This is a genomic window from Acidimicrobiia bacterium, from assembly GCA_035651955.1.
Taxonomy (GTDB): Bacteria; Actinomycetota; Acidimicrobiia; order IMCC26256; family JAMXLJ01; genus JAMXLJ01.
Genome location: DASRES010000090.1, coordinates 55,756 through 112,355, shown reverse-complemented (window position 1 = coordinate 112,355; position 56,600 = coordinate 55,756). Strand labels below are relative to the sequence as shown.

General features: G+C 71.7%; 58 protein-coding genes (2 of these 58 only partly in view). 28 read left to right on the top strand and 30 right to left on the bottom strand.

Translation table 11 applies throughout. The annotated features are described in order from the left end of the window. From VFC33_20350 to VFC33_20335, 4 genes are all read right to left on the bottom strand, one after another. Nucleotides 1–44, bottom strand: partial view of a zf-HC2 domain-containing protein gene (locus tag VFC33_20350; protein HZR15597.1) — the beginning only. 406 nt of this gene lie to the left of the window's left edge; 44 of the gene's 450 nt are visible here — the first part of the coding sequence; the start codon lies at nucleotides 42–44; the stop codon falls past the left edge of the window. Beyond that, complete coding sequence (locus tag VFC33_20345; GenBank protein HZR15596.1) at nucleotides 41–547, bottom strand: sigma-70 family RNA polymerase sigma factor; 507 nt, start codon at nucleotides 545–547, stop codon at nucleotides 41–43. The genes VFC33_20350 and VFC33_20345 overlap by 4 nt, the downstream gene beginning before the upstream one ends. Before the next feature lie 74 nt (nucleotides 548–621). Next, nucleotides 622–789, bottom strand: coding sequence for a twin-arginine translocase TatA/TatE family subunit (gene tatA / locus VFC33_20340; GenBank protein ID HZR15595.1), 168 nt, complete (start codon nucleotides 787–789; stop codon nucleotides 622–624). A gap of 31 nt (nucleotides 790–820) precedes the next feature. After that, nucleotides 821–1,861: a TIGR03619 family F420-dependent LLM class oxidoreductase gene (locus VFC33_20335; GenBank protein HZR15594.1), complete on the bottom strand. Its 1,041-nt coding sequence runs from the start codon at nucleotides 1,859–1,861 to the stop codon at nucleotides 821–823. A 26-nt stretch (nucleotides 1,862–1,887) separates the two neighbouring features. Between VFC33_20335 and VFC33_20330 the strand changes: the two genes are divergently transcribed. Then, nucleotides 1,888–2,793, top strand: a complete 906-nt coding sequence (locus tag VFC33_20330; protein HZR15593.1) for a glutamate formiminotransferase — start codon at nucleotides 1,888–1,890, stop codon at nucleotides 2,791–2,793. Between the two features lie 104 nt (nucleotides 2,794–2,897). Here VFC33_20330 and VFC33_20325 read toward each other — a convergent pair whose 3' ends face one another. Further along, nucleotides 2,898–3,254 carry a WhiB family transcriptional regulator gene (locus VFC33_20325; GenBank protein HZR15592.1) on the bottom strand — a complete coding sequence of 119 codons (357 nt, stop codon included), beginning with the start codon at nucleotides 3,252–3,254 and terminating at the stop codon, nucleotides 2,898–2,900. Nucleotides 3,255–3,467: 213 nt separating this feature from the next. Between VFC33_20325 and VFC33_20320 the strand changes: the two genes are divergently transcribed. Next, nucleotides 3,468–3,974 (top strand): O-acetyl-ADP-ribose deacetylase, encoded by a 507-nt coding sequence (locus tag VFC33_20320; GenBank protein HZR15591.1) that lies wholly within the window; start codon nucleotides 3,468–3,470, stop codon nucleotides 3,972–3,974. On the opposite strand, the gene VFC33_20315 is transcribed toward VFC33_20320, so the two are convergent. The 3 genes from VFC33_20315 to VFC33_20305 form a co-directional block, all read right to left on the bottom strand. Then, on the bottom strand, nucleotides 3,969–4,361 hold the full coding sequence (locus tag VFC33_20315; protein ID HZR15590.1) for a response regulator transcription factor: 393 nt from the start codon (nucleotides 4,359–4,361) through the stop codon (nucleotides 3,969–3,971). The genes VFC33_20320 and VFC33_20315 overlap by 6 nt on opposite strands. Then, nucleotides 4,337–5,905, bottom strand: a complete 1,569-nt coding sequence (locus tag VFC33_20310; GenBank protein HZR15589.1) for a GAF domain-containing sensor histidine kinase — start codon at nucleotides 5,903–5,905, stop codon at nucleotides 4,337–4,339. Before VFC33_20310 ends, VFC33_20315 begins: the two co-directional genes overlap by 25 nt. Nucleotides 5,906–6,077: 172 nt before the next feature. Next, a complete protein-coding gene (locus VFC33_20305; protein HZR15588.1) occupies nucleotides 6,078–8,087 on the bottom strand; it encodes a VWA domain-containing protein in 2,010 nt (669 codons plus the stop codon). Nucleotides 8,088–8,167: 80 nt separating this feature from the next. Between VFC33_20305 and VFC33_20300 the strand changes: the two genes are divergently transcribed. Further along, entirely contained in the window at nucleotides 8,168–8,563 is a 396-nt protein-coding gene (locus tag VFC33_20300) for a hypothetical protein (protein ID HZR15587.1), read from the top strand. Here the strand turns inward: VFC33_20300 and VFC33_20295 are convergent. After that, complete coding sequence (locus VFC33_20295) at nucleotides 8,560–9,960, bottom strand: sigma 54-interacting transcriptional regulator (GenBank protein ID HZR15586.1); 1,401 nt, start codon at nucleotides 9,958–9,960, stop codon at nucleotides 8,560–8,562. The two genes, VFC33_20300 and VFC33_20295, sit on opposite strands and share 4 nt — an antisense overlap. Before the next feature lie 105 nt (nucleotides 9,961–10,065). Here VFC33_20295 and VFC33_20290 point away from each other — a divergent pair, with 105 nt between their 5' ends. The 4 genes from VFC33_20290 (at nucleotide 10,066) to VFC33_20275 (ending at nucleotide 15,920) form a co-directional block, all read left to right on the top strand. Then, nucleotides 10,066–12,210 carry a hypothetical protein gene (locus tag VFC33_20290; protein HZR15585.1) on the top strand — a complete coding sequence of 715 codons (2,145 nt, stop codon included), beginning with the start codon at nucleotides 10,066–10,068 and terminating at the stop codon, nucleotides 12,208–12,210. Between the two features lie 88 nt (nucleotides 12,211–12,298). After that, on the top strand, nucleotides 12,299–13,096 hold the full coding sequence (locus tag VFC33_20285; GenBank protein ID HZR15584.1) for a succinate dehydrogenase cytochrome b subunit: 798 nt from the start codon (nucleotides 12,299–12,301) through the stop codon (nucleotides 13,094–13,096). Between the two features lie 117 nt (nucleotides 13,097–13,213). Beyond that, nucleotides 13,214–15,130: a fumarate reductase/succinate dehydrogenase flavoprotein subunit gene (locus VFC33_20280; GenBank protein HZR15583.1), complete on the top strand. Its 1,917-nt coding sequence runs from the start codon at nucleotides 13,214–13,216 to the stop codon at nucleotides 15,128–15,130. 25 nt (nucleotides 15,131–15,155) lie between these two features. Beyond that, nucleotides 15,156–15,920 (top strand): succinate dehydrogenase/fumarate reductase iron-sulfur subunit, encoded by a 765-nt coding sequence (locus VFC33_20275; GenBank protein ID HZR15582.1) that lies wholly within the window; start codon nucleotides 15,156–15,158, stop codon nucleotides 15,918–15,920. Nucleotides 15,921–15,944: 24 nt separating this feature from the next. Here VFC33_20275 and VFC33_20270 read toward each other — a convergent pair whose 3' ends face one another. Further along, complete coding sequence (locus VFC33_20270) at nucleotides 15,945–16,241, bottom strand: hypothetical protein (GenBank protein ID HZR15581.1); 297 nt, start codon at nucleotides 16,239–16,241, stop codon at nucleotides 15,945–15,947. Nucleotides 16,242–16,354: 113 nt separating this feature from the next. On the opposite strand from VFC33_20270, the gene VFC33_20265 reads away from it, so the two are divergent. Then, a complete protein-coding gene (locus tag VFC33_20265) occupies nucleotides 16,355–17,197 on the top strand; it encodes a class I SAM-dependent methyltransferase (GenBank protein ID HZR15580.1) in 843 nt (280 codons plus the stop codon). 30 nt (nucleotides 17,198–17,227) lie between these two features. Further along, nucleotides 17,228–18,301 (top strand): DUF222 domain-containing protein, encoded by a 1,074-nt coding sequence (locus tag VFC33_20260; GenBank protein ID HZR15579.1) that lies wholly within the window; start codon nucleotides 17,228–17,230, stop codon nucleotides 18,299–18,301. Between the two features lie 2 nt (nucleotides 18,302–18,303). Here the strand turns inward: VFC33_20260 and VFC33_20255 are convergent, their stop codons facing one another. From VFC33_20255 to VFC33_20245, 3 genes are read right to left on the bottom strand one after another with little or no spacing between them, the layout of a single operon-like run. Then, a complete protein-coding gene (locus VFC33_20255; protein HZR15578.1) occupies nucleotides 18,304–18,915 on the bottom strand; it encodes a UdgX family uracil-DNA binding protein in 612 nt (203 codons plus the stop codon). Nucleotides 18,916–18,941: 26 nt separating this feature from the next. After that, nucleotides 18,942–20,084, bottom strand: a complete 1,143-nt coding sequence (locus tag VFC33_20250) for a cystathionine gamma-synthase (GenBank protein HZR15577.1) — start codon at nucleotides 20,082–20,084, stop codon at nucleotides 18,942–18,944. Then, nucleotides 20,084–21,472: a cystathionine beta-synthase gene (locus VFC33_20245; GenBank protein ID HZR15576.1), complete on the bottom strand. Its 1,389-nt coding sequence runs from the start codon at nucleotides 21,470–21,472 to the stop codon at nucleotides 20,084–20,086. Before VFC33_20245 ends, VFC33_20250 begins: the two co-directional genes overlap by 1 nt. Before the next feature lie 47 nt (nucleotides 21,473–21,519). Between VFC33_20245 and VFC33_20240 the strand changes: the two genes are divergently transcribed. From VFC33_20240 to VFC33_20170, 15 genes are all read left to right on the top strand, one after another. Further along, on the top strand, nucleotides 21,520–22,032 hold the full coding sequence (locus VFC33_20240) for a polyketide cyclase / dehydrase and lipid transport family protein (GenBank protein HZR15575.1): 513 nt from the start codon (nucleotides 21,520–21,522) through the stop codon (nucleotides 22,030–22,032). Between the two features lie 123 nt (nucleotides 22,033–22,155). Next, entirely contained in the window at nucleotides 22,156–22,959 is an 804-nt protein-coding gene (locus tag VFC33_20235) for a DUF4234 domain-containing protein (GenBank protein ID HZR15574.1), read from the top strand. Nucleotides 22,960–23,048: 89 nt separating this feature from the next. Further along, on the top strand, nucleotides 23,049–24,212 hold the full coding sequence (locus VFC33_20230) for a CoA transferase (protein ID HZR15573.1): 1,164 nt from the start codon (nucleotides 23,049–23,051) through the stop codon (nucleotides 24,210–24,212). After that, entirely contained in the window at nucleotides 24,213–25,421 is a 1,209-nt protein-coding gene (locus VFC33_20225; GenBank protein ID HZR15572.1) for a CoA transferase, read from the top strand. A 12-nt stretch (nucleotides 25,422–25,433) separates the two neighbouring features. Further along, complete coding sequence (locus tag VFC33_20220) at nucleotides 25,434–25,754, top strand: hypothetical protein (protein ID HZR15571.1); 321 nt, start codon at nucleotides 25,434–25,436, stop codon at nucleotides 25,752–25,754. Nucleotides 25,755–25,768: 14 nt separating this feature from the next. After that, the gene (locus VFC33_20215; protein HZR15570.1) at nucleotides 25,769–26,065 is read left to right on the top strand and encodes an MTH1187 family thiamine-binding protein; all 297 of its coding nucleotides are present in this window, start codon (nucleotides 25,769–25,771) and stop codon (nucleotides 26,063–26,065) included. Beyond that, nucleotides 26,062–26,868 carry a M15 family metallopeptidase gene (locus VFC33_20210; GenBank protein HZR15569.1) on the top strand — a complete coding sequence of 269 codons (807 nt, stop codon included), beginning with the start codon at nucleotides 26,062–26,064 and terminating at the stop codon, nucleotides 26,866–26,868. Before VFC33_20215 ends, VFC33_20210 begins: the two co-directional genes overlap by 4 nt. 25 nt (nucleotides 26,869–26,893) lie before the next feature. Beyond that, entirely contained in the window at nucleotides 26,894–28,471 is a 1,578-nt protein-coding gene (locus VFC33_20205; protein ID HZR15568.1) for an AMP-binding protein, read from the top strand. Then, a complete protein-coding gene (locus VFC33_20200) occupies nucleotides 28,471–29,673 on the top strand; it encodes a hypothetical protein (GenBank protein HZR15567.1) in 1,203 nt (400 codons plus the stop codon). Before VFC33_20205 ends, VFC33_20200 begins: the two co-directional genes overlap by 1 nt. Then, nucleotides 29,670–30,017, top strand: a complete 348-nt coding sequence (locus VFC33_20195) for a rhodanese-like domain-containing protein (protein HZR15566.1) — start codon at nucleotides 29,670–29,672, stop codon at nucleotides 30,015–30,017. The genes VFC33_20200 and VFC33_20195 overlap by 4 nt, the downstream gene beginning before the upstream one ends. A gap of 275 nt (nucleotides 30,018–30,292) precedes the next feature. Continuing rightward, nucleotides 30,293–31,216 carry a hypothetical protein gene (locus VFC33_20190; GenBank protein ID HZR15565.1) on the top strand — a complete coding sequence of 308 codons (924 nt, stop codon included), beginning with the start codon at nucleotides 30,293–30,295 and terminating at the stop codon, nucleotides 31,214–31,216. Between the two features lie 41 nt (nucleotides 31,217–31,257). Further along, nucleotides 31,258–32,904 (top strand): glycerol-3-phosphate dehydrogenase/oxidase, encoded by a 1,647-nt coding sequence (locus VFC33_20185; GenBank protein ID HZR15564.1) that lies wholly within the window; start codon nucleotides 31,258–31,260, stop codon nucleotides 32,902–32,904. Between the two features lie 27 nt (nucleotides 32,905–32,931). After that, a complete protein-coding gene (locus VFC33_20180; GenBank protein ID HZR15563.1) occupies nucleotides 32,932–34,461 on the top strand; it encodes an FAD-binding oxidoreductase in 1,530 nt (509 codons plus the stop codon). A gap of 10 nt (nucleotides 34,462–34,471) precedes the next feature. Next, on the top strand, nucleotides 34,472–35,920 hold the full coding sequence (locus VFC33_20175; GenBank protein HZR15562.1) for an FGGY family carbohydrate kinase: 1,449 nt from the start codon (nucleotides 34,472–34,474) through the stop codon (nucleotides 35,918–35,920). 25 nt (nucleotides 35,921–35,945) lie between these two features. Then, nucleotides 35,946–37,205, top strand: coding sequence for a cyclopropane-fatty-acyl-phospholipid synthase family protein (locus VFC33_20170; protein ID HZR15561.1), 1,260 nt, complete (start codon nucleotides 35,946–35,948; stop codon nucleotides 37,203–37,205). Here the strand turns inward: VFC33_20170 and VFC33_20165 are convergent. Next, nucleotides 37,192–37,587 carry a hypothetical protein gene (locus VFC33_20165; protein HZR15560.1) on the bottom strand — a complete coding sequence of 132 codons (396 nt, stop codon included), beginning with the start codon at nucleotides 37,585–37,587 and terminating at the stop codon, nucleotides 37,192–37,194. The genes VFC33_20170 and VFC33_20165 overlap by 14 nt on opposite strands. Before the next feature lie 179 nt (nucleotides 37,588–37,766). Between VFC33_20165 and VFC33_20160 the strand changes: the two genes are divergently transcribed. Further along, a complete protein-coding gene (locus tag VFC33_20160; GenBank protein HZR15559.1) occupies nucleotides 37,767–40,319 on the top strand; it encodes an alkaline phosphatase family protein in 2,553 nt (850 codons plus the stop codon). On the opposite strand, the gene VFC33_20155 is transcribed toward VFC33_20160, so the two are convergent. The 8 genes from VFC33_20155 to purN all read right to left on the bottom strand — a co-directional run bounded on the left by VFC33_20155 (nucleotide 40,309) and on the right by purN (nucleotide 46,937). Then, nucleotides 40,309–40,950, bottom strand: coding sequence for a TMEM175 family protein (locus tag VFC33_20155; protein ID HZR15558.1), 642 nt, complete (start codon nucleotides 40,948–40,950; stop codon nucleotides 40,309–40,311). The two genes, VFC33_20160 and VFC33_20155, sit on opposite strands and share 11 nt — an antisense overlap. After that, nucleotides 40,947–41,429: a methylated-DNA--[protein]-cysteine S-methyltransferase gene (locus VFC33_20150; GenBank protein ID HZR15557.1), complete on the bottom strand. Its 483-nt coding sequence runs from the start codon at nucleotides 41,427–41,429 to the stop codon at nucleotides 40,947–40,949. The genes VFC33_20155 and VFC33_20150 overlap by 4 nt, the downstream gene beginning before the upstream one ends. A 6-nt stretch (nucleotides 41,430–41,435) precedes the next feature. Then, the gene (locus VFC33_20145; protein ID HZR15556.1) at nucleotides 41,436–42,428 is read right to left on the bottom strand and encodes a malate dehydrogenase; all 993 of its coding nucleotides are present in this window, start codon (nucleotides 42,426–42,428) and stop codon (nucleotides 41,436–41,438) included. A gap of 33 nt (nucleotides 42,429–42,461) precedes the next feature. Beyond that, nucleotides 42,462–43,655, bottom strand: a complete 1,194-nt coding sequence (gene icd / locus VFC33_20140) for an NADP-dependent isocitrate dehydrogenase (protein ID HZR15555.1) — start codon at nucleotides 43,653–43,655, stop codon at nucleotides 42,462–42,464. A 73-nt stretch (nucleotides 43,656–43,728) separates the two neighbouring features. Next, nucleotides 43,729–43,929 (bottom strand): hypothetical protein, encoded by a 201-nt coding sequence (locus VFC33_20135; GenBank protein HZR15554.1) that lies wholly within the window; start codon nucleotides 43,927–43,929, stop codon nucleotides 43,729–43,731. A gap of 46 nt (nucleotides 43,930–43,975) precedes the next feature. After that, entirely contained in the window at nucleotides 43,976–44,839 is an 864-nt protein-coding gene (locus VFC33_20130; protein ID HZR15553.1) for a tetrahydrofolate dehydrogenase/cyclohydrolase catalytic domain-containing protein, read from the bottom strand. Next, nucleotides 44,839–46,359: a bifunctional phosphoribosylaminoimidazolecarboxamide formyltransferase/IMP cyclohydrolase gene (gene purH / locus VFC33_20125; protein HZR15552.1), complete on the bottom strand. Its 1,521-nt coding sequence runs from the start codon at nucleotides 46,357–46,359 to the stop codon at nucleotides 44,839–44,841. The genes VFC33_20130 and purH overlap by 1 nt, the downstream gene beginning before the upstream one ends. Continuing rightward, nucleotides 46,356–46,937, bottom strand: coding sequence for a phosphoribosylglycinamide formyltransferase (gene purN / locus VFC33_20120; protein ID HZR15551.1), 582 nt, complete (start codon nucleotides 46,935–46,937; stop codon nucleotides 46,356–46,358). The genes purH and purN overlap by 4 nt, the downstream gene beginning before the upstream one ends. 116 nt (nucleotides 46,938–47,053) lie before the next feature. Here purN and VFC33_20115 point away from each other — a divergent pair, with 116 nt between their 5' ends. Continuing rightward, nucleotides 47,054–47,503 (top strand): hypothetical protein, encoded by a 450-nt coding sequence (locus tag VFC33_20115; GenBank protein HZR15550.1) that lies wholly within the window; start codon nucleotides 47,054–47,056, stop codon nucleotides 47,501–47,503. Between the two features lie 802 nt (nucleotides 47,504–48,305). On the opposite strand, the gene sucD is transcribed toward VFC33_20115, so the two are convergent. Genes sucD through VFC33_20100 form a run of 3 tightly spaced genes read right to left on the bottom strand, consistent with a single transcriptional unit; the run spans nucleotide 48,306 to nucleotide 50,767 of the window. Beyond that, nucleotides 48,306–49,193, bottom strand: coding sequence for a succinate--CoA ligase subunit alpha (gene sucD / locus VFC33_20110; GenBank protein HZR15549.1), 888 nt, complete (start codon nucleotides 49,191–49,193; stop codon nucleotides 48,306–48,308). Then, nucleotides 49,190–50,341, bottom strand: a complete 1,152-nt coding sequence (sucC, locus tag VFC33_20105) for an ADP-forming succinate--CoA ligase subunit beta (GenBank protein HZR15548.1) — start codon at nucleotides 50,339–50,341, stop codon at nucleotides 49,190–49,192. The genes sucD and sucC overlap by 4 nt, the downstream gene beginning before the upstream one ends. Nucleotides 50,342–50,362: 21 nt before the next feature. After that, nucleotides 50,363–50,767, bottom strand: coding sequence for a cobalamin B12-binding domain-containing protein (locus VFC33_20100; GenBank protein ID HZR15547.1), 405 nt, complete (start codon nucleotides 50,765–50,767; stop codon nucleotides 50,363–50,365). A gap of 136 nt (nucleotides 50,768–50,903) precedes the next feature. Here VFC33_20100 and VFC33_20095 point away from each other — a divergent pair, with 136 nt between their 5' ends. Then, nucleotides 50,904–51,407 (top strand): hypothetical protein, encoded by a 504-nt coding sequence (locus VFC33_20095; GenBank protein ID HZR15546.1) that lies wholly within the window; start codon nucleotides 50,904–50,906, stop codon nucleotides 51,405–51,407. Between the two features lies 1 nt (nucleotide 51,408). Here VFC33_20095 and pcrA read toward each other — a convergent pair whose 3' ends face one another. The 4 genes from pcrA to VFC33_20075 form a co-directional block, all read right to left on the bottom strand. Beyond that, a complete protein-coding gene (pcrA, locus tag VFC33_20090) occupies nucleotides 51,409–53,733 on the bottom strand; it encodes a DNA helicase PcrA (GenBank protein ID HZR15545.1) in 2,325 nt (774 codons plus the stop codon). Then, on the bottom strand, nucleotides 53,730–54,020 hold the full coding sequence (locus tag VFC33_20085) for a hypothetical protein (protein HZR15544.1): 291 nt from the start codon (nucleotides 54,018–54,020) through the stop codon (nucleotides 53,730–53,732). Before VFC33_20085 ends, pcrA begins: the two co-directional genes overlap by 4 nt. A 158-nt stretch (nucleotides 54,021–54,178) precedes the next feature. Continuing rightward, entirely contained in the window at nucleotides 54,179–54,616 is a 438-nt protein-coding gene (gene dtd, locus VFC33_20080; GenBank protein HZR15543.1) for a D-aminoacyl-tRNA deacylase, read from the bottom strand. 19 nt (nucleotides 54,617–54,635) lie between these two features. Further along, entirely contained in the window at nucleotides 54,636–55,658 is a 1,023-nt protein-coding gene (locus VFC33_20075) for a class I fructose-bisphosphate aldolase (GenBank protein ID HZR15542.1), read from the bottom strand. 80 nt (nucleotides 55,659–55,738) lie between these two features. Here VFC33_20075 and VFC33_20070 point away from each other — a divergent pair, with 80 nt between their 5' ends. Continuing rightward, nucleotides 55,739–56,578, top strand: coding sequence for a class I SAM-dependent methyltransferase (locus VFC33_20070; GenBank protein HZR15541.1), 840 nt, complete (start codon nucleotides 55,739–55,741; stop codon nucleotides 56,576–56,578). Here the strand turns inward: VFC33_20070 and guaA are convergent, their stop codons facing one another. Then, nucleotides 56,579–56,600, bottom strand: the 3' portion of a protein-coding gene (gene guaA, locus VFC33_20065; protein ID HZR15540.1) for a glutamine-hydrolyzing GMP synthase. Its footprint extends 1,514 nt past the window's final position; 22 of the gene's 1,536 nt are visible here — the last part of the coding sequence; its start codon lies beyond the right edge, outside the window — the gene reads right to left on this strand; the stop codon is at nucleotides 56,579–56,581.

Below are 56,600 nucleotides of genomic sequence, written 5' to 3'. Positions count from 1 at the left end.
GCGGACAGGACGTCCTCGGGGAGCCCGCGGTCGCGCCCCGTCACGACCACGCCCCCTCGAGCGCGGCGCGCAACATGCGCCGGCCGCGATGGATGCGGGACCTCACGGTGCCGACGGGGACGCCGGTCGCGCGGCCGATCTCCTCGTACGGCAGGTCGGCCACGTCGCACAGCACGACCGCGACGCGGAACTCCTCGGGGAGCGTCGCGAGCGCGTCCTGGACCTCACGCGAGAGCTCGGTGCTCGCCTCGTCCGCACCGGGTGACCCAGGCAGGACGCGGTCGGGGTCCGGGGGCAACGCCTCGGTCGGGCGGCGGCGCTTCCGGCGCACCTCGTCCAGGAAGACGTTCGTGACGATCCGGGCCAACCATCCCTCCAGCGATCCCGGCCGATAGCTCTCCAGCCCCTTGCGAACCCGCAGGAGCGACTCCTGCACGAGGTCCGCGGCGTCGTCGGTGTTGCCGGTCAGGCGGTACGCGACCTGGTACATGAACCGCCCGTGCTCGCGGGCGACCTCGTCCCAGGTCGGGACACCGTCGGACGACACGACAACGTCAGGAGGCGGCAGCCGGTTCCCGCGGACGCGACACCACGCCGGCGGACAGGACGACCGGCGGGGCGCTACTTCGCCTTGTGCTCGTCGTCCTCGTGGGCGCCGTCCTCGACGCCCTTCTTGAACTCCTTCGACGCCTGGCCGAGCGACCGGGCGAGCTTGGGCAGGCGGGTGCTGCCGAAGAGGAGCAGGACGACGGCGAGGATGATGAGGAGCTCGGGAACCCCGATGTCCATCGCTGGCCTTTCCGAGGGGATCCGGAAGAGGTTACCGCCGATCCCCCGCGCCGGTCGCCTGGAACGCGCCGATCCCGGCCGCGCGCGCCGCGGTGGCCAGCGGGTCGAGATCGTCGATCGACGCCACCTGGAACGGAACCGCACCGGGGCCCACGATCACCGTCTCGACACCCAGCTCGTCCCACGTGACGAGCTGCTCCGCGACCTCGTCGACGGTCCCGACGAGCCGGCCGTCGCGCCAACGGTCGAGCGTGACGCCGTCGAGCACGCCGGGCGGCGTCGCGGCACGGAGACGGTCGAAGCGCGCCGCGAGATCGGCGTCGTCCTCGCCGCACAGCGCGTAGAGCCCGACCGATCGCCACACCGTCGCGGCGTCGCGCGCGGCGTCGTCACACTCGCGTCCGAGCACCGCGAGGCGGTCGCGGTACGCATCGGGCGTCCACACCCAGCACGTGTTCCAGCCGTCGGCGTGACGCGCAGCGAGCCGCAGCAGGCGGTCGCCCTTGCCGCCGACGAACACTGGCGGGCCCGGCTGTTGGACGGGCGGCGGGTCGAGCACGGCGCCGTCGCAGCGGTGGTAGCGACCGTCGAACGTGAACGGCTCACCGCGCGCCGTTAGCAGACCGCGGCACACCTCGACCGCCTCCGCGAGACGCGCGAGCCGGTGACCCGGGCGCGGGAAGTCGACGCCGACCGCGTCGTAGTCGGGCTCGTACCAGCCCGCGCCGAGACCGACGTCGATGCGACCGCCGCTGATCCGGTCGAGCGTCGCGAGCGCCTTCGCGAGGACGGACGCCGGGCGCAGCACCTCGCACAGCACGAGCGTCCCGAGCCGCGGCCGGTGCACCGCACGCGCGAGCGCGCCGAGCGCGGCGATCGGCTCGTACGTGCCGTAGCGACGCGCGTCGGCCCCGTACTTCGCGAGGTCGAGGAACACGTGGTCGGACAGCCACAACGAGTCGAAGCCGAGCTCCTCGGCGCGACGAGCGAACGCGACGACCGTGTCCCACCGGAGCGGGTTCTCGCCGGGGACGGAGTAGTCGTACTGCGGGAGCGCGAGTCCGATGCGCACACGTGCATCGTACGTAAGGTCGGGCGGTGGCCGAACGGGACGTCCTCGAGTGCGTGGTCAACGTGTCGGAGGGCCGGCGGCGCGACGTCGTCGACGCGATCGCCGGAGCGGGCGGCGCACGCGTGCTCGACGTCCATGTCGACGCCGACCACAACCGCAGCGTCGTCACACTCGGCGGTCCAGCCGTCGCGGTCGAGGACGCGGCACGACGTCTCGCCTCGCACGCGGCATCGTTGCTCGACCTGCGCGTGCACGACGGCGTGCACCCGCGCTTCGGCGTCGTCGACGTCGTCCCGTTCGTCGCGCTGGACGAGACGCCGCGAGAACGCGCGGTCGAAGCGGCGCGGGCGTACGCGGCGTGGTCCGCACACGAGCTCGGCGTGCCCGTGTTCCTCTACGGCGACGCCGATCCCGGCGCGCGCACGCTGCCCGACACACGTCGCGACGCGTTCGTGCGCCGGCGGCCCGACGCGGGGCGCGGGCAACCCGATCCGCGTCTCGGCGCGACGGCGGTCGGCGCGCGACCGGTCCTCGTCGCGCTGAACTGCGAGCTCCCGACCGACGACGTCGGGCTCGCGCGCGACATCGCGCGCGCGGTGCGCGAGCGCGACGGCGGGTTGCCGGGCGTGCGCGCGCTCGGGTTCCTGCTCGGCTCACACAGCCGCGCGCAGGTCTCGATGAACCTCGTCGCGCTCGAACACACGGGGGTCGAGCGGGCCTGCGACGCGGTGCGCGAGCAGGCACGGCTGCGCGGCTCGGACGTCGACCGCGTCGAGCTCGTCGGCCTCGTCCCCGCCGCGGAGCGCGCCCGGTGGTCGGACGCGTTCCGCGAACGGTCGGGGATCAGCGAGGCGGAGACGATCGAAGCGCGCCTCGCCCGCGCCGCCGGCGCGGAGCACTCCGGCGGGCCGGGACCGGCTGGCGCGGCCTGACCCGGTCGGGGCGGACGCGGGCCGAAGGCGCGGTCACGGTGACGCAGCCGCGCACGTTCAGGCGGACGCAGCCGCGCACATTCAGGCGGACGCAGCCGCGCACGTCACGCGGACGCCGCGGCGCGACGGGCGAGCGCGCGCTGGCGGCGGAGGCGGCGACGCTCCCGCTCGGACAGGCCGCCCCAGATGCCGAACTTCTCGCCGTTGCACAGCGCGTACTCGAGGCACTCGAGGCGCACCTCGCAGCCGCCGCACACGGCCTTCGCCTCCCGGGTGGACGCACCACGCTCGGGGAAGAACAGGTCGGGGTCGACGCCGAGGCAGTTGGCCCGCTCCTGCCAGCGGCGTTCGCCGTTCGTCGGATCGGCCGCGGGCAGACCGGGCGACGGGCCGCCGGGCGAACCTGGCGCGATCCCGGTGGGACCGGGCGTGATCCGGTTGGCGATCAGCATCTCGTGCATCGGCGCCCCCCTCGCTTCCTCCGCCGTGCCTCGCGGCCGGCGACTTGCCGACACCGACTCCCTGAACCCGGCTTCGACGCCGGTTCCCGGGCGCTCCGGCCGGGCGTTCGGGACCCGGAATGACGCCCTTGGAATTACAACGGTGTCACTATGGTCGGTCGCCGTACCCGACGCAAGTGGAACTTTTTGCCCGACCGGCCCGACAATGGGCCCGTGCGGATCGACGCGGTCCAGGGCGACATCACGAAAGAGCAGGTCGACGCGGTCGTGAACGCCGCGAACCAGTCGCTCGGCGGCGGGGGCGGGGTCGACGGCGCGATCCACCGCGCGGCGGGGTCGCGGGAGCTGCACGAGGCGTGCGCCCGCCTCGGCGGGTGCGCGACGGGCGACGCCAAGGCGACCGACGGGTTCCGGCTGCCCGCGCGCTGGATCATCCATGCGGTGGGCCCGCGCTACCGGGACGGGCGCCGCGGCGAAGCCGAGCTGCTCGCCTCGTGCTACACGCGCTCACTCGCCGTCGCCGACGAGCTGGGCGCGCGCTCGGTCGCGTTCCCGGCCATCTCCACCGGCATCTACGGCTACCCGCTCGAGGAGGCGACCGACATCGCGGTCGCGACCGTGGCCGGTGCGACGACCGACGTCGAGATCGTCAGGTTCGTGTGCTTCGACGAGCGCACCCTGCGCGCGTACGAACGTCGGCTTGACGCGTTGAGGTCATAAGCGCGCCGGCCGGCGCGCGCCGCGGCTGAGCGTCTCGCGGATCCTCGCGACGAGGTCGTCGGGCTCGTACGGCTTCGTGACGTACTCGTCCGCGCCGAGGTCGAACGCGCGCGTCTTGTCGACGTCGCTCGACTTCGCCGAGCAGACGATCACGCGCGGCCGCCGCGGGCGCCCCGCGAGCTCCGCGAGCACGAACCACCCGTCCAGCACCGGCATCATGATGTCGAGGAGGACGATGTCGGGCTGCTCGTCGTCGATGCGTCGCAGCGCGGTCTCGCCGTCGGCCGCGAGCGCGGGGTCGAAGCCCTCGGCCTCGAGGATCATCCGCATCGTCAGCAACACGTCGGGCTCGTCGTCGACGATCAGGACCTTAGGCCTGCCGTGCACGGCTCCACCTCCTGCTCGTCCATGGGCCGCACCCGCAGCGCGACCCGGAACGCGGCCCCGCCACCCGGAGCGTCCTCGACCCACACGGAACCACCGCACGCCTCGACGAGTCCCCGGACGATCGGGAGACCGAGCCCGATGCCCGGACGCGACGTCGCCGTGCGTTCCGAGCGGTAGAACCGCTCGAAGATCTTCTCGCGCTCGGCCGGCGGGACACCCGACCCGGTGTCGAGCACCGACAGCAGCACCTTCTCGCCCATCGGCTCGACGACCACGCGCACGGGTGGCGCACCGTACTTGTGGGCGTTCTCGATCAGGTTGCCCACGATGCGACGCATCGACTCGGGGTCGGCGCGGATCTCGCACTTCTGCGGCGCCTGCACCTCGACGGGACGGCCCGCGACCTGCGAGTCGAGCGCGACGAGCCGGACGAGCGCGGCGACGTCGATGCGGCGCAGCATCGGCATCGTCCCCTTCCGCTCGAGCCGGGCCGCGGTGAGCATCTCCTCGACCATCGCGGACAGACGGCTGGTCTGGCGGTCGATCACGTCGAGCAGCTCGCCGCGCTGGTCGTCACGCGCACGGCGCGACGCGGAGAGCGCGCCACGGATCGACGTCAGCGGCGTCCGCAGCTCGTGGCTCACGGACGCGACGAACTGTGACTTGGTCCGGTCGAGCTCGAGCAGCTGGGCGACGTGCACGCGCTCGGCCTCGTACAGGCGTGCGTTCGTGATCGCGGCGGCGACCTGTTCGCCGAAGACGCAGAGGAGCTGCAGGTCGTTCTCGTCGAACGTCCGCTCACCGAACGAGCTCACGTTGATCACGCCGAGGAGCTGCCCGCGGTTCACGAGCGGGACGCACATCGCCGAGTGGGGCGACGGGACCCGCGTCTGGTGACCGGGGAAGAGCTCGTCGTCGACCTTCCCGCTCAACAGCAACGGCTCGCGTGTGCGCGCGACGCGGCCTGCGATCGACTGACCGAGCTGCACGCGGGCACCGAGCGCGACGTCGTTGTTGCCGCGCGCCGCGACCGCGACGAGCTCGTCGTCGTCCTCGGACTCGAGCAGCATCACGGAGCCGGTCTCCACGCTCAGGAGGTCGAGCGTGCTCGAGAGGATCAGGTCGAGGACCTCGTGGAGGTCGAGGACGGAGTTGACCGCGCGCCCGGCGGCGGTCAAGAGCGCGTGCTGCTGCAGACGGTTCGAGAGCGCCGAGCTCAGGACGCGCTCGTCCATGAGCAGCCGGCTGAGGCGATGGAGGTGGATCTCCTTCTCGATCGCGTACGCGCTGAACCCGAGCGCGAGACCGATGACCGCGAGCCGCAGCACGCCGGGTTGCAGCCACGAGACCTCGTTGCCGCGCGACAGGGACGCGATCGCGGTCGCGATCGCCATCGCGACGATGACCGTGATCGTGACGCCCCACAGCTGCAGTCGCCGCCGCTCGACCGCCTCGATCGACGGACGGTTGTAGCGGCGCATGCCCGCAACACGGGCCTCGTGTTCGATCCGCTCCCGGATGTCGGTGCGCGTCGCGGCAGCCATCCCCTCTTCCTTCCCGAGGTGGTATCGGGCGGCCCGGGGACCGGCTTGAGCGCTCTCCGCGCGGGACCTACCCCGCGCGACGGCGGAGGGTCCGCTTGTTCTCACGGAGCGGCCGAGCGTCCGCGGCCCGGGTATCCCGGGCCGCAGCGAGCGCGACCAGCAAGCACGCGCGCTACCCGGCGCGGCGCCTGAGCGTTCGCTTGTTCTCGAGAAAGTCGACGAGGACGTAGCTGCCCAGGTCGTCGGGGCTGGTGAAGAAGGCCCGGCCGTTGTTCATCCGGGTCATCCGCTCGACGAACGAGCGCAGGTAGAAGCTCTCGTCGAGCATGAACGTGTTGATGCGGATGCCGTCCCGCGTGCAGCGGGCGACTTCCTTCAACGTCTCCTCGATCGTGATCGGCGACGGCGGATACTGGAAGTACGCCTCGCCGTCCTCGATGTGGGCGGTCGGCTCACCGTCGGTGACCATGATCACCTGCTTCGTGCCGGTCTGGCGGGCGAGCTGGCGGCGGGCGAGCAGCAGCGCGTGCTGCATGTTCGTGCCCCACTCGAAGTCCCACGACAGCTCGGGCAGCAGCTCGGGCTTCACCTCACGCGCGACCCGTCCGAAGCTCACGAGCCCGAAGTAGTCGCGCGGGAACTGGCTCGTGATGAGCGAGTGCAACGCCATCGCGACCTTCTTCGCGGGCAGGAAGTTGTCGCGCATCGGCATCGACATCGACACGTCGAGCATCAGCACCGTCGCGGAGCGCGTGAGCAGCTCGGTCTTCTCGACCTCGAAGTCCTCGGGTGACAGGCGGACCGGCGTGCCGGAGCCCTGCCGGTACACGGCGTTGCGGATCGTCTGCTCGACGTTCAGGTGGAACGGGTCGCCGAACTCGTACGGCTTGTGCTCGTAGCTGCGCTCGACGCCGACCCCGGCGCGCTCGACCTCGTGACGCCCGGCGCGGTCCTTCGTGAGGCGACGGAACAGGTCCGCGAGCGCGCGCTGACCGATCGCGCGTATGCCGCGCGGCGTGAGCTCGTAGCGCCCCTCGCGCTGCTCGATCAGGCCCGCCTCCTCGAGCATGCGCGCGAGCTCCTTCAGCCGGGCGAGCGACCGCGCGGCGTCGTCACCGAGCAGGTCGGAGGCCTGGTCGATGTCGACCTCCGCGAGCTGGCCCGGCTGCGTCGCCGACCGCAGCATGTTCTCGAGCTGGTCCATGTCGCCGAGCCGGTCGAGCAGGCCGGCCATCTGCGAGAACTGCAGCGGGTTGTCGCCCCGCATGCGCATCTGCTGGTTCCACGGCAGGTCGGGGAACGCCTGTTGCAGGTTGCGGGCGAGCTCGTCCACCTGCCAGCGCAGGTCGAGATCGTCGAGGAGCGACTGCGCGAGCTGCTGCAGCTGCGCGCGCTGCTCGGGCGTCATCGAGTTGAGCAGCTGTTGCATCTGCGCCATCGAGCGCGCCATCTGCTCCAGCAGCTCGTCGAGGCTCTGCGGGTTCTCGGGGAAGAAGTCGCCGTAGCGGTCCATGAAGCCCTGGAAGTCGGGCTCCTCGCCGCGTTCGCGCTGCTCGAGCATCTGGTTCAGCTCGGCGAGCATGTCCTTCATCCGCTGCATGCGCTCGGGCGACATGTCGCGCATGCCCTCCGAGAGCTGGTTGAAGTAGCTCTGTACGAGCTGCTCGCGCAGCTCGTCCATCAGCTGCTCGAACTCGCGCCGCGCGTCGTCGTCCATGAAGTCGTACTGCTGGAGCGACTGCACCCGGCCGGCGAGGTCGGGCGGCATCATCTCGAGGTCCATCTGCCGCTGCGCGGCGAGGTCCTCGACGAGCTCCTTGCGACGCTGGTCGCCCGACTCGCGCGCGTCCGAGAGCCTGCGCTCGATGCCCTCACGCTCCTGGTCGACGATCCCGTCGAGCTTGTCCTGGATGTCGTCGAACACGCCGCCCAGGTTGCGGGAGTCGAGCTCCTCGCGACGGCGCTGGCGCAGCCGGTCGAGCATCTCGCGCAGCCCCATGAGCTGCTCGCCGTTGCGGTCGCGGAAGCCCTGCTGCAGCAGACGCCGGAGCGCGGCGTTGAGATCGCCGTGGTAGAGCAGGTCGTCCGACATCTCGGACAGCAGCGCGTCGGCGTCGACGTCGAACCCGACCTGCGTGCCGTCCCACCGCGAGTACCGGAAGCCGCGACCACGACGAGGCATGCCCCCACCGTAGCGGTCGCCCGGCACACGACGACCGGCGCGACTGGGTGCACCCGAACGTCGTCGGGCATCATCGACGCGTGGCCGTCCGCTCCCGTCTCGTCGCCGCCGTGACGACGGCCGTCGCGGCCGTCGCGCTCGGCGCGTGCAGCGGTGGCATGCCGCGCTCGCAGCCCACCCCGATGAAGGCGTTCTGCGACGCAGCGATGAAGTACGACACCGCGATCCAGAAGCCGACGAAGAAGAGTCAGGTCGAGCAGGCGCGGGCGCAGCTGCCGCTGGTCGAGCGGATGGCCGACACCGCGCCCGCGGACGTGAAGCAGGCGGCCGAGACCGTCGTGGAGATGTACCGCCGCCGCGCCGCGGGCGACCGGTCGGTCCTCGACTCGCCGGTCGCGAAGAAGGCCGTCGACGACCTGAACCGGCGGGCCGGGAACGGCTGTGGGATCTACCAGGACCAGAACGGCGGGATCTAGCCCCTCGCCCGGTACAGCGCCTTGCCGCCCACGGCGTCCTTGTTGAGCCGCTTGGACAGGTGCATGCCCTCGAGCACGAGCTCGATCGCCGACGCCACCGCGGCGGGTGACTCGCCCACCCCGAGGTCGCTCATCACGTCACGCAGGGCCGGGACCTGCTGCAGCAGCGCGGTGTAGTCGCCCGCGGACACGTCCTCGCCGGTGTGCACGACGAGGCCCTCGTCGAAGCCCTTCACGACACCGCCGAGCCGCTCCGGACGCACGCGGGCGCGGAACACCTCGAGCACCGACGTCTTCACGATCCGGTCGAGCACGTGCTCCTCGCGCCCGTCGTCGAGCGTCTCGATCTCGATCTTGCCCGCGGTCGACGACACCAGCGCGTCGAGGTCGCTGATGCGCGGCACGACGTCGCGCTCACCGTTGCGCAGCGCGCGGCGCGTCGCGTTCGCGACGAGCGTCTCGTAGTTCGCGATCGACAAGCGGACGGACACACCCGACCGTTGGTTCACGTGCGGCGAGCGCCGCGCCTGCTGGCTCATCTCGGCGACGATCTCCGTCATGAACCGCGGGACGTCGATGTGCAGTCCGTCGCCCGAGACCGGACGCGCCTCCTGGTCGACGACGTCCATCTCGGTCTCGACGTCGAGCGGGTAGTGCGTGCGGATCTGCGCGCCGAACCGGTCCTTCAGCGGTGTGATGATGCGGCCGCGGTTCGTGTAGTCCTCGGGGTTCGCGGACGCGACGAGCATCACGTCGAGCGGGAGGCGGATCTTGTAGCCGCGGATCTGCACGTCGCGCTCCTCGAGCACGTTCAGCAGACCGACCTGGATGCGCTCCGCGAGGTCGGGCAGCTCGTTGATCGCGAAGATGCCGCGGTTCGTGCGCGGGACGAGGCCGTAGTGGATCGTGAGCTCGTCCGCGAGGTAGCGACCCTCGGCGACCTTGATCGGGTCGACCTCGCCGATGAGGTCCGCGATCGACGTGTCGGGCGTCGCGAGCTTCTCGCCGAAGCGACGGTCGCGGTGGACCCACTCGATCGGCGTCTCGTCGCCGCGCTCCATCACGAGGTGGCGCGCGTGCTGCGACACCGGATGGTACGGGTCGTCGTTGATCTCGCTGCCCGCGACGATCGGGCTCCACTCGTCGAGGAGCTCGGTCAACGAGCGGATGATGCGCGTCTTTGCCTGCCCGCGCTCACCGAGGAAGATGATGTCGTGACCCGCGAGCAGCGCGTTCTCGAGCTGCGGCATCACGGTCTCCTCGTAGCCGAGCACACCCGGTACGACGGATTGGCCCGAGGCGATGCGCGCGATCGCGTTCGCCCGCACCTCTTCCTTGACGGGGCGAGACTGCCAGCCGGACTCACGCAGCTCGCCGAGGGTGCCCGCGCGCGTCATGCGATCCCTCCGTGGCATCGAGAACACGGCGAGCGTACCAGCGCGTCTCGCGAACCCGTCCCGCGTCGTCCGAGCGCGGGTCCCGACCCCGCTTAACCTCGCAGGGTGGACCCGGGCGCGCCTCTCGACCTCTCGGGCGCGTGGCGCGCGGTGGAGTCGTCGGGTGACCTGCACCACCGTTTCGCCGAGCCCGACTTCGACGACCGCAGCTGGCTCGTGCTCGACGTGCCCGGTCACTGGCGCGCGCACGAAGGTCTCGCGGGCAGCGACGGCCCGGTCCTGTACCGACGTGCGTTCACGTCCGACCTGGCGGCACGCGACCGTCGCGCGTTCCTCGTGTTCGACGGCATCTTCTACGACGGCGACGTCTGGCTCGACGCTGCGTATCTCGGCGCCACCCAGGGCTGGTTCTTCCCGCACACCTTCGAGGTCACGCCGCAGCTCCGTGAACGCGGCGACCACGTCCTCGCGGTCGAGGTCGGTTGCCCGACGGGAGGCCAGCGAGGGACTCGCCGCGCGCTGACGGGCGTCTACGCCGAGCTCGACACGAACCCGGGCGGCATCTGGCGACCGGTGCGCGTCGTCGAGACCGGGCCGGTGCGGCTCGCTCGCGTGCGCGCGCTGTGCGTCGAGGCAAGCGAGGAGCGCGGCCGGATCGTCGTCGCCGCGACGCTCGATGCCGGCGACGACGAGCGGCGTCGAGAACCCCTCGCGGCGCGGCTCGTGCTCGAGCTGCGCGGGCCGGACGGGACGATCCTCGCGGACACGGCGCGCGAGATGCCCCTCGCGACGGGCGAGAACCACGTGAGCGTGACGATCGACGTCGACCGGCCGCCGCGGTGGTGGCCGCGTGCGCTGGGCGACCAGCCACTGTGCCGGCTCGACGTCGCGGTCGACGTCGCGGGTCAGTGCTCCGACGCGCGCACGCTCAGGACGGCGTTCCGCGAGGTCCGCATGCGACGCTGGAGCCTCGCGGTCAACGGCGAGCCGATGTTCGTGCGCGGCTCCACGCTCGCACCCGCGCGGATCCTCCTCGCGACGGCCACGGACGACGAGCTGCGCCGCCATGTCGACCTCGCGCTCGACGCGAACCTCGATCTGGTCCGCGTCCACGGGCACGTGTCGCGGCCGGAGCTGTACGACGCCGCCGACGAGCGCGGCCTGCTCGTGTGGCAGGACCTCCCGCTGCGTCACCGCTACGCGCGCACGTCGCGCGGCGAGGCGGTGCGCCAGGCGCGCGAGATGGTCGAGCTGCTCGGCCACCGGCCGAGCGTCGTCACCTGGTGCGCACACGACGAGCCGTACGGCGACGCCGGCGACCGACGCGCGTCGCAGACCGCGTCCATGTTGCTGCCGTCGTGGAACAAGGACGTGCTCGATCGGTCGGTGACGCGCGCGATCCGGCGTGCCGATCCCACCCGGCCGGTGGACGCGCACTCCGGTGTCCCTCCCGGACCGTTCTCGGTCGGCACCGACACGCACCTCGTCGGGGGTTGGCACGACGGGCTGCTCGAGGGGCTCGCCGCGACGCTGCGCACGCTGCCCCGGCTCGCGCGCTTCGTCGGCGCGTTCGGAGCACCCGCACCGCCAACGGCGACGGTGCTGGCGGCACCGAGGCGCTGGCCCGACGACGAGTGGGTCCGCGACGCGTCGAGCGGCCCGTACGGCGGTGACGTCGAGTCGTTCGTCCCGCCCGGCACGCAGTCGTCGTTCGCGGCGTGGACGAAGACGGCACGCGACCGCCAGGCCGCGTTCGTGCAGCTCGCGGTCGAGGACATCCGCCGCCTCCGCGACCGCCCGGCCGTCGGCTTCTGCCACTTCCTCCTCGCGGGGGGCGGTGACGGCGTGACGTGCGCGGTCGTCGACGACGGGACCCCGCGCCCCGCGTACGGCGCGCTCCGTGACGCGTGCCGGCCGGTGCTGCCGATGCTCGACCCGCGAACCGGCGACGTGCACGTCGTGAACGAGACCACGCAGGTCCTGGAGGGTGCGATCCTCCGTGTCGTCGGTCGCGACGGCATCGCACGCTCGTGGTCGGGCGACGTCGCGCCCCGCGCCACGACGTTCGTCGGTCGTGCCGCCGGCGCGATCGACTCCGGACCGGGCGCGACGTCGGACGTCGTCGTCGTGCTCGAGCACGAGGCGATCGGGACGGTCGCGAACCGCTACCGCGCCTCCCTCCTCGCGCACCTCGCGCACCGTCCCCGGCGCCGTCCGCTCAGCATGCTCAAACGCGCGAGCGCGGGCTAGCTTTCGCCCGGGCCTGCCCTCTGAGCAGGTCGCACGGCGCGAGAGCACCGCGCGCGGGCGTCGGAGACGTGCGGGAAACGGGAGAGCGATGGCCCAGACGACGGACGAGCGGTCGACACAGGTTCAGCGGCCCGGCGCCGACGCCGCATCGGAGCTCACCATCAAGACCGGCCCGCCCACACCGCAGCGCCCGCGCCGCTGGAGCGGTTGGTGGCCGGTCGCGTTCTACCGGTCCTCGATCGGCAAGAAGTGCGTGATGGCCGTGAGCGGGATCATCCTGCTCGGCTTCGTCCTGCTCCACATGATCGGGAACCTGAAGGTCTACCTGGGGCCGAAGGACTTCAACCACTACGCCGAGTGGCTGCGGACGATCCTGGTGCCGTTCCTCCCGCGCACGGTGTTCCTGTGGATCCTGCGCACGATCCTGATCGCGGCGTTCTTCGGGCACATCGTCTCCGCCTACCAGCTGACGCGGATGAACCAGCGCGCGCGGGAGACGAAGTACCAGTCGCCGCGCGACTACGTCGCGGCGAACTTCGCGTCACGCACGATGCGGTGGACCGGCGTGATCATCGGGCTCTTCGTCATCTTCCACCTGCTCGACCTGTCGTGGGGGACGGCGAACCCGCACTTCGTGCGCGGCGACGTGTACGACAACCTGCTGCACAGCTTCAAGCGCTGGCCGGTCGCGATCACGTACATCGTCGCCAACGTCGCGCTGGCGATCCACATCTATCACGGCGCGTGGAGCCTCTTTCAGACGCTCGGCTGGAACAACCCGCGCTTCAACGCGTGGCGGCGTTACTTCGCGACCGCGTTCGCGGTGGTGATCGGCGTCGGCAACGTCAGCTTCCCGGTGATGGTCCTCGCCGGCGTGATCCACTGATGCGGCGCCGGAGCGACGGAGGAGCGCAGGCGCTCGCCAGCGAACGAACGACGCGGGCGGCGAACGGCGAAGGCCCGAGCCGTCGCGCGAGGGAGTGAGCGAGAAGACATGAGTGACATCACGCTCGACGCGAAGGTCCCGGCGGGGCCGCTGGAGGACAAGTGGGACCTCCACCGGTTCGAGATGCGGCTCGTCGCACCGAACAACAAGCGCAAGTTCGAGATCATCGTCGTCGGGACGGGGCTCGCCGGTGCATCGGCGGCGGCGACCCTCGGGGAGCTCGGGTACAACGTCAAGGCGTTCTTCTTCCACGACTCGCCGCGTCGCGCGCACAGCATCGCGGCGCAGGGCGGCATCAACGCGGCGAAGAACTACAAGAACGACGGCGACAGCGTGTACCGCCTCTTCTACGACACGATCAAGGGCGGCGACTACCGCTCGCGTGAGGCGAACACGTATCGGCTCGCGCAGGTCAGCGTCGAGATCATCGACCAGTGCACGGCGCAGGGCGTCCCGTTCGCGCGCGAGTACGGCGGTCATCTCGACAACCGGTCGTTCGGCGGTGCGCAGGTGTCGCGCACGTTCTACGCGCGCGGCCAGACGGGGCAACAGCTCCTGCTCGGCGCGTACCAGGCGCTCGAGCGTCAGGTGCACCTCGGAGCGGTGAAGCAGTACAACCGCACCGAGATGCTCGACCTCGTCGTGAAGGACGGCCGAGCGGTCGGCATCGTCGTGCGCGACCTCCTGACCGGCGAGATCACGTCGCACTCCGCACACGCCGTCGTCCTCGCGACGGGCGGGTACGGCAACGTCTTCTACCTCTCGACGAACGCGAAGGCGAGCAACGCGACCGCCGCGTGGCGCGCACACCGCCGCGGCGCGCTGTTCGCGAACCCCTGCTACACGCAGATCCACCCGACCTGCATCCCGGCGAGCGACGAGTTCCAGTCGAAGCTCGTGCTCATGAGCGAGTCGCTGCGGAACGACGGCCGCGTCTGGGTGCCGCAGGAGTTCGGCGACGAGCGCGCGCCGAACCAGATCCCCGCGTCCGAACGCGACTACTTCCTCGAACGTCGGTACCCGGCCTTCGGGAACCTCGTGCCGCGCGACGTGGCGTCGCGCGCGATCAAGCGCGAGGTGGACGCCGGGCGCGGCGTGGGGCCGCTGAAGAACGGCGTGTACCTCGACTTCGCCGACGCGATCGACCGGCTCGGCGAGCAGACGATCCGCGAGCGCTACGGGAACCTGTTCCAGATGTACGAGCGCATCACCGCGGAGGATCCGTACCAGGTGCCGATGCGCATCTACCCCGCCGTCCACTACACGATGGGCGGGCTCTGGGTGGACTACAACCTGATGAGCAACGTGCCCGGGTTGTACGTCATCGGCGAGGCGAACTTCGCCGACCAGGGTGCGAACCGGCTCGGCGCCAGCGCGCTGATGCAGGGTCTTGCCGACGGCTACTTCATCCTCCCGTACACGATCGGCGACTACCTCGCGGGGCTGCTCAACACGCCCGTGGTCCCGGTCGACGACCCCGTCTTCGCGGAGGCCGAGGCGTCCGTCGCCGAGCGCGTCCGATCGCTGCTCGCCGTCAAGGGTCACCACTCGGTCGACCACTTCCATCGCGAGCTCGGCCGCATCATGTGGGACAACTGCGGGATGGCGCGCAGCGAGGAGACGCTCAAGAAGGCGCTCGCCGAGATCCCCGAGCTGCGCGAGGAGTTCCATCGCGACGTGCGCGTCCTCGGCGACGACCAGTCGCTCAACCAGTCACTGGAGAAGGCGGGCCGCGTCTCCGACTTCCTCGAGCTCGCCGAGCTCGTCTGTCTCGACGCGCTCCAGCGCGAGGAGAGCTGCGGCGGGCACTTCCGCGTCGAGCACCAGACCGAGGAGGGCGAGGCGCTGCGCGACGACGAGCACTTCGCGTTCGTCGGCGCGTGGGAGTTCGAGGGCGTCGGCGAGCGGCCGACGCTGCACAAGGAACCGCTCGAGTTCGAGTTCGTCCACCTCGCGCAGCGCAGCTACAAGTAGCGAGACCGCCGTAGAACGGAGACCGATGCGAGTCCACCTCCGCGTCTGGCGCCAGGCGTCGACGGAGTCACCGGGAAGCTTCGAGGACTACGACCTCGACGACGTCAGCCCGGACATGTCGTTCCTCGAGATGTTCGACACGCTGAACGAGCGTCTCGTCGCCGAGGGCCGCGAGCCGGTCGCGTTCGACCACGACTGCCGCGAAGGCATCTGCGGGTCGTGCGGCATGATGATCAACGGCCAGGCGCACGGTCCCGAGCGCGGCACCGCGACGTGCCAGCTGCACATGCGGAAGTTCGACGACGGCGCGCACATCACGGTCGAACCGTGGCGGTCGACGGCGTTCCCGGTGATCAAGGACCTGTCGGTCGACCGCGGCGCGTTCGACCGCATCATCCAGGCCGGCGGCTACATCACCGCGCCGACGGGCTCGGCACCCGAGGCGAACCTCACGCTCGTGCCGAAGCCGGTGGCGGACGCGGCGATGGACGCGGCCGCGTGCATCGGGTGCGGGGCGTGCGTCGCCGCGTGCCCGAACGGCGCCGCGCACCTCTTCACGTCGGCGAAGATCGCGCACCTGAACCTGTTGCCCCAGGGTCAGCCGGAGCGGTTCGAGCGCGTCACCGCGATGGTCGACGAGATGGAGCGCTGGTTCGGGTCGTGCACGATGCACGGCGAGTGCGAGGTCGCGTGCCCGAAGGAGATCTCCATCGACTTCATCGCCATGATGAACCGCGAGTACATCAAGGCGAGGTTCAAGAACCGCAAGCTCGCGGCCCAGGTGACGTGAGGCGCGCGACGCGCTCGGCGCCGGTCAGAGCTCGCGCATCTCGATGACGTCGAGGTTCCGGAACGTCGCCGAGCCGTCCGCGAGGCTCTGCATCTTGCCGGAGATCTCCTGTGTCTCCGGTAGCTGCGAGTTCTTCATCGCCTCCTCGTAGGACGGGAACTCGACCATCTGCACGTAGGTGCCGGGACGGTCGCGGTCCTCGCACAGCGTCATGCGCGTCGCGGTCCGCTTCCCCCGGGTCGCCTGTTCGAACTCGTCGCCGATCCTGCGGATCTCGTCGATGTTCGACGTCTTGAACTCGATGATCTGTACGAACCCCATGCCGGTGCTCCCTGTCGGTCGGCGGGTTTGATGGTGCGATCGTCCGCCCGCCCGCGCCGCAGGTCAACGAGAATCTCGGACCGCAACGTTGCGAGCGGCGTCATGATCAAGAGGTGACGAGCGCGGATCGACACGGGCTCGGTCGGCTGTTCGACGAGGTACCGGAGCTGTACGACCGCGTGCGGCCGGCGTATCCCGACGAGCTCTTCGCGGACCTCGTGACGATCACCGGCACGAGCGCCCGGTCGTCCGTGCTCGAGGTGGGCTGTGGCACCGGTCTGGCGACGCGTTCGCTCGCCGCCATCGGCTGCGCGGTGACGGCCGTGGAGCCCGGTCCCGGGATGGCGGCCGTCGCCCGTGAGCGGCTCGCATCCTTCCCGAACGTCGCGGTCGAGGTGTCGTCCTTCGAGGAGTGGGACGACCGCGGCCGGCGATTCGACGTCGTGCTCGCCGCGTCAGCGTGGCACTGGGTCGATCCGTCGATCGGCTGGCAACCCGCGCGCGACGTGCTGCGTCCCGGCGGGTGGATGGCGCTGCTCGGCAAGTTGGTCGTCCGCAGGCCGGGCGAGCCCGAGGTCTACGCGGAGACGGCGGATCTGCACGAGCGCTTCTGCCCCGGCAACCCGGACTGGGGCGATCCGCCACTCGAAGACGAGGTGCGGGCGACGGACGAGGGCTGGGGGCCGCCCAACGACGAGCCCGGCGGCCTGTTCGGGCCCACCGTCGTGCGCTGGTACCCGAGCGTGCAGTGGTTCGACGGTGCGGGGTTCGCCGATCTGCTCCGCTCGACGTCGATCTACCGGAGGCTCGACCCGGACGTCCGGGAGCCGCTGCTCGACGCCATCGCGGAGCGCATCCGAACGCGCATGGGCGACCGGGCGGCGCGCCACTACCTGAGCGTGCTGCGGGTCGGCCGGCGCGCGACCGTCCCCGACGAGCCACCGCTCCACCGATGAGTGACACACCCCTCTCGTATGATCGAACTGATGTTCGGTACATCGGAGCGGGTGCTGGAGCTGCTGGCGGAGCGGGAGCGGCTGGACGCCGCGCTGCTCGCCGCGGTCGGCGCGCTCGACGCGTCGGGCGAGTGGGCGGCGGACGGCACCGCGTCGACGCACGCGTGGTTGGTGCACCACGGGCGGCTGACGGGCCCCGAGGCGTCCCGACTGTTGCGGAGCGGCAGGTTGGTGCACGGTCACGAACGGACCGCGAGACGTCTGCAGGACGCCGACGTGACGTGCGCGCAGGTCGACGCCCTGGCCCGGGCCGTGCGTGGGCACGAGGCACTGTTGAACGACCGCGAGGAGACGCTGCTCGACATCGCGACCGCCACGTCGTCCGAGCAGTTCCGCACGGTGATGCGCCGCTGGCGAGCGATCGCGGATGACGTCGAAGGTGGCGACGAGCCCGACCGGTCGTGGCAGCTGCGCCGGTTGCACGTGTCGAAGCTGGACGACGGCAGCGTGCACCTCGACGGGCGCCTCGACCCCGTCGCCGGCGAGGCATTCGTCACCGCGCTCGAGAGGTTCCTCGACCCGAGCGTCGATCCCGACCGCACGGCCGCGCAACGCCGCGCCGACGCGCTCCACGAGATGGCGCGGCGCGCCCTCGGCAGCGCGGTCGCCGTCGAGCTCGGCATGATCATCGACGCGGACACGTTGGCAGGGAACATGCCGAGCGATCCGCGCCGCGCTCGTTGCGACCTCACCCACGTCGGGCCCGTCCAACCCAGCACCATCCGCCGCTTGGCGTGCGACGCGATCGTCCGCCGTGTCATGCGCGACAGCGACGGCGAGATCCTCGACCTCGGACGCAGGACCCGCATCGTCAGCAACGCGCAACGCGTCGCCGTCATGGTCCGCGACGGTGGCTGCACCTGGCCCGGCTGCGACCGGCCGCCCGACTGGTGCGACGTCCATCACGAGGAGCACTGGGCGGACGGCGGCCCCACCGACCTCCCCAACCTGCGCGCGTACTGCCGCTTCCACCACACCAAGATCCATCACGGCTGGACCGTCCACCGACGACCCGACGGCACCACGCGCGCCGAACCGCCGTAGCGCTACGAGTCGAGTCGCGCGGCTACCGCCCGCAGGTCGTCCACGAAGTCCGCGTACTCGATCTCCCGACGCTCGCCCGCGCGCAGGATCGACGACGGGTGGACGGTCGCGACCGCGAGGATCCCGCTGGGCAGCGGGAGGAACTCGCCGCGCTGCTTCGTGACCTTGAACGACGGGCCGAAGACGGCCTGCGCGGCGGTCGCGCCCAGGCAGACGACCACCTTCGGCTCGATCACGCCGAGCTCGCGCTCCCACCACTGGCGACACGCCTTGACCTCTTCGCGGTTCGGCTTCTGGTGGAGGCGCACCTTCCCCGCCGGCTTCCACTTGAAGTGCTTGACGGCGTTGGTGATGTACACGCGGGTGCGGTCGATGCCGGCCCCCTCGAGCGCGCGGTCGAGGAGCTGGCCGGCCGGCCCGACGAACGGGTGGCCCGACAGGTCCTCCTTGTCACCGGGCTGCTCACCCATCATGACGACCTCGGCGTCGGCCGGCCCCTCGCCGAAGACGGTCTGGGTCGCGTTGCGGTAGAGGTCGCAGTCCTGGCACCCCGCGGCGTCCGCCGCGATCTCCCCGAGACTCCGTCCGTCGCCGAGCGGGAGCGAATCCTGCACGGGCGCGCGCGTACCCGCGCCGGCCGTCAGGCAAGCCCGTCGAGCGCGGCAGCCAGATCGGCGACGAGGTCGTCGACGGTCTCGAGACCGACCGACAGCCGCACCAGCGCGGGGTCGACGGCGAGCGGCGACCCCGCGGCCGACGCGTGCGTCATGCGCGCGGGATGCTCGATCAGCGACTCCACGGCACCGAGTGACTCCGCGAGCGTGAACAAGCGCGTGGACGCGACGACTCGCAGCGCGGCTTCCTCTCCTCCCGCGAGCGTGAACGACACCATGCCCCCGTACGCGCGCATCTGCTTCGCCGCGACGTCGTGTCCGGGGTGCGACGGCAGTCCCGGATAGCGGACCGACGCGACCGATCGGTGACCGGCGAGCATCTGCGCGATCGCGCCGGCATTGGCGCAATGGCGGTCCATGCGGACCGCGAGCGTCTTCACCCCGCGCAAGACGAGATAGCAGTCGAACGGAGACGGCACCGCGCCGGCCGCGTTCTGGACGAACCTGAGACGCGCGGCGATCTCGTCGTCGTTCGTCGCCGCGAAGCCGCCGACGACGTCGGAGTGCCCGCCGAGATACTTCGTCGCGGAGTGGACGACGACGTCGGCACCGAGCGCGAGCGGTCGTTGCAGGTACGGGGTCGCGAACGTGTTGTCGACGACGACCCGCGCGCCCCGCTCGTGCGCGAACGTCGCGACGCCCGCGATGTCGACGACGGTCAGCAGCGGGTTCGTCGGCGTCTCGACCCACACCATGCGCGTCTCGTCGCGCCAGGCGGATGCGAGCGCGTCGAGATCGGTCAGGTCGACGGCGGACCACTGCACGCCCGCAGCCTCGTGCACGCCGGCGACGAGCCGGTACGTCCCCCCGTACGCGTCGTCGGGGATGACGACGTGGTCGCCGGGCCGCAGCAGCCGGAGGATCGCGTCCTCGGCTGCGAGCCCGCTCGCGTACGCGGCGCCGTGCCGAGCGCCCTCGAGGTCCGCCAGGCAGGCCTCGAGCGCGGCGCGGATGGGGTTGGCAGTGCGCGCGTACTCGTAGCCCTGGTGCTCGCCGACACCGTGCTGCGCGAACGTCGTCGCCAGGGAGATCGGCGGCACGACGGCGCCCGTCGCCGGGTCGGGTGGTTGCCCGGCGTGGATCGCGCGCGTCTCGAAGCCGTCCGCCACTAGCCGGGACTCCGCGCCGCGAGGAACGACAGCACGTCGGCGCGCGTCAGCACGCCGATCGGGTGGCCACCCTCGAGCACGAGCACCGCGGTGGCGGTGTCCAGGCACCGCACGACGCGCGCCACCGGTTCGCCGATGCCGACCATCGGGATCGCGGGTCCCATCACGTCGTCGATCGGCCGGTCGAGCACCGACGGATCGCGGAAGGCGCGGTCCATGAGGTCGAGCTCGTTGACGGTACCGCTCACCTCCTTGGCCGCGAGCGGCAGGTCCTTGGTGACGCTCACGATCACCTGCGAGACGCCGAGGTCGCGCATCAGCGCGATCGCCCGTCGTGCCGGCTCGTCCGGCGTGACGAGCACGAGCTCGGGGATGCCGGTCCCCTTGCTCCGCAGCACGTCGCCGGACGTCGGACCGGGACCGCTCAGGAAGCCGTAGTCGGTCATCCACTGGTCGTCGAAGATCTTCGACAAGTAGCCGCGACCCGAGTCGGGCAGGAGCACCACGACCAGCGCGTCCTCGTCGAGGTCGCGCGCGACCGTGAGCGCGGCGTGCACCGCGGTGCCGCCCGAACCGCCGATGAGGATCCCTTCCTCGTGCGTGACGCGGCGCGCCATGAGGAACGACTCGGCGTCGCTCACCTCCACGACGCGGTCGACGAGGGCGGGATCGAACGTCGTCGGCCAGAAGTCCTCGCCGATGCCCTCGACGAGGTACGGCCGTCCCGTGCCGCCCGAGTACACCGAGCCCGCGGGGTCCGCACCGACGATCTGCACGTCGGGGTTGCGCGACTTGAGGAAGCGACCGACGCCCGTGATCGTGCCGCCCGTCCCGATGCCGGCGACGAAGTGCGTGACGCGCCCGGCGGTCTGCTCCCAGACCTCGGGTCCCGTCGTCAGCTCATGCGCACGCGGGTTCTCCTGGTTCGAGTACTGGTCCGGACGGAACGCACCCGGCGTCTCCCGCACGAGCCGCTCGGCCGTCGAGTAATAGGAGTCCGGATGCTCGGGCGGCACCGCGGTCGGGCACACGACGACCTGCGCGCCGTACGCCTCGAGCAGCTTCACCTTCTCCGCGCTCATCTTGTCCGACATGACGAAGATGCAGCGGTAGCCGCGCTGCGCGGCGACGATCGCGAGGCCGACGCCGGTGTTGCCCGAGGTCGGCTCGACGATCGTGCCGCCCGGCTGCAGCAGGCCGGCGCGCTCGGCGGCGTCGATCATCGCGATCGCGGGCCGGTCCTTCACGCTGCCGCCCGGGTTGAGCATCTCGAGCTTCGCGACGACGTCGCACGGCATGTCGCGCGCCACGTTGCGGAGCCGCACGAGCGGCGTGTTGCCGACGAGGTCCAGGAGCGAGTCCGCGATGCGCGGCGCGTCCGGCGTCACCCGCCGACCCTACGCGCCCGCCGCGGTGTCGACGTAGTGTCTCGCCCGTGCAGGAGCATCAGTACGCAGTCGATCTCAACGCGCCGCCGCGCGAGGTGTGGGACATGTTCTGGTACCGCGGCGCGGACCGGCCCCAGGCGAAGATCGGCTCGATCGAGATCCTCCATCCCGGCGACGAGATCGGCGAGGGGCTCGTCCGCCACTGCACGTTCCCGGTCCCGAAGTTCCTGCTGTCGGGCGGCATGGGCCAGTCGTGGGAGTGGCTCACGCAGGTGAAGCCGTACGAGTCGTGGAAGTACGACGCGATCGGCAAGCCGCTGTGGTCGCGCGCCGAGGGCTTCACCCGTCTCGAGGACCTCGGCGACGGCCGGACGCGCGTCCACTTCCTCGAGCGCTACTGGGCGTTCAACCCGATCATGCGGGTCGTCGGGCTCGAGCGCTACGTGCACGAACGGCTCTCGAAGGACAACGACACGCTGCTCGCCGCGCTCGAGGGCGGTCTGCGCTGGCATCGGAAGCGGCGCGAGCGCGAGGCGCAGGAGACCAGCGGGACGGCCTGACCCACGTATGCACGCGAGCCGTCCGGCGCGTCGCTAGCCTTCGCGGTCCATGAGCGAGCGAGCCTCCAGCCGAGCGGAAGCGGGGCCCGAGCGGCCCGGCCCTCTGGGCCGGGAGCGGACAACATGAGCGAGCCGCCGCCCCCGCCGGGTCCGCCGCCCGTCCCTCCGCCTCCTCCTCCCCCGCCCGAGCCGCCCGGTCCGCCGGGCCCTCCGCCGCCCCCGGAGCCTCCGGGCCCGCCCGTCCCGAGCGGCGGGTACGCCACGACGACCGCCGCGCCCGCGAAGGAACGCATCCGGCTCGCGTACCAGGGGCGCGCGGAGACCGACTACATCTTCAACTTCTGGACCGCGTTCGGCTGGACGCTGCTGACGTGCGGGATCTACGGGTTCTACGTCCTCTACCAGCTGGTGCGGCGCTCACGCGACCACAACCGGCGCCGGCTCGAGCTCCTCGACGCGGCGACGACGTACGCATGGGAGCAGGCGCAGTCGCGCGGTCTCGCCGACGAGCTCCGACCCAACTTCGACCGGATCGGCATGCACCTCGGCGTGCTGCGCCAGATGACGAACGACTTCCGCGACCCGGTGATCTGGACGGTGCTGTCGATCATCGCGAGCGGGATCGTCCACATCGTCATCTACATCCTCCTCGACCAGGATCTCGTGAAGCACGACGCGAACGAGGGCGCGGTCGAGGCCGAGCTCGCCGCGATCTACGAGCGGCTCGGCGCCTCGGTCCCGACGCCCGACCCGTCGCGGGTGAAGGGCCAGCACAACTACGTCGCCCGCATCATCGTCACGATCGTGACGTGCGGCATCTACGGCCTGTGGTGGCTCTACGACGTGATGGTCGAGTGGAACCGTCACTTCGAGACGAACTGGGCGTGGGAGGACGGGCTGGCGAACGCCGTCCAGAGCATGCCGTGAGCGACTCCCGGCCCTGCGCCTGACGCGCGCGTCAGTGACGCGCGTACGCTGACGCCTCCGGCCGACGAGCGACGAGCGGAGGCGCGCGCATGGCGGGTGCGCTGGACGGTGTGCGGATCCTCGACCTGTCGTGGGGCATCGCGGGCCCGCTCGGGGTGCTGCTGCTCGCCGAGCAGGGCGCCGACGTCGTGAAGGTCGAGCCCCCGGGCGGCGACCCTTTCCGCTGCTACTCCGGTTCGCACGTGTGGAACCGCAGCCGCCGCTCCGTCACCGTCGACCTGAAGTCCGGCGCCGGCCGCGACGCGTTCTTCCGACTGGCGGAGACCGCCGACGTGCTCGTCGAGAGCTTCCGGCCCGGTGTCATGGAGCGGCTCGGCGCGGGCTACGAGACGATGCACGACCGGTTCCCGCGTCTCGTGTACACGTCGGTGCCCGGCTACCCGCCCGGCCACCGCTTCGCGAACCGCCCGGGCTACGACGCGCTGGTGCAGGCGAGCTCGGGCCAGCAGTGGGACCAGCCCGGCTGGCGGCTCGGACCGATCTTCCTCCACATGCCGATGCCGAGCATGGGCACGATCTTCCTCGTCCCGACCGGCATCCTCGCGGCGCTGATCGCGCGCGAGACGACGGGACGCGGCCAGCACGTGACGACGTCGTTGCTGCAGGGCGCGTTCCTGTACACGACGCAGATCTGGCAGCAGGTCGAGCACGCCAGCGCGCAGTACCACGACCTGATGGGCAAGTCGTACCCGCCCGGCATCCACCAGCAGATGATCTTCGAGTGCGCGAACCGCCAGTTCGTGCACGCGTCGGTGATGAGCGGTTTGGCGCCGAAGAAGAGTCAGGACGAGATCCTCGGGCTCGAGGACGCGCCTGACGCGTTCACGTTCATGTCGATGCCGCCCGAGGAGCGCGAGGTGATCAACCGGCGCCGGCGCGAGGCGTTCAAGCACCACGACCGCGCGCAGCTCGTGGCGGAGTTCCAGGCCAACAACCACGCGATCGAGCCGATCATCACGATGGAGGAGGCGCTCGGCGACCCGCACCCGCAGCTCGCCGCGAACGGGATGGTCGTCGAGGTCGACGACCCCGACCTCGGCCGCACCACGCAGATCGGCGTCCCGATCCATCTCTTCGGCACACCGGGTGAGATCCGCGGGCCGCAGCCGCGCGCGGGCGAGCACAACGACGAGATCTGGGGCGACCTCGGCTACTCGCGCGACGACATCGCGACGATCACGGGGAGCAAGTAGGTGTACGCGCTCGAAGGCGTCCTGCTCGTCGACTTCGGTCAATACCTGGCGGGCCCGTTCGGCCCGATGATCATCGGCGACCTCGGCGCGGACGTCATCAAGGTCGAACCCGTGAACGGTGACGGGATGCGCATCGGCAAGCCGTTCGTCGGCTGCCAGCGCGGCAAGCGCGACATCGCGCTCGACCTCAAGAAGCCCGAGGGGCTCGAGGTCGCGCGCGAGCTCATCGCGCGCGCCGACATCGTCCATCACAACATGACCGCGGGCGTCGCGAAGCGGCTCGGGATCGCGTACGACGACTGCAAGGCGATCAACCCCGACATCGTCTACTGCAACACCTGGGCGTACGGGTTCGAGGGCCCGCTCGCGCGCTTCGGCGGTCTCGACCCGCTGTACCAGGCGGTCGCCGGGCTCGAGTACGAGGCGGGCGCGGTGCAGCACGGCAACGAGCCGCTCTACTACCGCTTCGGCATGACCGACACCGCGAACGCGATGCTCTCGGTCGTCGGCTGCCTCGCCGCGCTGTACCGGCAGCGGCGGACGGGCGAGGGCCAGGAGCTGTGGACGTCGCTGCTCGACGGCGGCGCGGTGTTCGCGTCGGACGCGCTGCTCGTCGACGGCGAGCCGGTCGCGCGGCCACGGCTCGACAAGGAGCAGCGCGGGATCGATCCGCTCTACCGGTTGTACGAGACGCAGGACGGGTGGATCCAGATCGCCGCGTTCCGCGACGACGACTTCGCCGCGCTGTGCCGCGCGCTCGGGTTGGACGGGCTGCTCGACGACGAGCGGTTCGCGACGATGCGGTCGCGTCACGAGCACGGCGACGCGCTGGCCGCCGCGATCGAGCCGCGGTTCCGCACCCGCACGTCGGTCTCGTGGTCGCACGCGCTCGACGACGCCGGCGTGCCGAACGAGATCCCCTTCGACCCGAAGGGCGGCGAGCTCGCGCTCTACGACGCCGACAACGTCGCCTGCGGGCTGACCGCGGAGTACGAGCACCCGGTGCTCGGGCGGCTGCGCCAGTTCGGCCAGCTCATCGACCTCTCCGAGACGCCGGGCCGGATCGCCGGCCCGCCACCGCTCGTCGGGCAGCACACGCGCGAGATCATGCGGTGGTTGGGGTACGACGACACACGGATCGACGAGCTACGCCGCGAGGGCGTGGTGTACGAGCCGGACGAGCACTACCGCGAGCGGTTCATGCTGTGAGGAGTGGTCGCGATGAGTGACAGCAAGCAGGCGTGGGACCGGGTCGGTGACACGTTCACCGACCTGGGTCGCACGCTGAAGTCCCACTACGACCGGCGGGCCGCCTCGGGCGAGGCGAAGGCCGACCGCGAGGCGGTCGAGCGCGCGATGGCGGGCATGCGTGACGCCGTGAACCGCGCGTTGGAGTCCGTCAACGGCGCCGTCAGCGACCCCGACGTCCGCGACGGCGCGAACCGGGCGGTCACGTCGCTCGCCGACGCGCTGTCGACGACGTTCGGCGAGGTCACCACGCAGGTGCGCGACGCGATCAGCAAGCGCCGCGGATCGACGTGAACGCGACCGACAACGTGCTCGCCGCGTTCTCCGTGACGCCGCTCGGCGTGGGCGACTCGGTCGGCGCGCTCGTCGCGGACGCCGTACGCGTGGTGCGCGACAGCGGTCTGCCGCACGAGACGAACGCGATGTTCACCAACGTCGAGGGCGACTGGGACGCCGTGATGGACGTCATCAGGCGCTCGATCGACGCGGTCGGCATGCACGCACCGCGCGTGAGCGTCGTCGTGAAGCTCGACTGCCGCCCCGGTCACGCGGACGCGCTGCACGCCAAGACGGCCTCGGTCGAGCGGCATCTCGGCGGGGAGTGAGGCGTCCGACCGCCGCGGCGGCGGCTGCGCTCGTCCTCGCGATGTCCGCGTGCAGCGGTGACGGGCACGCGGCGCGCCGCGTCGCGACGCGCCACCCGGCGTCGACGACGACGACCACGACGTCCGCTCCGCCGCCGTCGACGACCGCACCGCCCACCACGACGACGACGAAGGCCGTCCCGACGACGAAGAGCGCGACGACGCGCGCGCCGTCGTCGGCGTCGAATGACGGCTTCACCGCGTCGGTCGCGGCGATCGACCCGGCGACGGCCGCGTCCATGCAGTCGTCGTGGCGGCCCGGGTGTCCGGTGCCGTTGAGCGGTCTGCGCATCGTGGCGCTGTCGTACCGAGGGTTCGACGGCGGCGTGCACACCGGACGACTCGTCGTGAATGCGACGGTCACGGGCGCGATCGTCACCGTGTTCCACCGGCTGTTCGACCTCGGCTTCCCGATCGAACGGATGGTGCCGGTCGACGCCTACGGCGGCAACGACGACGCGGTCGACGCGGCCGACGACACCTCCGCGTTCAACTGCCGCCCGCCGGACGGCGGGTCGGGATGGTCGGAGCACGCCTACGGCCTCGCCGTGGACGTGAACCCGCTGCGCAACCCGTACGTGCACGCCGACGGCTCCGTGAAGCTCGCGGTCAGCCGGCCGTGGACCGACAGGAGCCTGACGCTCCCGGGGATGATCCACGCGGGCGACGCGGTGGTCCGTGCGTTCGCGTCGATCGGCTGGGGGTGGGGCGGCAGCTGGAGCGGCGCGCGCGACTACCAGCACTTCTCGGCCAACGGCCACTGACGTCGGGGCGCGTATCCTGCCCGGCGTGTCGGATTGGGCCTTCGCGAAGGTCTGGGACGCGATCGCGCGCGAGACGCCGGAGCGCGTCGCGGTCGTCTGCGGCGACCACCGGGTCACGTTCGCGCAGCTCGAGGACCGCGCGGCCCGTCTGGCCGGTCATCTCGAGCGGGCCGGTGCCGAGCCCGGGATGCGGGTCGCCGTCGACATGGTCAACCGGCCCGAGTACCTCGAGGCGTTCTACGCCGCGCTGAAGCTCGGCTGCGTCCCCGCCAACGTCAACTACCGCTACGGGCCCGAGGAGATCCACTACCTGCTCGAGGACTCGGGCGCGCGGTTCCTCGTGTACGAGCCGGAGTTCGGCGCGCCAGTGCGGATGGCGGTGCACCGCGTCCCGGTGCCGTGGCGACCGACCCTCGTCGAGACGGGTGAGGAGTACGAACGGATCGTGACGACCGGCGAGCGCGCGTCCGGCGCGCGCGAGCCGTCCGGCGACGACCTCGTCTTCCTGTACACCGGCGGCACGACCGGGATGCCGAAGGGCGTCATGTGGCGCAACGACGACCTGTACGTCGCGTTGTGGCAGATGGCGCGCCCGGGAACCGAGCCGCCCGATCCCGTCGCCGCCGTGCGCGCGGGCAAGCACGCGGCGACCGCGCTCCCCGCGTGCCCGCTCATGCACGGCACCGGCCTGTTCATCACGTTGTCGACCCTCAGCGGGGGCGGCACCGTCGTGCTCATCGACCGTCCCGGCCTCGACGCGGAAGCGATCTGGGACGCCGTCGAGCGCGAGCACGTGCAGGTCCTGACCATCGTCGGCGACGCGTTCGCGCGCCCGCTGCTCGCCGCGCTCGACGAGCAACCGGGTCGGTGGGATCTCTCGTCGCTGCGCGCGATCACGTCGTCGGGCGTCACGTGGAGTCCCGAGACCAAGCGCGGGCTGCTCGCGCACGTCCCGCGTGTGCGCCTCCTCGACTCGCTCGGCGCGTCCGAAGGCTTGATGACGCGCAACGAGACGTCGGCGGGATCGGAGATCAAGCCCGCGCGCTTCTCGGTGAACGACCGTGTGAAGGTGATCACCCCGGACGGGCGCGAGGTGCAGCCCGGTTCGGACGAGAAGGGGCTCATCGCGGTCGGTGGGCGGATCCCGCTCGGCTACCACAACGACGCCGAGAAGACCGCGGCGACGTTCAAGGAGATCGACGGCGTCCGCTACTCGCTCCCGGGCGACTGGGCGTCGGTCGATGCCGACGGCACGATCCAGCTCCTCGGGCGCGGGTCCGCGTGCATCAACACGGGCGGCGAGAAGGTGTACCCGGAGGAGGTCGAGCTCGTCCTGCGCAGCCATCCCGACGTGTTCGACTGCGTCGTCGTCGGCGTGCCGGACGAGCGGCTCGGCGAGATGGTCGTCGCGCTCGTCGAGCCCGTCCCCGGACGCGACGCCGACGAGGACGCCCTCCGCGCCTACTGCCGGTCGCGGACCGCGGGCTACAAGACGCCGAAGCGCGTCCACGTCGTCGACTCGTTGGAGCGCTCCGCCGCGGGCAAGGCCGACTACCGGCTGTTGCGCGAGATGGCGGCCCGGCTGTCGAACGAAGAGGTGTGATGCCGCGCACACGCTTCGTCATCGACGGCTCGAACCTCGCGACCGAGGGCCGCACGATGCCGAGCTTCGCTCAGTTGCGCGAAGCGGTGGACGCGCTGCGGGCCGAGCACCCGGACAGCACGATCACGGTCGTCGTCGACGCGTCGTTCGAGCACCGCATCGACAAGTCCGAGCAGCCCGCCTTCCACGCGGCCGAGGCCGCGGGAGACGTCGTGTCACCACCGGCGGGCGCGATCGGTCGCGGCGACGGGTTCCTCCTGCAGATCGCGAACCGCACGGGCGGGACGGTCGTGTCCAACGACTCGTTCCAGGAGTTCCACGGCGAGCACGAGTGGTTGTTCGAGACGGGCCGCCTGATCGGCGGCAAGCCCGTCCCCGGGGTGGGGTGGATCTTCTCGCTGCGGTCGCCCGTGCGCGGACCGAAGAGCCACCGCGCGGTGCGTGCCGCGGCGCGGGAGTCGCGCAACGACCGCGCGGTGACGGCCGCGATCGCGGCCGCGACCGCCGACGCGCTCGCGCCCCGCCCGGCGGCGTCGCGCAAGCGTCGCCGCAGCCGCTCGGCCGGCCCGCCGCCCGGCGCGGTGAACGACCCCCACCCCTTCCTCATGTTCGTGATCAACCACCCGCTCGGTGACGAGGTGGAGGGATCGGTCGAGGAGTTCGCGTCGCACGGGGCGTTCGTGCGCACCAACGGAGTCCGCGCGTACGTCCCGCTCACCGCGATGGGCGACCCGCCGCCGACCCGCGCGCGCGACGTGTTGCACCGCGGCGCGACCCGTCCGTTCGTCGTGCAGGCCTTCGACGCGCCCCGCCGCGGCGTCGAGCTCGCGCTCCCGGGCTTCGCGCGCATCGCGGGCGAAGCGTCGCAGGAGACGGTCGAGGCGGAGATCGGCGACGAGCCCCAAGCGGCCGCGCGCGCGGCGACGAAGGGCGCCCGGGGCGCGAAGCGACCGCCGAAGACGACCAAGAAGGCCGCGACGCCCGCGAAGAAGGCCGCCGTCGCGAAGGCCGTCAAGAAGACGGCCGTCGCGAAGACCGCAGGGGCGAGGAAGGCCACCGCGAAGAAGGCCGCGCCGAAGAGGACGACGGCCAAGAAGGCGACCGCGAAGAAGGCCACACCGAACAAGACCGGCCAGAAGAAGACCGGCGAGCAGAAGGCCACGGCGAAGAAGACCGGGGCGAGGAAGAGGTCGGCGCCATGACGAACGGCCAGGACGTCCCCACGGTCGAGGTCGCCGACGTCGACGCCCTGGTCCGCGGCGGCGCCGTCCTCCTCGACGTGCGCGAGCCCGAGGAGTGGTACGCGGGCCACGCGCCGGGGGCGACCTGGATCCCGCTCGGGCGCGTCCCCGCGGAACGAGCGGCCCTGCCGACCGACCGGCCGGTCCTCGCGGTCTGCCGGGTGGGCGGTCGCTCGGCGCAGGCCGTCGCCGCGCTCCGCCGGTGGGGCGTCGACGCGCGCAACGTCGCCGGCGGCATGCAGGCGTGGGCGGCCGCAGGCCTACCCGTCGTGACGGACGACGACCGGCCGGGCCACGTGGTCTGAACCGGGGGTGTCCCGGTCGTCGCGTTCGTGCGCGCCTCTTGTCCTTCGCGGCGAATGTCCGTATCCTGCGCGGGACCGGCCACCGGTCGTCGCTCTCGACGGCCCGCCTGCGCGAGCGCTCGGCACGAGCCCGGAGCGTGAGCGCCGGGCGCGGATGCTGGGTGCGAGTGCAGGCAGAGGGGCAGGGGCTCGGATCTCCGAGCCGATGGGCGACGTCGACGGCGGCGACCGGTGGACAGGCCGCTCCTCTTCCACGGAAGGGCGGGGAGCCACGGATGGCGAGGACGAACGGGTCACACGCGGGCGCACGTGCCAGGGGCAGGCGGGCGCTCGCTCCCGTCGTCCTCGCCGTCCTCGTGGCCGGGGCCGTGCTCGCGCCGGTCGCGACCGGCGCGCTGGGCGGTGACGACCGGGCCACCGCCGACACCCGCGTCGACGTCGACACCGACCCCGCCGGTGCGCACGTCGAGCTGGGCCACGACCTGAGCTGGGTCGAGGTCGGGGGGACGCCGGCCGGTGGTGCCGGCGGGAGCGGCGGCCACTCGTCGGGGTGCCGTCGCCGCTGGGTCCCGGCCGCCGAGCCCGTCGCCTACCTGGAGGCTCCCGCGCCCGTCTTCGCGGCGCCGGTGCCGCTGCCGCCAGCGCCGTCGCCCGACGCGAAGCCCTACAACGTGTACTGCGACGGGGCGTACGTCTGGACGGTGTGGGCGACGCCGAGCCAGTTCAACGGCGGGGACATGACCGCGGCCGCGCGCTCGCTCGCCGAGAGCCTCGTGCAGGACCTGCCCTTCCCGGCCGTCGGCATCGGGATCAGCCCCCAGGACCGCGGTCTCGCCGGGCTCGAGAGCTGGTTCTGGATCACGGGCTACGACGGCGCCACCATCGTCGACTCCGTGAGCGGGTTCGGCACGACGGTGACGGTCGAGGCCCGCCCGACGGGTGTCCAGTGGTCCTTCGGCGACGGGACCGACACGGTCCCGGGCGACTTCGGACGGGCGTATCCCGCGCGCTCGACCGTGACGCACACGTACGAGCGTCGTTCGGGAAGCGACGGGTTCGTCGTCGAGGCGGACCTCGCGCTCGACGCGCGCTACCGCGTGAACGACGGGCCCTGGCAACCGCTGGACGCCGTCGCGCGCGGCGCGACCGCGACGTACCGCGTCGACGAGGCGCGCTCGCAGCTCCAGACGACGCCCTGACCCGAGGTCCGGTCCGGTTACCGGCAGGTAGGGTGCGGTGCATGACGTTCACGCGCGCCGGCGCGCTCGCACGCCTCGCCGACGAGCACTTCGACCTGCTCGTCGTCGGCGGCGGCATCACGGGGGCCGGCGTCGCGCTCGACGCCGCCTCCCGCGGGTTGCGCACCGCGCTCGTGGAGCGACACGACTTCGCGTCGGGGACGTCGTCGAAGTCGTCCAAGCTCGTCCACGGCGGGCTGCGCTATTTGCAGCAGCGAGAGTTCCGCCTCGTGTACGACGCGCTGCGCGAGCGTCAGATCGCGTTGCGGAACGCGCCTCACCTCGTACGTGTGCTGCCGTTCCTGATCCCCGTCCTGACTCGCGACGGGCTGATCGACCGCCGGCTCGCTCGCGCGCTCGGCAGCGCGATGTGGATGTACGACGTGACGGGCGGCGCACGCATCGGGCGGATCCACCGCCGGATCGACAAGAGGCGCGCGCTCGAGCACATGCCGTCGCTCGCGGCCGACCGGCTCGCGAGCGCGTACCTGTACTACGACGCGCAGGCCGACGACGCCCGCCTCACGCTGACGATCGTGCGCAGCGCGGTCATCGAGCACGGCGCGGTGGCCGCGAACTACGCGTCGGTGACCGCGTTCCTGAAGGGCGCGGACGGACGGGCGCGCGGTGCGCGGGTGGCGACCGGTGACGGCAACGAGGTCGAGGTGCGCGCGGACGCGGTCGTGAACGCGGCGGGTGTCTGGGCCGACGACGTCCGCGCGCTCGACGAGGGCGCCCACCCGCACTCGATCCGGCCCGCGAAGGGCGTGCACGTCACCGTGCCGTGGAGCAAGGTGCGCAACGACATCGCCGCGATCGTGCCGGTCCCGAAGGACCGGCGGTCCATCTTCGTCGTGCCGTGGGGCGACCTCACGTACATCGGCACGACCGACACCGACTACGGCGGCCCGCTCGACGATCCCGTCTGCACGCCCGACGACGTGCAGTACCTGCTCGGCGCGATGAACGCGTCACTCGCCGAGCCGCTGACCGAGCGCGACGTCGTCGGGACGTGGGCCGGGCTGCGTCCGCTGCTCGCGAGCGCGGCGAGCGAGCGGACGGCGGACCTGTCCCGCCGCCACGCGGTCGCACGTTCGGCGAGCGGCATGGTCACCGTCACGGGCGGGAAGCTGACGACGTACCGGGCGATGGCGGCCGACGCCGTCGATGCCGTCGTCGGCGAGCTCCGGCACGGCGGCCGCAGCCGCACGAAGCGGCTGCCGCTGCTGGGCGGTCGCGGGTACGAGGCGCCCCCCGCCGGCGCCGAGCCGAGCCGGCACGAGCACCTCGCCGGCCGGTACGGCACGCTCGCCGCCGACGTGCGCGCGCTCGTCGCCCAGGACGCGTCGCTCGGCGAACCGGTCGTCGCCGGTCTGCCGTACCTGCGCGCCGAGGTCGTCTACGCGGCCCGGGCCGAGATGGCGCAGACCGTCGACGACGTCCTGAGCCGCCGCACACGGGCGCGCCTGCTGGCGCGGGACGCGTCCGCCCGAGCAGCCGACGACGTCGGCTCGATCCTGATGCGCGAGCTCGGCTGGACCGAGGCCGAGCGTGCCGCGCAGGTCGAGTCGTACCGGCGCGCGGTCGCGTCGGAGCGCGAGGCGGCCGACCTCCCCGAGACCGCGCTCGACTCCTCGGTGGGTGCCTGAGCGAACGAGCCGGAGGCGAGTGGAAGCGTGGCCCAGCGGCCCGGCGCCGAAGGCGCGAAGAGCGGAAACGTGACGACCGGCGCGCCGACGCCACCGGTCGCGCTCGCACGCGCCGACGGCGAGATCCAGGATCGTCTCGACGGCGCGCGTGTCGAGGTCGGCGACGCGCTTGCCCGTCGCCTTGCCGGCGTGTGCGAGACGGTCCGCGACGGCGACGCGGTCGACGAGGTGGCGCGCGACTGGTGGCCGATCGGGATCGCGTGGGCGCTGCACGGTCAGGTGCCCGCGCGGCCCGGCCTGCTCGCGCGACCGACCGACGCCACGCAGGTCGCGGACGTGCTCGCCGCGTGCGACGACGAGCGCGTCCCGGTCACCGTGACGGCCGGCCGCAGCGGCGTCTGCGGCGGCAGTGTCCCGGTCCACGGCGGTCTCGCGCTCGACCTGACCGGGCTCGCCGGCATCCGCGACGTCGACGACACGTCGCTCGTCCTCGACGTGCTGCCCGGGACGTTCGGGACGTGGCTGGAGGAGACGCTGCAGTCGGATCACGGGCTCACGCTCGGTCACTGGCCACAGTCGATCGACCTCTCCACCGTCGGTGGCTGGCTCGCGTGCCGATCGGCCGGGCAACTGTCGACGCGCTACGGGAAGATCGAGGACATGGTCGTCGGGCTCGACGTCGCGCTCGCGGACGGCCGCGTCGTGCACACCGGCGGCGCTCCCCGCGCGGCGGTGGGTCCCGACCTGAACCAGGTGTTCGTCGGCTCGGAGGGCACGCTCGGTGTGATCGTCGGCGCGCGGCTGCGCGTCCACCCCGCGCCGACGTACTTCCGCGACGCCGCGTTCGGGTTCGCGTCGTTCGCGGAGGGTGTCGACGCGTGCCGTCGCGTCCTGCGGCGCGGCGTGACGCCCGCCGTCCTCCGCCTGTACGACGCGGTGGAGGGCGAGCGCAACTACGCGACCGGGGAGCGACACGTGCTGCTCGTGCACGACGAGGGTGATGACGCGATCGTCGACGCGACCCTCGACGCCGTCGAGGAGGAGTGCACGGGCGGCGAACCTCTCGACGACGCGCTCGTGCGGCGTTGGTTCGAGCACCGGAACGACGTGTCGGCGCTCGAGCACAACTACCGACGCGGCGTGGTCGTCGACACGATGGAGGTCGCCGCGTCGTGGCGCGACTGCCCACGCGTGTACCGCGAGACGGTCGACGCGATCGCCGCCGTCGCGGGCACGGTCGTCGCGTCGGCCCACCTGTCGCACTCCTACGTCGACGGCGCGTGCCTCTACTTCACGTTCGCGGGCGTCCCCCCCGCCGACGAAGCCGACGCGTACTACCGCGCGGTGTGGGACGCGGGCACGGCCGCGGCACTGGCTGCCGGTGCGGCGCTGAGCCACCACCACGGCGTCGGCCTCAACCGCGCACGGTTCGTCCGCCGCGCGCTGGGCGACGCGTACGACGTGCTCGTCGCGCTGAAGCACGCGATCGACCCGCACGGGATCCTGAACCCCGGCAAGCTCGGGCTCCCGGACCCGTTCGGACCGACCGGCTGGTAGCCGGCGCGCCGTGGCGATCCTGGTCGTCGACGTCGGGACGAGCTCGGTGCGCGCGGCGGTCGTCCACGACGACGCGTCGGTCCACGCCGAGCGCGCCGTACCGCTCCTGCCCCACTCGCCCGCGCCCGGGCTCGTCGAGCTCGACGCGGCCGCGATGGCGCGCGCGGTCCTCGACGTCGCGCACGGCGCGCTCGACGCGCACGGCGGCGCGGGCACGGTCGACGCGGTCGGCATCGCGAACCAGCGCTGCTCGACGATCGTGTGGGACCGCGCGACCGGCGAGCCGCTCGCGCCGGGACTCGGCTGGCAGGACCTGCGCACCGTCGGCCGGTGCCTGGAGCTGCAGGCGCAAGGTCTGCGGGTCGCGCCGAACGCGTCGGCGACGAAGCTCGAGCACCTGCTCGACCTCGTCGACGCCGAACGCACGCGCGACGTGTGCTTCGGCACCGTCGACACGTGGATCGCGTGGACGCTCTCGGGCGGCACGCTCCACGTCACCGACGCGACGAACGCGGGCGTCAGCGGGATGGCGACGGCCGACGGTGGCGACTGGTCGGACTCAGTGCTCGACGCGCTCCGCATACCTGCACCCGTGCTGCCCGCGATCGTCGACTCGAGCGGCGTCGTCGGCGAGGCGACCGAGCTGCCCGGCGCGCCGCCGATCGCCGCGCTGATCGGTGACCAGCAGGCGTCGCTCGTGGGCCAGGGCTGCGTACGGCCCGGTGACGCGAAGATCACGTTCGGGACGGGCGCGATGCTCGACCTCTGCCTTCCCGCGCGGCCGTCGTTCACGACGCGCGGTCCGCAGGGAAGCTTCCCGATCGCGGCGTGGCGCCGCGCGGGGCGGATCACGTGGGGCGTCGAGGCGATGATGCTCGCGGCGGGGACGAACGTGGAGTGGCTGCGCGACGACCTGGAGCTCGTCACGACCGCGGCCGAGTCCGACCGCGTCGCGTCGGAGTGCGACGACACGGGCGACGTGTGGTTCGTGCCGGCGTTGCTCGGCCTCGGCACGCCGTACTGGGACCACGGCGCCCGCGGCACGTTGCTCGGCCTGACCCGGGGCACGGGCCGTGCACACGTCGTGCGCGCGGTGCTCGAAGGCATCGCGCACCGCGGCGCCGACCTCGTCGAAGCGGCCGAGGCGGACGGTGGCGTCGCGATCGGTGCGTTGCGAGTCGACGGCGGGATGAGCGCGAACGCGACGTTCGTGCAGGCCCTCGCGGACGCGTCGCAGCGCGACGTCGAGGTGTCCCCCGTCGCGGAGGCGACGACGTTGGGCGCCGCGTTCCTCGCGGGCCTCGCGACCGGCGCCTGGCGTGACGAGGACGAGCTCGCCGCGACGTGGTCGCCTCGCGCGCGCGTCGAGCCACGCCGGGTGCTCGACCGTGCGCGGTGGCGGCACGCGTGCGAGCGCGCGGGGCACTGGATCCCGGAGCTGTCCTCGATCGACTTCTGATCGAACGCTGGGTACGGTCACGCGCATGGCGATCGCAGCGCTCTTCGAGGCGATGTTCGGCGCGGATCTCCCAATCGGATTCCGCGCGTACGACGGGAGCGCGGCCGGCCCGCCGGACGCGCCGACGACGATCGTCCTGCGATCGCCGGATGCGTTGCGGCGCCTGCTGACCGCGCCGGGCGAGCTCGGGCTCGGACGCGCGTACGTCGCGGGGGACCTGGACGTCGAGGGCGACATCTTCGCGGGACTCGAGGCGCTGCGCGACCGGCTCCCGGACGTCCGTCTCGACGCGCGCCAGTGGGTCCGGGCGTTGCAGCTCGTCGGCGCGAGCGGGCTGCGCCGCCTGCCGCCACCGCGCGAGGAGGCGCGCCTCCGCGGCCGTCGCCACAGCAAGGCGCGCGACGCGGCCGCGATCGCGCACCACTACGACGTCTCGAACACCTTCTACCGCATGGTGCTCGGACCATCGCTCACGTACTCCTGCGGCGTCTGGTTCTCGCCCGACGTCGGGCTCGAGACGGCGCAGGCGACCAAGCACGAGCTGATCTGCCACAAGCTCGCGCTCGAGCCCGGGATGCGGCTGCTCGACGTCGGCTGCGGATGGGGCTCGCTGCTGCTGCACGCGGCCGAGCACCACGGCATCCGGGGCGTCGGCGTGACCCTCTCACGCCGGCAGGCCGAGCTCGCGTCGAAGCGCGTCGCGGAGGCCGGGCTGGCCGACCGGGTCGAGATCCGTGTGCAGGACTACCGCGACGTCGCCGACGGCCCGTACGACCGCATCAGCTCGGTCGGCATGTTCGAGCACGTCGGGCTCTCGCAGCTCCAGGTCTACTTCGACCGGCTGTTCGCGCTGCTGGCGCCGGAGGGACGGTTGCTCAACCACGGCATCAGCCGCCCGAGGCCCGGCCGTACCGGCTTCTCGCGCCGCAGCTTCATCGACCGCTACGTGTTCCCGGACGGCGAGCTGCACGAGGTGGGCGCCGTGATCTCGACGTTGCACCGCAGCGGCTTCGAGGCGCGTCACATGGAGAGCATCCGCGAGCACTACGCGCTCACGCTGCGCGCGTGGGTCGCGAACCTCGAGCGGAACTGGGACGCGGCCGTTGCCGAGGTCGGCGCGCCGCGCGCGCGCGTGTGGCGGCTGTACATGGCCGCCTCCGCGCTCAACTTCGAGGCGAACCGCACGCAGGTGCACCAGGTGCTCGCGGTCAAGCCGCGCGGCGGGAGCAGCGGTCTGCCGCTGCGCCCGCGTCTCGAGCTCGACCGCGCGTTCAGCGCGAGCTGAGGTCGTCGAGATTGCGCGCGAGCTGCAGGTGCAGCGCCGCGCTCCCGACCGCGCCGAGTGACATCAGGCGGACGCGCATCCCGACCCTGCGTGTGACGACGCCGACGATCGCGTCGCCGAGGTCGACCACACCCGCGATGCCGACCCACCCCTGCGGGAAGCGGTTCTCGCGCACCGAGATCTCCATCCCGAGGCCGATGAGCGCGTCGCGGATGCCGGCGACGCGCGCGAGGTAGCGCGTCGCGGGCGACCGTGCCTGGATCCCGAGCAGCGGGCCGGTCAGCCGCGGCGCGACGGCGAGCGTGAGCCCGAGCACGATGCGGCTGCGCGCGAGCACGCGCGTCACCGCGCGCGGATCGTTCAGATCGAGGGTCGTCGCCACGCCGTGATCCTACGCGGCGGGGGAATTTTTCCCCGTCCCGCGCAATCCCGGCCCGACCTGCGCAGACACCGTCGTGAAACGTTCGCCGCAAACGCTTCCCGCACCGTCCACGACTTCATCCGCGCCGATGCGGTGCCGTTACCTCGTCGGACGGCAGCCGGCCCAACGGGAGGAACGTCGTGACGAAGGTGCGTGCGACCAGCGTGCTCCTGGCCGTCGCCTTGCTGGCGACCGCGTGCACCGCGACCGGGTCGGACCGCAACGGGCAGGGCGGCGGCCTCCCGCCGCGACCCGTCGGCGCGCCGTACTGGAAGGGGTGGGACGTCGCGCGCGCGATCGCGCTCTCGTCGAACGAGCAGGGTGGGTTCGTGCTCGACGGGTACGGCGGCCTGCACGGGTTCGCGCTGCCGGGGCACACGGCACCGGCGACGCCGAGCGGGACGCCGTACTGGAACGGTCAGGACCTCGGGCGCGGCCTCGCCCTGCGACACGACGGCACGGGCGGCTACGTCCTCGACGCATGGGGCGGCATCCACCCGTTCGGGCTGGGCGGCCACGCCGCGCCCGCCGCGCCGACCGGCACGCCGTACTGGCAGGGTTGGAGGATCGCCCGGTCGATCACGCTGCTGCCGGACGACGACGGTGGCTACGTGCTCGACGGCTTCGGCGGCGTGCACGCGTTCGGCCTCGACGGCCACCCGGCACCCGCGCTCCCTTCCGGAACCCCGTACTGGACGCGCGACATCGCCCGGGCGATCGTGCTCACCGGTGACGGGTCGGGCGACGGTGGCTACGTGCTCGACGGCTTCGGCGCGGTCCACCCGTTCGCACTCGGCGGTCAGTCGCCGCCCGCGGTACCGGCGCGGCTGCCGCACTGGGACGGGTTCGACATCGCGCGCGGGATGGCGCTGTTCGCGGCGGGCAGCGGGTACGTGCTCGACGGCTTCGGCGGCATCCACCCGTTCGCGGCGCCGACCGCGCCCGCACCGCCCGTGACCGCGTCGACCGGCGCGATCCGGGCCGCGTTCTACTATCCGTGGTTCCCCGGGGGCTGGAACCAGCAGGGCGTCGACCCGTACACGAACTACCACCCGAGCGCGGGCTTCTACGACGGCACACAGCTCGGCGTCGTGCAACAGCAGATCGCCGCGATGCAGTACGGCAACATCTCGGCCGGGATCGCGTCCTGGTGGGGTGCGGGGAGCGACACCGACAAGCACATGCCGACGCTGTTGCAGGCCGCGTCCGGCACGTCGTTCAAGTGGACGATCTACTACGAGAACGAGAGCCTCGGCGATCCGTCCGTCGCGACGATCAACGCCGATCTCACCTATCTGCGTGACCACTACTGGTCCTCGCCGAACTGGCTGCGCGTCGACGGCAAGCCGGTCGTGTTCGTCTACGCGGACGCGAACGACGGGTGCTCGATGGCACAGCGCTGGAAGGACGCGAACACGCTCGGCGCGTACGTCGTGCTGAAGGTGTTCCAGGGCTACCAGTCGTGCGCCGCGCAGCCGCAGGCGTGGCACCAGTACGCGCCGGCCAGCGGCGCGCAGGTCCACCTGCCGTACTCGTACGCGGTCTCGCCGGGGTTCTGGAAGGTCGGCGAGTCGCCGCGGCTCGGGCGCGACGTCAGCCGGTTCCGCCAGGACGTCGCCGCGATGGCTGCGTCGAGCGCCAAGTTCCAGCTCGTGACGACGTTCAACGAGTGGGGCGAGGGCACGGCCGTCGAGTCCGCGACCGAGTGGGCGACGGCCTCGGGCTACGGCGCGTATCTCGACGTGCTCCACGACTACCCGGTGGCCGCGCCGAGCTCGACGTCCGCGACGACGTCGACGACCGTGGGATCGACGCCGACGACCGTGGGGTCGACGCCGACGACCGCGCCGCCGTCAGCCGGTGCCCCGTGCGGGACGGCGAGCGCGTCGCCGGCGCGATACCGGCACGTCATCTGGATCTGGATGGAGAACAAGAGCTGGCCGGACGTCATCGGGAACCGCAGCGCGCCGTACGAGACGCAACTCGCGAACGCGTGCGGCACGGCGACGAACTGGGGTGACGCCGGGAGCCAGTTCCCGTCCGAGCCCAGCTACGTCGGTGCGACGTCGGGCCTCGCCGGCAGCGCGCTGAACCCGTTCGCGGGTGACGCGCCGCCGTCGGCGACCGTGAGCACGACCTCCGACAACATCTTCCGGCAGGTGCGCGCGGCCGGCGGTACCGAGCGGTCGTGGGAAGAGGGCATGAACGGCAACTGCTCGGTCTCCGGCACGCGCTACGCGCCGAAGCACAACCCGGCGGTGTACTTCTGGGGCGGTCAAGACCGTGCCGCGTGCGCGGTGGACGACGTGCCGATGGGCTCCGCGACGTCGGGTCCGTTCGTCGACGCGCTTCGCAACGACACGCTCGCGACGTTCAACTTTGTCACCCCGGACCTGTGCGACGACACGCACGACTGCCCGGTCGCGAACGGCGACGCGTTCCTGTCCGCGCTCGTCCCGCAGATCCTCGCGAGCCCGTCGTACCGGCGGGGCGACACCGCACTCTTCGTCGTGTGGGACGAGGACACGCCGATCCCGAACATCGTCGTCGCGCCGTCGGTCCGTCCCGGGACGGTCGTGACGACGCCGGTGAGCCACTACTCGTTGCTGCGGGCGACCGAGGAGATGCTCGGCCTGCCGTTGCTCGGCGCGGCGCAGACGGCACCGAGCCTCCGGGGGCTGTTCAACGTGTGACGCGCGGCGTGTAGACGCTGCCGAAGCGGCGTACGAGCACGACCCGCACCGGCACGATCGCGATCCAGAAGTACTTCGCGACATCCACGTTCCACAGCGCGATCGGTATCGAGAGGGCGAACACGATCGGGACGCTCATCCCCCGGAGCTGCGCGTGGCGGATGAACGCGCGCGGTGTGTCGGGGCGGAGCAGACCGGGCGTGTGCGTGATGTGGGCCCACAGCGCGACGGAGGAGCAGCCGACGGCCGCCGCCGCGCCCGCGTACGCCATGGTCGCGATGCGGGTCTCGCCGTAGCGACCGAGCATCGCCGTCGGGAACGGGAGGATCGCGACGAACGCGAGGAGCACGAGGTTGAGCGCGACCGCGGTCGGGTCGACGCGGCGCACGTAGTGGAACATCCGGTGGTGCGCGAGCCAGATGAGCGCGATCACCGCAAAGCTCAGGAAGTAGCTCCAGATCGCGGAGACCTCGTCGTTCAGTGCGGCACCGAGATGCGCGCTCGGCACGTCGGGAACGCGCACCGACAGCACGAGCAGCGTCATCGCGATCGCGAACACCGCGTCACTGAAGTAGACGACGCGGTCGAGGTCGACGCCGCGTTCGAACGTCCGGTGATCGTCCTCGCTCACGCGAGGTGGACGCCTTCCAGCGCGAGCAGCGCACGCTTCGTCGCGATCCCGTGCATGCCGCCCCCGTAGCCGCCGATCCGCCCACCCGACGCGATCACCCGGTGGCACGGCACGGCGAGCGGCACCGGGTTGCGTGCCATCGTGGTGCCGACGGCGCGCGCGGCGCCGGGCGTGCCGGCCATCTCGGCGAGCTCGCCGTACGTCACGGTCTCGCCCCACGGCACGTCACGCCGCAACGTCTCGAGGACGTGACGCCGGAACGGCGACCCGACGGCGCTCAGGTCGAGCGGTGCGTCGTGCAACGGCCCAGCGTCGCCGTCGAACCAGGCGTCGACGGCGGCCGCGACGCGGGCGTCGCGCTCCGGTGGCACATCGGGCTCGTGACCGTCAGCGGACGGCAGCGCGATGCGCGCGATCGCGCCGTCGCCGACCACGACGAGCAGCTCGCCGATCGGCGTCGGCTGACGCCACCAGCGCATGTTCGCTCAGGAGATCAGGTCGCGGACCTCGTCGCGCTCGGCGACGAGCTCCTTCGTCGTGACGTCGAGCTTCTCGCGCGCGAACTCGTCGTGCTCGAGGCCCTCGACGATCTGCCAGCCGGTGCCGTCGCTGCGGACCGGGAACCCGAACTGGAGACCCTCGGGCACGCCGTACTCGCCGCGGCTGCACACCGCGAGCGACGCCCAGTCGCCGTCGGCGGTGGGGGTGCGGATGCTGTTGACGGAGTCGATCACCGCGTTCGCGGCCGACGCCGCCGACGACGCGCCGCGCGCGTCGATGATGGCCGCGCCGCGCCTCTGCACCGTCTCGATGAACGTGGTGCGCAGCCAGTCGGCGTCACCGATCACGTCCGGTGCCGGCTTGCCGCCGATGCGCGCGTTGCGGAAGTCGGGGTACTGCGTCGCGGAGTGGTTGCCCCAGATGGCCATGTTCGTCACGTCGCTGACGGGCACGCCCGCCTTGTGCGCGAGCTGGCTCTCGGCCCGGTTCTGGTCGAGGCGGGTCATCGCGAACCAGCGGTCGGCCGGCACGTCCTTGGCGTTCGCGCGCGCGATGAGACAGTTCGTGTTGCAGGGGTTGCCGACGACGAGCACGCGCACGTCGTCCGCGGCGTTCTTCGCGATCGCCTGCCCTTGCGGCTTGAAGATCCCACCGTTCACGTTGAGCAGGTCGCCGCGCTCCATGCCGGCCTTGCGGGGGATCGACCCGACGAGCAGCGCCCAGCTCGTGCCGTCGAACGCGGTGTCGAGGTTCGACGTGGCGACGACGTCGGCGAGGAGCGGGAACGCGCAGTCGTCGAGCTCCATGACGACGCCCTCGAGCGCCTTCATCGCGGGCTCGATCTCGAGGAGGCGCAACGTCACCGGTTGGTCCGGTCCGAGGAGCTGCCCGGACGCGATGCGGAACAGGAGCGCGTAGCCGATCTGGCCCGCGGCGCCGGTGACCGTGACGTTGACGGGAGCCTTCGTGTTCGCCATGCGGCCGACCTTACCGCCGGCCCACTCGCCGGCTCAGAGCCGGTCGACGATCGCGGATGCGAACTCCGAGGTCTTCACCTCGGTCGCGCCCTCCATCAGCCGGGCGAAGTCGTAGGTGACGATCTTCTCGGCGATCGTCGCCTCCAGCGCGCGGACGATGTCGTTCGCGGCGTCGGTCCAGCCGAGGTGCTCGAACATCATCACACCCGACAGCAGCACCGAACCGGGGTTGACCTTGTCCTGACCGGCGTACTTCGGCGCGGTGCCGTGTGTCGCCTCGAAGACGCCGTGCCCGGTGACGTAGTTGATGTTGCCGCCCGGCGCGATGCCGATGCCGCCGACCTGTGCGGCGAGCGCGTCCGACAGGTAGTCGCCGTTGAGGTTCGTCGTCGCGATCACGTCGAAGTCGTCGGGGCGGGTCAGCACCTGCTGGAGGGTGATGTCGGCGATGTTGTCCTTGACGAGGACCTTGTCGCCGGGCTTGCCGCCGCAGTCGTCCCACGTGACCGCGACGTCGGCGAACTCCTCGCGTGTGAGGTCGTAGCCCCAGTTGCGGAACGCGCCCTCGGTGAACTTCTGGATGTTGCCCTTGTGCACGAGGGTCACGCTCGCGCGGCCGTGGCGCACCGCGTACTGGATCGCCGCCCGGATCAGCCGCTTCGAGCCGGTGACGGAGACGGGCTTGATGCCGATGCCGGAGTCCTCGCGGATGTTCCACCCGAAGCTGTCGTGGAGCATCGCGATCAGCTTCTTCGCCTCGGGCGTGCCCTCCTCCACCTCGAGGCCCGCGTAGATGTCCTCCGTGTTCTCTCGGAAGATCACCATGTCGACCTTCTCGGGGTGCTTCACCGGGCTCGGGACGCCCTGGAACCACCGAACCGGGCGGAGGCAGACGTAGAGGTCGAGGATCTGGCGCAGCGCGACGTTCAGGCTCCGGATCCCCCCGCCGACGGGCGTCGTGAGCGGGCCCTTGATCCCGATGAGGTAGTCCCGGAACGTCTCGACGGTCTCGTCCGGGAGCCAGCTGCCCGTCTCGTTGAAGGCCTTCTCCCCCGCGAGGACCTCCTTCCAGGCGATCGTCTTGCCGTGCTTCTTCGCGGCGGCGTCCATGACCCTCTGGGCCGCGGGCCAGATGTCGACGCCGGTGCCGTCGCCCTCGATGAAGGGGATGATCGGCTCGTCGGGGACGTGCAGCGTTCCGTCGACGAGGGTGATCTTCTCGGGCATCGGTGCGCTCCTCGGGCGTCTCGGCGGGGCCGCTCATGCTAACCGGGGCCTCGTCGCGCCCCGGTCCTCGCCGTCAGCGCGCGAGAACGACCACGAGGAGCGTCAGCAGGTACACGACCGCGAGGCCGCCCACCATCGCCCACAGCGTGTGCTCGACGAAGGGGTTGGGCCGGCGCGCGACGGTCAGGAACAGTCCGCACGACGGGCAGCGCGCGGCATCGACCCCGACGGACGTCCCGCACAGGGGGCACGCGGCCGCGTCCGCGTTCAGCACGCCGCCAGCATGCAACGCGAGAGCCGGGAAGGGGTGGACCGTCCCGTCACCCGCCGACGCGGCGCTCGGCGGCCTCGACCGCGTTGCGGAACAGCATCGCGATCGTCGTGGGGCCGACGCCGCCGACGCGGGGCGTGATCGCGCCGGCGACCTCCTCGCAGCGCTCGTCGACGTCGGGCAGGATCTTGCGCCCCTCGTAGCGTGCGCCGCCGCCGACGACGACCGCGCCCGGCGAGATGTGCTCGGGCTGCAGGATGCCGGGAACGCCCGCGGCCGCGACGACGATCGGCGCGCGCCTCGTGTAGCGCGGCCAGTCCTCGACGCCCGTGTGCACGACGGTCACGGCCGCGTTCGCGGTCGGGCGCTTCTGGCTCAGCAGCAGCGCGAGCGGGCGTCCGAGCGTGGTGCCGCGACCGAGGATGCACACCTCGCGTCCGGCCACCTGGATGTCGTAGTGCGCGAGCAGTGTCTCGATCCCGGCGGGCGTGCACGGGACCGGGCCGGGGACGCCCTGCGCGAGACGGCCCATGTTGAGCGGGTGCAGCCCGTCGACGTCCTTGTCGGGATCCACCGCCATGAGCGCGGCGTCGTAGTCGATCTGCGGCGGCGTCGGGTGCTGCACGAGCATCGCGTCGACGGCCGGATCCTCGTTGAACTCGCGGATCGCGGCGACGAGATCGGCCTGGGTCGCGTCGTCGGGGAGCTCGATGTGCGCCGAGTGGCACCCGATCTCTCGCGCCTTCTCCTGCTTCATCCCGACGTAGCGGACGCTCGGCCCGTCGGTGCCCACGAGGATCGTGCCGAGCCCGGGACGGTGGCCGTTCTCGGTGAGCTTCGCGATGCGCGGCTCGAGCTCGGCGAACACCGCGTCGGCGACGGGCCCGCCCGGCATCATCTTCGGGTTCGCCATCAGTGCAGGAAGTGCCTCTCGCCCGTGAACACCATCGCGAGGCCGAGCTCGTCGGCCCGCCGGATGTTCTCCTCGTCGCGCATCGCGCCGCCCGGTTGCACGACGACCGCGACCCCGGCCGAGGCGGCGGCCTCGATCCCGTCGGGGAACGGATAGAACGCGTCGCTCGCGCACGCGCCGTCCTTGGCGCGACCGTCGGCCTTCTTCGCCGCGATCTCGCCGGCCTCGACCCGGTTCTGCTGCCCCGCGCCGATGCCGACGGCCTGCCCGTCCTTCACGAGGACGATCGAGTTCGACTTCACGTGGCCGCAGATCCGCCACGCGAGCTCGGCGTCGCGCCACTGCTCCTCGGTCGGCGTCGCGCGGGTGACGACGCGCCACTGCCCGCGTGTCGCCGCGAAGTGGTGCGGCTCCTGCACGAGGAACCCGCCCGAGAGCTGCCGGAAGTCGAGCATCTCCGGCTCGGGCGGGGTGGCCTCGAGGAGGCGGGTGTTCTTGCGCTTCTGCTTCAGCGCGTCGATCGCGCCGGGCGCGTAGGCGGGCGCGATCACGACGTCGGCCTGCGGGCCCGCGACCATCTGCTCGACCGTCGCGGTGTCGAGAGTGCGGTTCAGCGCGACGATCCCGCCGAATGCGGAGCGCTCGTCGCACTCGAGGGCGAGCCGGTACGCGGTCGCGAGGTCGGCGGCGACGGCGACGCCGCACGGGTTCGCGTGCTTGATGATGGCGCAGGTCGGCTGGTCGCCCAGGTCGTGCGCGAGACGCCAGGCGGCATCGGTGTCGTAGTAGTTGAGGTACGACAGCGCGAGACCGCCGTGCTGGACGACGTCGTCCCACCAGCTGTGCGTCCCCACCAGCCGGTACCGTGCGGCCTGCTGGTGCGGGTTCTCCCCGTAGCGCAACGTCTCGTCCGTCCGCCCGAGTGGCAGCACGAGGTGACGGGGCAGGAGCTCGTCGCGCTGCATCCACGCGACGATCGCGGCGTCGAACGCCGCCGTCGCCGCGAACGCCTCCAGCGCGAAGCGCCGACGCGTGTCCTCGCCGATCGTGCCGTCGTGCTCGTCGAGCTCGCGCACGAGCTCCTCGTACTGCGTGATGCCGGTGACGATCGTGACCCACGCGAAGTTCTTCGCGGCGGCGCGCACCATCGTCGGTCCGCCGATGTCGATGGTCTCGACGTCGGGCTGCGACGCGAACGGATAGAGGTTGGAGACGACGAGGTCGAAGGGCGCGATGCCGTGGCGTTCGAGGTCCGCACGGTGGCTGTCCTTGCCGAGGTCGGCGAGGATCCCGCCGTGGATGTTCGGGTGGAGGGTCACGACGCGGTGGTCGAGCATCTCGGGCGCGCCCGTCACCTCCTCGACGGTCGTGACAGGTAGCCCCGCGTTGTCGAGCGCCTTGGCAGTGCCGCCCGAGGACACGAGCTCGACGCCGTGACGGTGCAGCGCCTGCGCGAGCTCGACGATGCCCGTCTTGTCGTAGACCGAGAGCAGCGCGCGTGTGATCTTGGTTCGGCTCACGGCTTCCCTTCTTGTGTCTCCGCGTCGAGGCGCGCGACGAGCTCGTGCAGCACCCGCGGGTAGAGGACGCGCTCGGCTTCCTTGATCCGCTCGTGCAGCGTGTCGACCGTGTCGTCCGGCTCGACCGGCACCGCGACCTGGGCGAGGATCGGTCCCTCGTCGACCTCGAGCCGGGCGATGTGGACGGTGCAGCCCGTGATCTTCACGCCCGCCTCGAGCGCGTGCTCGACCGCGTGCCAGCCCTTGAACGCGGGCAGGAGCGCGGGATGGGTGTTCACGATGCGGTCCGGGAAGCGGTCGTGGATCGGCTTCTCGAGGATCGTGCCGAAGCCTGCCATCGCGACGAGCTCGACGCCGTGACGCTCGAGCGCGTCCACGACCCGGTGTGTGTACGCGACGCGGTCGAAGTCGGGTCCGAACGTCGTCCGCTCGACGACTTCGACCGGGATGCCCGCTTTCTCCGCGCGGTGCGTGGCCGGGCACGAGCGGTCCACGACGACGACCGCGATCGGCAGGTCGGCGTCGAGGAGCGCCTGCAGGATCGTGCCACTGCCCGACGCCAGCACTCCGACCCGCATGTCGCTCAAGCTACCCCGTGACCAGGCCGACGTCTGGGGAGCCGGGAGTCCTTGGAATTCAGCGGGGTCTCATGTTCTGATCGGCCCGGCGACCCCAACGAACGGAGGTCCTGGTCGTGGACAAGAAGCTCACGCCGGCCGAGATCGTGGTTCTCGCGGCAGGTGCAGTCGTTCTCGTGTTCTCGTTCCTTCCCTTCTACAAGATCGGTGGCGGCTCGTTCGGCGCGTTCCACGTGTCGAGCAAGAGCGTCAGCGCGTGGAGCTCGGGGCTGTTCCCCGTCGCGACGCTCATCCCGATCTTCGGCGTGCTGATGGCGGCACAGGTCGCCGTCGCGAAGTTCACGTCCGCGCAGCTTCCGGCGCGAGTGCTGACGTTCACGTGGGAGCAGCTGCTCGTCGCGCTCGGGTTCTTCGCCGCGTTGCTCGCCGTGTGCTACTCGGTCGTCGACAAGGGTGGCGCCGACTTCGGGTTCGGCTACTACTTCGTCCTCATCGGTGCGATCGGGCTCGCGGTCGGCGCGGTCATGCTGCAGCACGAGCGGACGTCGCGGCCCGGTCTGATCTGACACCGCGCGCTGCGCTCGTGGGCCGGCGGCCGCGCTGGTCTGGTGGCCGTCGCGCGTTGCGCGCGCGGTACTGCGTCCCCTCGTCCACTCGCGTCGAATCGCCGGGCGATTCGCCGGACTCGCCTCCGTCCACCCGTCCGCCCGCGTCGACGCCCTCGCCCACTCGCGCCGAATCGCCGAGCGATTCGACGCGAGGCGCGGCCGGAACGTGAGTGTCACAGGGCCGGACTAGCGTCACGTCGAAGCGACTTCCCCGATCGCATCCGTCGCGAGAGGAGAGGTCGTGGCCGACCCCGCGCCCCGCATCTGGGCCCTCGATCGCGCTCAGCTCGAGCGCCTGCGCCGACAGCTGATCGACGAAGCCGGGTCGATCGACCGTGAGTTCCAGCGACTCGCGCGCCGAATGGCGGTCGTCCGCGCCCAGTTGCGTGCGCTGCGTGACCGGCTGTGGCCGGCCGGGGCGGGCCGCGGCTTCCGCGGCGTTCGCCGTCCCCGCATCGGCGGGCCCGAACCGATCGGACGACCGGCGCCCCCGGCCCGAGCGTTGCGCGGCCGCGAGCTCCGCTACGCCTCACTCGGAGCGCTCGTCCGCGCGGGACGGCCGCTGTCGCTCCCGGAGATCCACCGGGCGCTCCACGTCTCCGGGTACGCCGTCGCGGGTGCGACGCCCGTCAAGCGTCTCGCCGACGCGCTCGGCTACGAGCACGACATCGGACGCGCTCGGCGCGTGCGCCGAGGCGTGTACGAGATCGGCGAGCTCACTCCGGCACGCCGCCGGCGCATCGCCGAGTGGCAGCGCCGGCTACGAGAGTCCGGCGACGACGTCGGCCATGAGGTCCCCGGCCTCGGTCGGGTTGAGCGCGACATGGACGCCGGCGGCGCGCAGCGCGTCCATCTTCGCCTGGGCGGTGCCCTTCGAACCGGAGATGATCGCCCCCGCGTGACCCATCTTCTTGCCGGGTGGCGCGGTCACCCCCGCGACGTAGGCGACGACGGGCTTGCTCATCTTCTTCGCGATGAACTCGGCGGCCTCCTCCTCGGCGGAGCCGCCGATCTCGCCGAACATGATCACGGCGCGGGTCTCGGGGTCGGCCTCGAAGCGCTCGAGGCAGTCGATGAAGCTCGTGCCGGGCACCGGGTCCCCGCCGATGCCGACGCACGTCGTCACCCCGATCCCCATGTCGCCCAGCTCCTTGAGCGCCTGGTACGTGAGCGTGCCCGAACGGCTCACGATGCCGACCGGCCCACCGGCCTTGGCGACCTCGGCGGGGATGAAGCCGATGTTGCACTCGCCCGGCGTGAGCAGGCCCGGGCAGTTCGGCCCGATGAGGCGCGTGCCGGGGAAGTCGCGCCGCAACCGGTTGTAGAACAGCGCCTCGTCCTGCGCGGGGATGCCCTCGGTGAGCACGACGACGAGCTCGATGCCCGCCTCCGCCGCCTCCATCACCGCTGCCGGCGCGCCCGGCGCCGGCACGATCACCATCGACGCGTTGGCGCCCGTCGCCGCGACCGCCTCCTTCACGGTCGCGAAGACGGGGATGCCGTCGACGTCGGTCCCGGCCTTCTTCGGCGACGTGCCCGCGACCACCTGCGTGCCGTAGGCGCGGTTGCGCAGCCCGTAGAAGCGGCCCTGGCTGCCGGTCAGCCCCTGGACGACGACCTTCGTCGTCTTGTCGACGAGGATGCTCATCGTCCACCCTTCCCTGCGAGCTCCACCGCGGTGCGCGCGGCCTCCAACATGGTCGGCTTCGACACGAGCCGGTCGGACTCGTGGTCCTTCAGGATCGCCCGGCCCTCCTCGGCGTTCGTGCCGTCGAGACGGATGACGATCGGCGCGCGCAGCTCGACGCGCTCCAACGCCTGCACGATCCCCTTGGCGACCTCCTCGCCGCGCGTGATGCCGCCGAAGATGTTGATGAAGATCGCGTGCACGTTGTCGTCGGCGTTGATCACCTCGAGCGCGCCCGCCATCACGTCGGCGTTCGCGCCACCGCCGATGTCCAGGAAGTTCGCCGGCGATCCGCCGACCTGGTTCACGACGTCACACGTGCTCATCGCGAGCCCCGCGCCGTTGGCGATGATCCCGACGGTGCCGTCGAGGCCGACGTACTGCAAGCCCTTCTCGTGCGCGAGCTGCTCGCGGTGGTCGAGCGTCTGCTGCCCGCCGTACTCCTTCCACTCGGGGTGGCGGAAGGCGGCGTTGTCGTCGAGCGTGACCTTCGCGTCGAGCGCGTGCACACGACCGTCCGGTGTGAGGATCAGCGGGTTGATCTCGACGAGGTCCGCGTCGCCTTCGGTGTACGCGCGGTAGAGCTTCGTCAGCACGTCGACCGCGCCGTCGGTCGCGCGCGCGTCGAGCTTCGCCTCCTCGACCCACGCGCGGCACACGTCCTCGCTCAGCCCGTCGACGGGGTCGACGTGGATCCGCGCGATCGCGCCCGGTTCCTCCTCGGCCACCTGCTCGATGTCGACGCCGCCTCGCGCGGAGAGCATCCCGAGGTGCTTCTTCGCGGAGCGGTCGAGCGTGAACGACGCGTAGTACTCCTGCTCGATGTCGCTCGCCTTCTCGATCCACAGCACGTGGACCACGTGGCCCTTGATGTCCATGCCGAGGATGTTCGACGCGTGCTCGCGCGCCTCCTCGGTGTCGTTGGCGAGCTTCACGCCACCGGCCTTGCCCCGCCCGCCCACCTGCACCTGCGCCTTGATGACCACCGGGTAGCCGAGGCGGTCGGCGGCGGCGACCGCGGCATCGACCGTCTCGACGGCCTCGCCGGGTGAGACCGGGATGTCGAAGCGCGCGAACAGCTGCTTGCCCTGGTATTCGAAGAGATCCACGTCGCCCCTCTGTCGTGTGCGTCACGCAGCGCGGTCGTCGAGCGCGTGCTCGAGCCAGTCCGCGATCGTCTGCAACGGCGTCCCCGGCGTGAACAGCTCGGCCACTCCGGCCGCCTTCAACGGCGCGATGTCGCCGTCCGGGATGATGCCGCCACCGAAGACGAGGACGTCGCCGACGCCCTTCTCCTGCAGCATCGAGATGACCTTCGGGAAGAGGGTCATGTGGGCACCGGAGAGCAGCGAGAGACCGACGGCGTCGGCATCCTCCTGCAGCACGGTCTCGGCGATCTGCTCGGGCGTCTGGTGCAGGCCCGTGTAGATCACCTCGAAGCCGGCGTCGCGCAGCGCGCGCGCGATGACCTTCGCACCACGGTCGTGGCCGTCGAGGCCGGGTTTCGCGACGACGACGCGGTAGCGCCGCTGCATCGACACCTCCGATGCCGCCGGAACCAGCGCCTGGGCTCCTGATCGGCGGCGCCACGATACTCACGTCGCGCCAACTCGGTCATTCTGGGCGGACGCGACTGGACTCTGCGACGCGCCCGTGGCTACACCCCACCTGATGCCCCTCACGACGCCGCCGCGAGGCACGACGGCACGCCGTTCCGACGCGCGGCCGCTCGTCCTCGCAGCCGTCGGGTTCCTCGCGGCCGGGCTCGTCGTCGCGGCGATCATCGTGCTCGTGACACGCGGCGCGTCGGCGCCGAGGACGTACACGCCGTTCCCGGCCGGCCAGGCCGCGTCTTTGAAGGCCAACCTCAAGGACGGCGGGCCGTTCTACTATCCCGACCCGTTCAAGGGCAGACGGGACATCCTGTTCGCGCTCGAGAACGGACAGGTCGTCGCGCTCGCCGACCACCCGTGGCAGCGCGACGACTGCACCGTCCGCTGGCGGGGGTCGATCGACCGCTTCGTGGACTGCGACGGCAACCGCTACGTGAGCACCGACCTGCCGCGTTACAAGTCGACGATCGGCGACCACGGATCGGCCAAGGGCGCGTTCCTGGTCGACCTGCGCACGCTGCTCCCGCCGCCGGGCCTCGCGCAGTCGCCGCCGTCGAGCTGACTCACGCCGGCTTCTGCAACGGCGCCCACGCGAGCAGCAGCCGCTTCTCGCCCGCGTCGCGGAAGCGGACGACGGCCTCGGCCTTGTCGCCCTCGCCGGTGAGGTCGAGGATCACGCCCTCGCCGAACTTCTCGTGCAGCACGTCGTCGCCGATGCGCAGCCCCATGCGCTCGGCGCCGCGCCCGCCGGTCGCGACGCCGGCACCCGTTCCCGTGCCGTCCCGCATCGCGGCCGCGACGACGCTGTCGCGATGGCGGCCGAACCCGCTGCGTGAGCGCGTCTCGCCGAGCACGTTCACGAGCTCGTCGGGGATCTCGGCGAGAAAGCGGCTCGGCGGGTAGTAGTCGGTCGCGCCGAACAGGCTGCGCGACCACGCGTGGCACAGGTACAGCCGCTCACGCGCGCGGGTGATCCCCACGTAGCAGAGCCGGCGCTCCTCCTCGAGCTCGTCCGGCTCGCCGAGGCTGCGCGCGTGCGGGAACACGCCGTCCTCGAGACCGGTGAGGAACACGACCGGGAACTCGAGCCCCTTCGCGGCATGCAACGTCATCAACGTGACGTTCGTGCGGTCCCGGCCGTCGGGCTCGGCGTCGTCCTCGTCGGTGTCCATGTCGGTCACCAGTGACACCGCTTCGAGGAAGGCCTGCACGCGCGGCAGCCCGACCGGGATCTCGATCGCGCTCTCACCGTCGGCGACACCGACGCCGGCGATCGCGGCGAGCGTGCCCACGTTGCCGGCGTCGAGCTGCTCGTCGAACTCGCCCGCGACGCCGACGAGCTCCTGCAGGTTCTCGATCCGCCCCTGCGCCTCGATCGTGCGCTCGGCCTCCAGCTCCGCGACGTAGCCGGTACGCGCGAGCACGGCTTCGAGCACCGCGGCGACGCCGCCGCTCGCGACCTCTTCCAGCTCGACCATGACGTCGAGCAGGTCGCGGATCCCGCCGAGCGCCTTGCCGGTGACGCCCGCGATCGGCGCCTCGCGCATCGCGTCACGGAAGGGTCGCCCTGCCGTCTTCGCGTACGTGTCGATGCGGCGGACGGACGCGTCGCCCACGCCGCGCTTGGGCGTGTTGACGATGCGCTTCCAGCTGACCTCGTCGTCGGGGTTGACGAGCGCGCGCAGGTACGCCATCGCGTCCTTGACCTCGCGCCGGTCGTAGAACTTGGTCCCGCCGATGACCCGGTAGGGGATGCCGCTGCGGACGAGCGACTCCTCGATGACGCGGCTCTGCGCGTTCGTCCGGTAGAAGACCGCGACGTCCTCGAAGCGGTGGCCCTCGCTCTCGGTGAGGCGCGAGATCTCGTGCGCCACGAACGCGGCTTCGTCGTGCTCGTCCTCCGCGTGGTAGCGGGTGATGAGCTCGCCCGCGACCGACTCGGTCCACAGCTGCTTGGGGCGGCGCGACACGTTGTTGGCGATGACCGCGTTGGCGGCGTCGAGGATCCGCTGCGTCGAGCGGTAGTTCTGCTCGAGCACGATCACCGTCGCGTCCGGGAACGCCTCCTCGAAGCGCACGAGGTTGCGGTAGTCGGCGCCGCGGAACTTGTAGATGGCCTGGTCGGCGTCGCCGACGACCATCACGTTGCGATGCTCCTCGGCGAGCATGCGCACGAGCTCCCACTGGGCGAGGTTCGTGTCCTGGAACTCGTCGACGAGAACGTGCCGGAAGCGCGCCCGCCAGTGTGCGAGCACGTCCGGGTGCTCGCGGAAGAGCCGCACCGCGAGCACGAGGAGGTCGTCGAAGTCGACGGCCGACGCGTCGGCCAGGCGACGCTGGTACTCGACGTACACGTCGGCAAGGCGCTTCTCGGGCGGCGTCACCGCACGCTCCAGGGCGTCCGTCGCGGTCACGAGGTCGTTCTTCAGCGCGGAGATGCGGCCGTGGAGCTGTCGCGGCGAGAACCGCTTCGGGTCGAGGTTGAGGTCGCGGCGTACGTAGTCGACGAGGCGCACGGCGTCGGCCTGGTCGTAGATCGAGAACGACGACCGGTACCCGAGCACCGGTGCCTCCCGACGAAGGATGCGCGCGCACGCGGAGTGGAACGTCGACACCCACATCCGCGACGCGACCGGTCCGACGAGCGCGCCGACGCGCTCCTTCATCTCCCCCGCGGCCTTGTTCGTGAACGTGATCGCGAGCAGGCCGAACGGTGACACGCGTCGTTGCGCGACGAGGTACGCGATCCGGTGCGTGAGGACGCGGGTCTTGCCCGAGCCCGCGCCCGCGATGACGAGCATCGGCCCGTCGGGCGCGACCACCGCCTCGTGCTGGACGGGATTCAGCCCGGCGAGCAGCGCGTCGGGGTCGCCGTCGTTCCCGCTCACTCCTCGGCGGGTTGGAGACGCAACTCCGCGGTGTCGAGCTCGGTCGTCTCGTCGAGGCTCACCGCCGGCACCGACTCCTCGCGCCACGACCGCAGCAGCCGCGTGCGGTCCTCGTTCAGCGCGACGGAGAACGAGCCGGTCTCCGGGTCGACGTCGAGCGCGTAGTACGGCTCCCAGTCGCTCTCGAGCGAGGGCGCGTCCGGATCGGCTCCCTTCGGGAGGCGACGGAAGCGCATCCGGTCCGTGTCGAAGAGCCAGATGCTGTGCGAGGAGTCGATGCGCTGCATTGCGCTCATTCTCGCCTTCTCGCCTTGCGGCGACGCACTGCTCGGGCGGGGCGGGCGGGCCCGCCGGGAGGCGCCAAGCGTACCGCCATCCGCCCTGCACGTCCCCACCCATCCCGACCTTCTCAGGGACACCTCAGCGCGCGTTCAGGTGGCGCGCGTCACGCCTCGAGCAGCAGGGTCACGGGACCGTCATTGACCAGGGCGATCGCCATGTGCGCGCCGAATTGCCCGGTTTCGACGTGGCCGCCGAGGTCACGGAGCGCGTCGACGAACCGCGCGACGAGGGGCTCCGCGTGGTCGGGGGGCGCGGCCGCGGTCCACGACGGCCGGCGGCCGCGCCGGGTGTCGCCGTAGAGGGTGAACTGGCTGACGACGAGCAGCGCGCCACCGACCGCGTGCACGGGCACGTTCATGTGGCCGGCGGCGTCGTCGAAGACGCGCAGGTTCCAGACCTTGTCGGCCAGCTTCCGCGCGACCCGCTCGTCGTCGTCGTGGGTGACGCCGACGAGCACGCACAGCCCGGTGCCGATCTCACCGACCGTGCCGCCGTCGACGGTGACGCGCGCGCCCGTCACACGTTGGACGAGCGCGCGCATGCCGTGGACGCGGCGGCGCTCAGGCGACCGCTTCGCGCTCGAGGTCGGGCGTGTACCGGCCGTCGCGCGCGGCGCCGTTGCACCTCGCGCGATGCAGGAACGCGCGCTGGCCCGCCTCGACGTTGGCCTTGTCGCCCTTCCACGCCTTGAGCGACGCCGCCTGCAGCGCGCGCCCGTACGAGAAGGAGAGGGGCCACGGGTGCGGACCGCGCCGGTTCATGGCGTCGAGGTTGGCGGTCGCCTCCTCGTCACCCTGGCCGCCGGACAGGAACACGATGCCGGGGACGGCCGCGGGAACGACCGTGCGGAAGCACGCGATCGTCGCGTCCGCGACCTCGTCCGGCGGCGCGGTGCGATTCTCCTTGCCCGGGACGACCATGTTGGGCTTGAGCAGCATCGTCTCGAACTCGACGCGCTGCGCGTAGAGCGCGTCGAACACGGTGTGCAGCGTGTCGCACGTGACCTGGTAGCAGCGCTCGATCGTGTGTGAGCCGTCCATGAGGACCTCGGGCTCGACGATCGGCACGATGCCCTCCTCCTGGCACAGCGCGGCGTAGCGCGCGAGCGCGTCGGCGTTCACGTCGAGGCAGTACTGCGACGGGATCGACGCACCGATCGTGATCACGGCGCGCCACTTCGCGAACCGCGCCCCCAGGCCGCGGTACTCGACGAGACGCTCGCGCAGCCCGTCGAGACCTTCCGTGACCTTCTCGTCGGGCGACTTCGCGAGCTGCTTCGCCCCGAGGTCCACCTTGATGCCGGGGATGATCCCCTGGGCCTGGAGGATCTCGACGAGCGAGCGGCCGTCGGTGGCCTGCTGTCGGATCGTCTCGTCGTAGAGGATGACGCCGCTGATGAAGTCGCCGGCGCCCTGCGTCGTGAAGAGCATCTGCCGGTAGTCGCGGCGGTTGCTCTCCGTGGACTCGACCCCGATCGTGTCGAACCGCTTCTTGATCGTGCCGCTGCTCTCGTCGGCGGCCAGGATGCCCTTGCCCGGCGCGACCAGCGCGCGGGCCGTCTGCTCCAGCTCCGCTCGGCTCATCGGGTCCCCCTGTGGGTCGATCGGAATCCTCCCGGACCGCTCATTCTTCCACGGCGGGCGGACCGGGCGATCATGGGCCCATGCCCCTTGCCGAGCCCGATCACACCGCGGTGCGGGTGGCGCTGTGGCGCGCCATGCACGTCCAGATCGATCCACCTCCGCACGTCTTGGAGGACGAGATCGGGCTGCAGCTCGCGGATCCCGACGAGGGCTGGCGCGACCGTGGCGACATGGATCCCGACGGGACGAGCCGGTTCCGGGCCGCGATCGTGGCGCGGTCGCGCTTCGTGGAGGATCTCGTCACCGGGAGCGCGGCACGTCAATACGTGCTCCTCGGCGCGGGTCTCGACACGTTCGCGCAACGCAGGCCCGAGGTCGCGTCACGCCTGCGCGTGTTCGAGGTCGACCAACCCGGCCCGCAGGCGTGGAAGCGCGCGCGGCTCGTCGAGCGCGGGTTCGGCGTTCCCGAATGGTTGCGGCTCGTGCCCGTCGACTTCGAGGCGGGCGGCTCGTGGTGGGACGGGCTGGTCGACGCCGGCTTCGACGCCGGCGCGCCGGCCGTCGTCGCGTCGCTCGGTGTGAGCATGTACCTGACGAAGGACGCGATCGCGACGACGTTGCGTCAGGTTGCGTCGCTCGCGGCCGGCTCGGTGCTCGTGATGACGTTCCAGCTCCCGGTCGAGCTGGTCGACCCCGAGGACCGTCCGGCGCGCGAGTTCGCGCTCCGCGGAGCGGCCGCGAGCGGCACACCGTTCATCAGCTTCTTCACGCCCGACGAGATGCTCGCGCTCGCGCGTGACGCGGGCTTCCGCGACGTCGAGCACGTGTCGGGACGCGACCTGATGGCGCGGTACTTCGCGAACCGCAGCGATGGGCTGCAACCGTCGAGCGGCGAGGACCTCCTCGTCGCGACGACGTGACTACTCCCACTCGATGGTGCCG

What these genes read in the sequence shown, in the direction of transcription:
- VFC33_20145 (HZR15556.1), bottom strand. Translation starts at nt 42,428, where the DNA reads ATGGCGAACACGAAGGCTCCCGTCAACGTCACGGTCACCGGCGCCGCG.
- VFC33_20325 (HZR15592.1), bottom strand. Translation starts at nt 3,254, where the DNA reads ATGCACGAGATGCTGATCGCCAACCGGATCACGCCCGGTCCCACCGGG.
- VFC33_20150 (HZR15557.1), bottom strand. Translation starts at nt 41,429, where the DNA reads ATGCGCTGGTGGCGTCAGCCGACGCCGATCGGCGAGCTGCTCGTCGTG.
- VFC33_20075 (HZR15542.1), bottom strand. Translation starts at nt 55,658, where the DNA reads ATGAGCCGAGCGGAGCTGGAGCAGACGGCCCGCGCGCTGGTCGCGCCG.
- VFC33_20270 (HZR15581.1), bottom strand. Translation starts at nt 16,241, where the DNA reads ATGGGGTTCGTACAGATCATCGAGTTCAAGACGTCGAACATCGACGAG.
- VFC33_20230 (HZR15573.1), top strand. Translation starts at nt 23,049, where the DNA reads ATGGCGGGTGCGCTGGACGGTGTGCGGATCCTCGACCTGTCGTGGGGC.
- sucD (HZR15549.1), bottom strand. Translation starts at nt 49,193, where the DNA reads ATGAGCATCCTCGTCGACAAGACGACGAAGGTCGTCGTCCAGGGGCTG.
- VFC33_20285 (HZR15584.1), top strand. Translation starts at nt 12,299, where the DNA reads ATGGCCCAGACGACGGACGAGCGGTCGACACAGGTTCAGCGGCCCGGC.
- VFC33_20195 (HZR15566.1), top strand. Translation starts at nt 29,670, where the DNA reads ATGACGAACGGCCAGGACGTCCCCACGGTCGAGGTCGCCGACGTCGAC.
- tatA (HZR15595.1), bottom strand. Translation starts at nt 789, where the DNA reads ATGGACATCGGGGTTCCCGAGCTCCTCATCATCCTCGCCGTCGTCCTG.
- VFC33_20235 (HZR15574.1), top strand. Translation starts at nt 22,156, where the DNA reads ATGAGCGAGCCGCCGCCCCCGCCGGGTCCGCCGCCCGTCCCTCCGCCT.
- VFC33_20085 (HZR15544.1), bottom strand. Translation starts at nt 54,020, where the DNA reads ATGCAGCGCATCGACTCCTCGCACAGCATCTGGCTCTTCGACACGGAC.
- purN (HZR15551.1), bottom strand. Translation starts at nt 46,937, where the DNA reads ATGCGGGTCGGAGTGCTGGCGTCGGGCAGTGGCACGATCCTGCAGGCG.
- VFC33_20260 (HZR15579.1), top strand. Translation starts at nt 17,228, where the DNA reads ATGTTCGGTACATCGGAGCGGGTGCTGGAGCTGCTGGCGGAGCGGGAG.
- VFC33_20310 (HZR15589.1), bottom strand. Translation starts at nt 5,905, where the DNA reads ATGGCTGCCGCGACGCGCACCGACATCCGGGAGCGGATCGAACACGAG.
- VFC33_20100 (HZR15547.1), bottom strand. Translation starts at nt 50,767, where the DNA reads ATGCAGCGGCGCTACCGCGTCGTCGTCGCGAAACCCGGCCTCGACGGC.
- icd (HZR15555.1), bottom strand. Translation starts at nt 43,655, where the DNA reads ATGCCCGAGAAGATCACCCTCGTCGACGGAACGCTGCACGTCCCCGAC.
- VFC33_20275 (HZR15582.1), top strand. Translation starts at nt 15,156, where the DNA reads ATGCGAGTCCACCTCCGCGTCTGGCGCCAGGCGTCGACGGAGTCACCG.
- VFC33_20070 (HZR15541.1), top strand. Translation starts at nt 55,739, where the DNA reads ATGCCCCTTGCCGAGCCCGATCACACCGCGGTGCGGGTGGCGCTGTGG.
- VFC33_20190 (HZR15565.1), top strand. Translation starts at nt 30,293, where the DNA reads ATGGCGAGGACGAACGGGTCACACGCGGGCGCACGTGCCAGGGGCAGG.
- VFC33_20095 (HZR15546.1), top strand. Translation starts at nt 50,904, where the DNA reads ATGCCCCTCACGACGCCGCCGCGAGGCACGACGGCACGCCGTTCCGAC.
- dtd (HZR15543.1), bottom strand. Translation starts at nt 54,616, where the DNA reads ATGCGCGCGCTCGTCCAACGTGTGACGGGCGCGCGCGTCACCGTCGAC.
- VFC33_20220 (HZR15571.1), top strand. Translation starts at nt 25,434, where the DNA reads ATGAGTGACAGCAAGCAGGCGTGGGACCGGGTCGGTGACACGTTCACC.
- VFC33_20305 (HZR15588.1), bottom strand. Translation starts at nt 8,087, where the DNA reads ATGCCTCGTCGTGGTCGCGGCTTCCGGTACTCGCGGTGGGACGGCACG.
- VFC33_20200 (HZR15567.1), top strand. Translation starts at nt 28,471, where the DNA reads ATGCCGCGCACACGCTTCGTCATCGACGGCTCGAACCTCGCGACCGAG.
- VFC33_20170 (HZR15561.1), top strand. Translation starts at nt 35,946, where the DNA reads ATGGCGATCGCAGCGCTCTTCGAGGCGATGTTCGGCGCGGATCTCCCA.
- VFC33_20185 (HZR15564.1), top strand. Translation starts at nt 31,258, where the DNA reads ATGACGTTCACGCGCGCCGGCGCGCTCGCACGCCTCGCCGACGAGCAC.
- VFC33_20130 (HZR15553.1), bottom strand. Translation starts at nt 44,839, where the DNA reads ATGGCGAACCCGAAGATGATGCCGGGCGGGCCCGTCGCCGACGCGGTG.
- VFC33_20295 (HZR15586.1), bottom strand. Translation starts at nt 9,960, where the DNA reads ATGACGCGCGCGGGCACCCTCGGCGAGCTGCGTGAGTCCGGCTGGCAG.